Origin of the sequence: Brevibacterium sp. NPDC056726, from assembly GCF_042790515.1 — a bacterium.
Taxonomy (GTDB): Bacteria; Actinomycetota; Actinomycetes; order Actinomycetales; family Brevibacteriaceae; genus Brevibacterium; species Brevibacterium sanguinis.
The window spans coordinates 339597-396597 of the sequence record NZ_JBHTYZ010000002.1 but is presented as its reverse complement, the minus strand read 5'-3'; the positions used below and the strand labels follow the sequence as shown (position 1 = coordinate 396597).

52 protein-coding genes (2 of these 52 only partly in view) are annotated in these 57001 nt (G+C 66.9%); 16 read left to right on the top strand and 36 right to left on the bottom strand.

The window, feature by feature from the left end:
* Positions 1 to 95, top strand: the end of a protein-coding gene (locus ACFQ91_RS05300) for a GNAT family N-acetyltransferase (RefSeq protein WP_376872800.1). The gene continues 982 nt to the left of window position 1, outside the view; the window shows 95 of its 1077 coding nt (coding positions 983–1077); its start codon lies off the left edge, out of view; its stop codon occupies positions 93 to 95.
* 73 nt (positions 96 to 168) lie between these two features.
* Here ACFQ91_RS05300 and ACFQ91_RS05295 read toward each other — a convergent pair whose 3' ends face one another.
* The 7 genes from ACFQ91_RS05295 to ACFQ91_RS05265 form a co-directional block, all read right to left on the bottom strand.
* Positions 169 to 1914: a VanW family protein gene (locus tag ACFQ91_RS05295; protein ID WP_376872803.1), complete on the bottom strand. Its 1746-nt coding sequence runs from the start codon at positions 1912 to 1914 to the stop codon at positions 169 to 171.
* 13 nt (positions 1915 to 1927) lie between these two features.
* Complete coding sequence (locus tag ACFQ91_RS05290) at positions 1928 to 3280, bottom strand: PIG-L family deacetylase (RefSeq protein ID WP_376872806.1); 1353 nt, start codon at positions 3278 to 3280, stop codon at positions 1928 to 1930.
* Entirely contained in the window at positions 3277 to 5187 is a 1911-nt protein-coding gene (typA, locus tag ACFQ91_RS05285) for a translational GTPase TypA (protein WP_198498542.1), read from the bottom strand. The genes ACFQ91_RS05290 and typA overlap by 4 nt, the downstream gene beginning before the upstream one ends.
* Positions 5188 to 5406: 219 nt before the next feature.
* Positions 5407 to 7299, bottom strand: a complete 1893-nt coding sequence (locus ACFQ91_RS05280) for an ABC transporter ATP-binding protein (RefSeq protein ID WP_376904067.1) — start codon at positions 7297 to 7299, stop codon at positions 5407 to 5409.
* Positions 7299 to 8333, bottom strand: a complete 1035-nt coding sequence (locus tag ACFQ91_RS05275) for an ABC transporter permease (RefSeq protein WP_198498540.1) — start codon at positions 8331 to 8333, stop codon at positions 7299 to 7301. Before ACFQ91_RS05275 ends, ACFQ91_RS05280 begins: the two co-directional genes overlap by 1 nt.
* Positions 8330 to 9874 (bottom strand): ABC transporter permease, encoded by a 1545-nt coding sequence (locus ACFQ91_RS05270; RefSeq protein WP_198498539.1) that lies wholly within the window; start codon positions 9872 to 9874, stop codon positions 8330 to 8332. Before ACFQ91_RS05270 ends, ACFQ91_RS05275 begins: the two co-directional genes overlap by 4 nt.
* 102 nt (positions 9875 to 9976) lie before the next feature.
* Positions 9977 to 11788, bottom strand: a complete 1812-nt coding sequence (locus tag ACFQ91_RS05265) for an ABC transporter family substrate-binding protein (protein ID WP_198498538.1) — start codon at positions 11786 to 11788, stop codon at positions 9977 to 9979.
* A gap of 247 nt (positions 11789 to 12035) precedes the next feature.
* On the opposite strand from ACFQ91_RS05265, the gene ACFQ91_RS05260 reads away from it, so the two are divergent.
* Positions 12036 to 12617 (top strand): hypothetical protein, encoded by a 582-nt coding sequence (locus tag ACFQ91_RS05260; RefSeq protein ID WP_198498537.1) that lies wholly within the window; start codon positions 12036 to 12038, stop codon positions 12615 to 12617.
* Positions 12618 to 12653: 36 nt separating this feature from the next.
* Here ACFQ91_RS05260 and ACFQ91_RS05255 read toward each other — a convergent pair whose 3' ends face one another.
* From ACFQ91_RS05255 to ACFQ91_RS05235, 5 genes are all read right to left on the bottom strand, one after another.
* Positions 12654 to 13310 carry an MBL fold metallo-hydrolase gene (locus tag ACFQ91_RS05255; RefSeq protein WP_344249840.1) on the bottom strand — a complete coding sequence of 219 codons (657 nt, stop codon included), beginning with the start codon at positions 13308 to 13310 and terminating at the stop codon, positions 12654 to 12656.
* Positions 13304 to 14374 carry an NADH:flavin oxidoreductase/NADH oxidase gene (locus tag ACFQ91_RS05250; RefSeq protein WP_198498535.1) on the bottom strand — a complete coding sequence of 357 codons (1071 nt, stop codon included), beginning with the start codon at positions 14372 to 14374 and terminating at the stop codon, positions 13304 to 13306. The genes ACFQ91_RS05255 and ACFQ91_RS05250 overlap by 7 nt, the downstream gene beginning before the upstream one ends.
* A gap of 31 nt (positions 14375 to 14405) precedes the next feature.
* Complete coding sequence (locus ACFQ91_RS05245; protein ID WP_198498534.1) at positions 14406 to 16091, bottom strand: DASS family sodium-coupled anion symporter; 1686 nt, start codon at positions 16089 to 16091, stop codon at positions 14406 to 14408.
* A gap of 113 nt (positions 16092 to 16204) precedes the next feature.
* Positions 16205 to 16978 (bottom strand): alpha/beta fold hydrolase, encoded by a 774-nt coding sequence (locus ACFQ91_RS05240; RefSeq protein ID WP_344249843.1) that lies wholly within the window; start codon positions 16976 to 16978, stop codon positions 16205 to 16207.
* Between the two features lie 80 nt (positions 16979 to 17058).
* Positions 17059 to 17691, bottom strand: coding sequence for a thymidine kinase (locus ACFQ91_RS05235; protein WP_198498532.1), 633 nt, complete (start codon positions 17689 to 17691; stop codon positions 17059 to 17061).
* A gap of 149 nt (positions 17692 to 17840) precedes the next feature.
* On the opposite strand from ACFQ91_RS05235, the gene ACFQ91_RS05230 reads away from it, so the two are divergent.
* The 3 genes from ACFQ91_RS05230 to ACFQ91_RS05220 all read left to right on the top strand — a co-directional run bounded on the left by ACFQ91_RS05230 (position 17841) and on the right by ACFQ91_RS05220 (position 21384).
* Positions 17841 to 20069, top strand: coding sequence for an NADP-dependent isocitrate dehydrogenase (locus ACFQ91_RS05230; RefSeq protein ID WP_198498531.1), 2229 nt, complete (start codon positions 17841 to 17843; stop codon positions 20067 to 20069).
* A gap of 167 nt (positions 20070 to 20236) precedes the next feature.
* Positions 20237 to 20713 (top strand): lipopolysaccharide assembly LapA domain-containing protein, encoded by a 477-nt coding sequence (locus tag ACFQ91_RS05225; RefSeq protein WP_198498530.1) that lies wholly within the window; start codon positions 20237 to 20239, stop codon positions 20711 to 20713.
* Between the two features lie 32 nt (positions 20714 to 20745).
* Positions 20746 to 21384: a 4'-phosphopantetheinyl transferase superfamily protein gene (locus ACFQ91_RS05220; protein WP_198500944.1), complete on the top strand. Its 639-nt coding sequence runs from the start codon at positions 20746 to 20748 to the stop codon at positions 21382 to 21384.
* A 211-nt stretch (positions 21385 to 21595) separates the two neighbouring features.
* On the opposite strand, the gene ACFQ91_RS05215 is transcribed toward ACFQ91_RS05220, so the two are convergent.
* Together ACFQ91_RS05215 and ACFQ91_RS05210 are read right to left on the bottom strand one after the other, a co-directional pair.
* Positions 21596 to 21970 carry a hypothetical protein gene (locus ACFQ91_RS05215; protein ID WP_198498529.1) on the bottom strand — a complete coding sequence of 125 codons (375 nt, stop codon included), beginning with the start codon at positions 21968 to 21970 and terminating at the stop codon, positions 21596 to 21598.
* On the bottom strand, positions 21967 to 23394 hold the full coding sequence (locus ACFQ91_RS05210; protein WP_198498528.1) for a PLP-dependent aminotransferase family protein: 1428 nt from the start codon (positions 23392 to 23394) through the stop codon (positions 21967 to 21969). Before ACFQ91_RS05210 ends, ACFQ91_RS05215 begins: the two co-directional genes overlap by 4 nt.
* 197 nt (positions 23395 to 23591) lie before the next feature.
* Between ACFQ91_RS05210 and pdxS the strand changes: the two genes are divergently transcribed.
* From pdxS to ACFQ91_RS05195, 3 genes are read left to right on the top strand one after another with little or no spacing between them, the layout of a single operon-like run.
* On the top strand, positions 23592 to 24473 hold the full coding sequence (gene pdxS, locus ACFQ91_RS05205) for a pyridoxal 5'-phosphate synthase lyase subunit PdxS (protein ID WP_198498527.1): 882 nt from the start codon (positions 23592 to 23594) through the stop codon (positions 24471 to 24473).
* On the top strand, positions 24467 to 25048 hold the full coding sequence (gene pdxT / locus ACFQ91_RS05200; RefSeq protein WP_198498526.1) for a pyridoxal 5'-phosphate synthase glutaminase subunit PdxT: 582 nt from the start codon (positions 24467 to 24469) through the stop codon (positions 25046 to 25048). The genes pdxS and pdxT overlap by 7 nt, the downstream gene beginning before the upstream one ends.
* Complete coding sequence (locus ACFQ91_RS05195; protein ID WP_198498525.1) at positions 25038 to 26675, top strand: helicase HerA-like domain-containing protein; 1638 nt, start codon at positions 25038 to 25040, stop codon at positions 26673 to 26675. Before pdxT ends, ACFQ91_RS05195 begins: the two co-directional genes overlap by 11 nt.
* A gap of 120 nt (positions 26676 to 26795) precedes the next feature.
* Here the strand turns inward: ACFQ91_RS05195 and ACFQ91_RS05190 are convergent, their stop codons facing one another.
* Positions 26796 to 27713 (bottom strand): diacylglycerol kinase family protein, encoded by a 918-nt coding sequence (locus ACFQ91_RS05190; RefSeq protein ID WP_198498524.1) that lies wholly within the window; start codon positions 27711 to 27713, stop codon positions 26796 to 26798.
* Between the two features lie 77 nt (positions 27714 to 27790).
* The gene (locus tag ACFQ91_RS05185; protein WP_198498523.1) at positions 27791 to 28873 is read right to left on the bottom strand and encodes a winged helix DNA-binding domain-containing protein; all 1083 of its coding nucleotides are present in this window, start codon (positions 28871 to 28873) and stop codon (positions 27791 to 27793) included.
* 225 nt (positions 28874 to 29098) lie between these two features.
* Here ACFQ91_RS05185 and ACFQ91_RS05180 point away from each other — a divergent pair, with 225 nt between their 5' ends.
* Together ACFQ91_RS05180 and ACFQ91_RS05175 are read left to right on the top strand one after the other, a co-directional pair.
* Positions 29099 to 31840, top strand: a complete 2742-nt coding sequence (locus ACFQ91_RS05180) for a LuxR C-terminal-related transcriptional regulator (RefSeq protein WP_198498522.1) — start codon at positions 29099 to 29101, stop codon at positions 31838 to 31840.
* 94 nt (positions 31841 to 31934) lie between these two features.
* Positions 31935 to 32222, top strand: coding sequence for a hypothetical protein (locus ACFQ91_RS05175; protein WP_376872021.1), 288 nt, complete (start codon positions 31935 to 31937; stop codon positions 32220 to 32222).
* 74 nt (positions 32223 to 32296) lie between these two features.
* Here ACFQ91_RS05175 and ACFQ91_RS05170 read toward each other — a convergent pair whose 3' ends face one another.
* The 11 genes from ACFQ91_RS05170 to ACFQ91_RS05120 all read right to left on the bottom strand — a co-directional run bounded on the left by ACFQ91_RS05170 (position 32297) and on the right by ACFQ91_RS05120 (position 42254).
* Positions 32297 to 32971, bottom strand: coding sequence for a hypothetical protein (locus tag ACFQ91_RS05170; protein WP_376872024.1), 675 nt, complete (start codon positions 32969 to 32971; stop codon positions 32297 to 32299).
* Entirely contained in the window at positions 32968 to 33654 is a 687-nt protein-coding gene (locus ACFQ91_RS05165) for a hypothetical protein (protein ID WP_198498520.1), read from the bottom strand. The genes ACFQ91_RS05170 and ACFQ91_RS05165 overlap by 4 nt, the downstream gene beginning before the upstream one ends.
* Complete coding sequence (locus tag ACFQ91_RS05160; RefSeq protein WP_198498519.1) at positions 33651 to 34259, bottom strand: alternate-type signal peptide domain-containing protein; 609 nt, start codon at positions 34257 to 34259, stop codon at positions 33651 to 33653. Before ACFQ91_RS05160 ends, ACFQ91_RS05165 begins: the two co-directional genes overlap by 4 nt.
* Positions 34256 to 34885: a signal peptidase I gene (locus ACFQ91_RS05155; RefSeq protein ID WP_198498518.1), complete on the bottom strand. Its 630-nt coding sequence runs from the start codon at positions 34883 to 34885 to the stop codon at positions 34256 to 34258. Before ACFQ91_RS05155 ends, ACFQ91_RS05160 begins: the two co-directional genes overlap by 4 nt.
* Before the next feature lie 81 nt (positions 34886 to 34966).
* Positions 34967 to 35569, bottom strand: a complete 603-nt coding sequence (locus ACFQ91_RS05150; RefSeq protein ID WP_198498517.1) for an alternate-type signal peptide domain-containing protein — start codon at positions 35567 to 35569, stop codon at positions 34967 to 34969.
* Between the two features lie 43 nt (positions 35570 to 35612).
* Positions 35613 to 37613: a vWA domain-containing protein gene (locus tag ACFQ91_RS05145; protein ID WP_198498516.1), complete on the bottom strand. Its 2001-nt coding sequence runs from the start codon at positions 37611 to 37613 to the stop codon at positions 35613 to 35615.
* 230 nt (positions 37614 to 37843) lie between these two features.
* The gene (locus ACFQ91_RS05140; protein ID WP_198498515.1) at positions 37844 to 39163 is read right to left on the bottom strand and encodes a carboxylesterase family protein; all 1320 of its coding nucleotides are present in this window, start codon (positions 39161 to 39163) and stop codon (positions 37844 to 37846) included.
* A gap of 37 nt (positions 39164 to 39200) precedes the next feature.
* Positions 39201 to 39710, bottom strand: a complete 510-nt coding sequence (locus tag ACFQ91_RS05135) for a phosphoribosyltransferase (RefSeq protein WP_137825613.1) — start codon at positions 39708 to 39710, stop codon at positions 39201 to 39203.
* Positions 39711 to 39767: 57 nt separating this feature from the next.
* Positions 39768 to 41204, bottom strand: coding sequence for an MFS transporter (locus tag ACFQ91_RS05130; RefSeq protein WP_376872033.1), 1437 nt, complete (start codon positions 41202 to 41204; stop codon positions 39768 to 39770).
* Complete coding sequence (locus tag ACFQ91_RS05125; RefSeq protein ID WP_376872036.1) at positions 41201 to 41692, bottom strand: DUF2087 domain-containing protein; 492 nt, start codon at positions 41690 to 41692, stop codon at positions 41201 to 41203. Before ACFQ91_RS05125 ends, ACFQ91_RS05130 begins: the two co-directional genes overlap by 4 nt.
* Before the next feature lie 199 nt (positions 41693 to 41891).
* Positions 41892 to 42254, bottom strand: coding sequence for a YchJ family protein (locus ACFQ91_RS05120; protein WP_198500943.1), 363 nt, complete (start codon positions 42252 to 42254; stop codon positions 41892 to 41894).
* Positions 42255 to 42430: 176 nt separating this feature from the next.
* Between ACFQ91_RS05120 and ACFQ91_RS05115 the strand changes: the two genes are divergently transcribed.
* Together ACFQ91_RS05115 and ACFQ91_RS05110 are read left to right on the top strand one after the other, a co-directional pair.
* The gene (locus tag ACFQ91_RS05115; RefSeq protein WP_376904064.1) at positions 42431 to 43528 is read left to right on the top strand and encodes a type I restriction endonuclease; all 1098 of its coding nucleotides are present in this window, start codon (positions 42431 to 42433) and stop codon (positions 43526 to 43528) included.
* A gap of 111 nt (positions 43529 to 43639) precedes the next feature.
* On the top strand, positions 43640 to 44224 hold the full coding sequence (locus tag ACFQ91_RS05110) for an HhH-GPD-type base excision DNA repair protein (RefSeq protein ID WP_376873180.1): 585 nt from the start codon (positions 43640 to 43642) through the stop codon (positions 44222 to 44224).
* Between the two features lie 230 nt (positions 44225 to 44454).
* Here the strand turns inward: ACFQ91_RS05110 and ACFQ91_RS05105 are convergent, their stop codons facing one another.
* Entirely contained in the window at positions 44455 to 46860 is a 2406-nt protein-coding gene (locus ACFQ91_RS05105; protein ID WP_376904062.1) for a DUF222 domain-containing protein, read from the bottom strand.
* 491 nt (positions 46861 to 47351) lie between these two features.
* Positions 47352 to 48320: a cytochrome c oxidase assembly protein gene (locus ACFQ91_RS05100; protein ID WP_376872991.1), complete on the bottom strand. Its 969-nt coding sequence runs from the start codon at positions 48318 to 48320 to the stop codon at positions 47352 to 47354.
* A gap of 323 nt (positions 48321 to 48643) precedes the next feature.
* Between ACFQ91_RS05100 and ACFQ91_RS05095 the strand changes: the two genes are divergently transcribed.
* The 3 genes from ACFQ91_RS05095 to ACFQ91_RS05085 all read left to right on the top strand — a co-directional run bounded on the left by ACFQ91_RS05095 (position 48644) and on the right by ACFQ91_RS05085 (position 51716).
* Complete coding sequence (locus ACFQ91_RS05095; RefSeq protein WP_376872994.1) at positions 48644 to 49213, top strand: hypothetical protein; 570 nt, start codon at positions 48644 to 48646, stop codon at positions 49211 to 49213.
* 494 nt (positions 49214 to 49707) lie between these two features.
* Complete coding sequence (locus tag ACFQ91_RS05090) at positions 49708 to 50049, top strand: hypothetical protein (RefSeq protein WP_376872997.1); 342 nt, start codon at positions 49708 to 49710, stop codon at positions 50047 to 50049.
* A 200-nt stretch (positions 50050 to 50249) separates the two neighbouring features.
* Positions 50250 to 51716 (top strand): FAD-dependent oxidoreductase, encoded by a 1467-nt coding sequence (locus ACFQ91_RS05085; protein WP_376873000.1) that lies wholly within the window; start codon positions 50250 to 50252, stop codon positions 51714 to 51716.
* On the opposite strand, the gene ACFQ91_RS05080 is transcribed toward ACFQ91_RS05085, so the two are convergent.
* The gene (locus ACFQ91_RS05080) at positions 51691 to 52362 is read right to left on the bottom strand and encodes a hypothetical protein (RefSeq protein ID WP_376873003.1); all 672 of its coding nucleotides are present in this window, start codon (positions 52360 to 52362) and stop codon (positions 51691 to 51693) included. The genes ACFQ91_RS05085 and ACFQ91_RS05080 overlap by 26 nt on opposite strands.
* Before the next feature lie 127 nt (positions 52363 to 52489).
* Entirely contained in the window at positions 52490 to 53077 is a 588-nt protein-coding gene (locus tag ACFQ91_RS05075) for a hypothetical protein (protein WP_376873006.1), read from the bottom strand.
* A 165-nt stretch (positions 53078 to 53242) separates the two neighbouring features.
* Here ACFQ91_RS05075 and ACFQ91_RS05070 point away from each other — a divergent pair, with 165 nt between their 5' ends.
* Positions 53243 to 53962, top strand: a complete 720-nt coding sequence (locus ACFQ91_RS05070; RefSeq protein WP_376873009.1) for a PIG-L deacetylase family protein — start codon at positions 53243 to 53245, stop codon at positions 53960 to 53962.
* Positions 53963 to 53965: 3 nt separating this feature from the next.
* Here the strand turns inward: ACFQ91_RS05070 and tpx are convergent, their stop codons facing one another.
* From tpx to ACFQ91_RS05045, 5 genes are all read right to left on the bottom strand, one after another.
* Positions 53966 to 54466, bottom strand: coding sequence for a thiol peroxidase (gene tpx / locus ACFQ91_RS05065; protein WP_140955665.1), 501 nt, complete (start codon positions 54464 to 54466; stop codon positions 53966 to 53968).
* A gap of 115 nt (positions 54467 to 54581) precedes the next feature.
* Positions 54582 to 55574: a DUF368 domain-containing protein gene (locus ACFQ91_RS05060; RefSeq protein WP_140955664.1), complete on the bottom strand. Its 993-nt coding sequence runs from the start codon at positions 55572 to 55574 to the stop codon at positions 54582 to 54584.
* 98 nt (positions 55575 to 55672) lie between these two features.
* Positions 55673 to 56188 carry a DinB family protein gene (locus ACFQ91_RS05055; RefSeq protein WP_376873013.1) on the bottom strand — a complete coding sequence of 172 codons (516 nt, stop codon included), beginning with the start codon at positions 56186 to 56188 and terminating at the stop codon, positions 55673 to 55675.
* Positions 56185 to 56625, bottom strand: coding sequence for a VOC family protein (locus ACFQ91_RS05050; protein ID WP_376904058.1), 441 nt, complete (start codon positions 56623 to 56625; stop codon positions 56185 to 56187). The genes ACFQ91_RS05055 and ACFQ91_RS05050 overlap by 4 nt, the downstream gene beginning before the upstream one ends.
* A 130-nt stretch (positions 56626 to 56755) precedes the next feature.
* On the bottom strand, positions 56756 to 57001 hold the 3' portion of the coding sequence (locus ACFQ91_RS05045; RefSeq protein ID WP_376872878.1) for a thioesterase family protein. The gene runs 573 nt beyond the window's last position; the window shows 246 of its 819 coding nt (coding positions 574–819); its start codon lies off the right edge, out of view — the gene reads right to left on this strand; its stop codon occupies positions 56756 to 56758.

The following is a 57001-nucleotide window of genomic DNA, read 5'->3' as shown; positions in this document are numbered from 1 at the left end:
TCGATGTCGAAGCGGGCAACACGGCCTCGCTCGAGCTCTTCGGCTCGCTCGGGGCGAGCATCCGCCACCGGTACTGGTTCGCCAGCCGCGGCTGAGCCGGGCCGGAAGGCGCGGCACACGCGGATCCGGCTTCACCCGACCCGCAGAGTCACCCGCCCGGTCACGCGCCTACTTGCACTCGACCTTGTTGACGGGGCGATAGGTCGTGACGAAGGAGTCCTTCGTCGTCTTGCCCGTGGCGATCTCCTTCATCGTGCGGGTGATCTTGATCGACCAGCCCTCACGCGGAGACTGCGGCTTGCACGAGGAACCCGACTCCGTCACCGTCGCCGGAGAGGTGAAGGCGTAGCGGCCGGAGGAATCGGAGGAGACATCGAGGGTCTTGACGCCGAAGACCTTCGCATTCACCTTGCCGTCGGCCAGGTACATGTCAAGGACGACGGGCGTCTTCGACGTGTTCGTGAACTTGAGATCGATCGACGAGAAGTCGAGCGTCGTCTCCCGCCCCTCGGGGTAGCGCGAGATGTAGCGCGAATGCGCCTGGTGCTCGTCGAGGGAGAAGCCGGCGAAGAACGCGGCGTTGAACAGCGTCGTCGACACCTGTGAGACTCCCCCGCCGAAGTCCTCCTTCATCTGCCCTTCCGAGATCACTCCGGCGGGCTTGTAGCCGTTGGCCGCAGTGCGCTGACCGAGGGTGTCGTTGAGGGAGAACTGCTCACCGGGCTGGAGGACGGTGCCCGAGACCTCCTTCGAGGCCACGCGGAGGTTGTTGTCGCGGTTCGGGTCGGAGTCGTAGGGGGTGCTGAACTCGGAGACGACCTGGGAGACGTCGGCCTTCTCCGCGTCCTCGGTCGTGAACTCGGGGTCGACGGAGGCCAGGGTCACCTCGGCGGCCGCGCTGTCCCCGTTGATCGCATCGGTGACGGCCTTCGAGAGGTCGTCGGCCTTGATGCCGATGCCGGTCTCGGATGCGACGACCTTCGGTTTGCCGTCGACGATCTCATACGTCGCGTCCTTGGCGGGGCGGCCGATCTCCGTGTTCTCGTCGAGCGCCTGCTTCTGCAGCTCCTTCGCGTCGAACTCCGGCACGAGGGCGGAGTCCTTCGGGGTGAAGCTCAGGGTGTCAGCGATCGTCTCCGGGGCGATCGTGAGGTCCCCGCCCTTGACGTCGGAGTCCGCGTCCTTGCCGGGCACGGCCTTGACCGTGACGTCGCCGGCGACCGCGTCGGCGGCGAATCCCTGGGCGACCTCGTCGGCCTCCGCGGTCGTGATGTCGGGGTCCTCGTTCGTCGCTTCGACCGCCAGCGGCCCGTCCTGCTGCAGCCACTCCGAGGTGATCGCCGTGCGGATCGCGTCAGGTTCGACGGTCTGTCCGACGACGCCGTCCTTGACCGTCGGCGTCGTCTTGTCGTAGGTGACCTCGGCGTTGGCGGGGTCGACCTTGAGGGCCTGGGCGGCATCCTCCGCGGCGGGGGTGAACGCCTGCTCGTCGACGGTGACGACGGGTGAGACCTCGTCGTCGCCGAAGAGCCGGTCCCAGAGGATCGTGGGGTTGAGCGTGAACCCGGTGACCCGGGCGACCGTCGCATCGACGTCGACGCCGATGCCGGCGTCCGCGGGTTTGAGCGTCGCCGTCGACTCGCCGGCGGTGAGCTCGATGTCCTGCGTCATCGGGTCGGCGAGAGCGTCCTCGAGGCTCGTGCTCGCATCGCTCGCGCTCTTGCCGCCGATGTCGACCCCGGCCACGGTGGTGCCGGGGGCGACGATGCGGCCGCTGAAGAGCCCCAGGAGGAGGTAGACCACGGCGAGGCCGAGCACGACGAACAGGGCGATGAGCCAGGGGCGGCGGCTGCGTCGCTTATCGGTTTCGGCACCGGATTCGGGGGTGCCGCCGGAGAGGGTGGGAGTGGACATCAGTCTTCCAACTTCAGCGTGTGCGTCCCGCGCGGCGCTTCTCCCGTCCCATCACTGGGGTGAAGGCGAAGACCGCGGCGACGATCATGGGGCCGAGCAGCCAGACAACTGACCGCAGGGTGCCTGTGACGATGGTGTCGGCACCCGGCAGCCACTGCGGCTGACCGAGGATATACGAGAGGAGAGCGATGACGATCGCAGCGACGAGCATGGGCCCGGTGCTGCGATACATCGTTTTGAGGTGCCAGAGCCCGGCGACCGCCATGAGCAGCGCCAGGGCCAGTCCCCAGGGAAGGATGACCGGTTGATCGCCGAGGCGGACGACCGAGACATTGAGGTGCTGGAGTCCGCCGAGGAAGCCGATGAGCAGCCCGAGCAGCCCCGCGTGGATGAACGCGAGGACACCGGGCTTCTTCGGTTCCCGACGGCGCCGGCGACCGGCGAGGGCGTTCTCGTCCTCGATGGCTTCGAGGTCGAGCCCGGCGAGCACGTGCAGAGCGGGTCCCGCCTGCACCGTCTCGGCGGGGATCGGCGTGCCCGCACCGATCGAGTAGTACTCGTGGTCGGGCAGTTTCGTGCCCACTCCGTTGGACAGCGCATAGAAGTCTCCGCCGACGCTGACCTGCGTGCGGTGGGCCGACAGCGCCGCCTGCTGCGCCGGCCGGGAGCGCGTGACGTCCTGGGCCACGGCGATCGGCCCGCTCGGGGCCTTCGTCGGGATCGTCTGCGCGGGCGCGAACCCGGACTCGGCGAATCCGGGCTGAGCGGGATCGAAGGCGGCACGGGCCACCTCGGCGGGCACCTCGACGAAGAGGAGACGACCCGTCGTCCACGTCGCCGCCTCGACGGCGGCCACGGTCGCGTCGTGGACGCGGACATGGTCCGGGTGCCCGTAGCCGCCGTTGGCCGCATACGTAATGACGGCGTGCGGGCGGACTTCGTCGATGACGGCCGCGATGTAGCCGGCGACGTCATCGACCGCTGCCGCGCAGAGCGCCCCCGCGGGCATCGTCGGGGCGGGAACGGCGTGGCCGTCGCTCCCCCAGGCCATCCCCGAATCCTCGAAGCGACGCTCGGGCAGGGTCGCCGCACCGCCTCGGCGAGTGCCGAGGAACCGGTGATCGGTGACGCCGAGCGCGCGGATGGCCGCCGCGATCTCCGTCTCCCGCACCTCGGCGAGGCCGGCCCGATCGCCTTCGAGTCCGCGGAGTTCGGGCGGGATGACCTCCCCGCCCTCTCCCCGGGTGGCGGTCAGCACTGTCACCTGGTCGCCCTCGGCGACCAGTTCGGCGATCGTGCCCCCAGTCGCGATCGTCTCATCATCGGGATGAGCGTGCACGAAGAGGATGCGCGGGGTGACACTCATGCGTTCTGGCGGCGCAGCTTCGCGTAGTTCTTCGCGCGTTCCTTCTGGTCGAGTTCGACCTTGCGGATGCGCACGGCACTCGGGGTGACCTCGACGCATTCGTCCTCGCGGGCGAATTCGAGGCTCTCCTCGAGCGTGAGCTTGCGCGGCGGGACGAGGTTCTCGAAGGAGTCCGCGGAAGCCGAGCGCATGTTCGTCAGCTTCTTCTCCTTCGTGATGTTGACGTCCATGTCATCGGCACGCGAGTTCTCGCCGACGATCTGGCCCTCGTAGACCTCGGAGGTCGGCTGCACGAAGAACGAGCCGCGCTCCTGGAGGTTGATCATCGCGTACGGGGTGACGGCCCCGGCGCGGTCGGCCACGAGCGAGCCGTTCGTGCGGAACTCGATGTGCCCGGCCCACGGACCGTATCCGGCAGAGATCGAGTTCGCGATGCCGGTGCCGCGGGTCTCGGTGAGGAACCGCGTGCGGAAGCCGATGAGGCCGCGAGCGGGGACGGTGAACTCCATGCGCACCCAGCCGGTGCCGTGGTTCGTCATCGTCGACATGACGCCCTTGCGGCTGGCCATGAGCTGGGTGACGGCGCCGAGGTAGTCCTCCGGAACGTCGATCGTGAGGTCCTCGAAGGGTTCGTGGACCTTGCCGTCGACGGTCTTCGTCACGACCTGGGGCTTGCCGACGGTGAGTTCGAAGCCCTCACGACGCATCTGCTCGACGAGGATGGCCAGCGCGAGCTCGCCGCGGCCCTGGACCTCCCACGCGTCGGGACGCTCGGTGGGCAGCACCTTGAGGCTGACGTTGCCGACGAGCTCGGCGTCGAGGCGGTCCTTGACCATGCGGGCGGTGACCTTCGTGCCCTTCTCGCGACCGGCCAGCGGCGAGGTGTTGATGCCGATGGTCATCGAGATCGCGGGATCGTCGATGACGATCGCCGGCATCGGCTTCGGGTTGTCGATGTCGGTGAGGGTGTCGCCGATCATGATGTCGGGGATGCCGGCGACGGCGACGATGTCACCGGCGGAGGCCTCGGTGGCGGGAACCCGGTCGAGACCCTGGGTCTCGAGGAGTTCGGTGATCTTCACCGAGCTGATCGCGTCGCCGCGGGCCCAGGCGACCTGCTGGCCCTTCTTCAGCGTGCCGCCGAAGATGCGCAGCAGGGCGAGACGACCGAGGAACGGCGAGGCGTCGAGGTTCGTCACGTGCGCCTGGAGGATGCCGTCGGCGTTGATCTCCGGGGCCGGGATCGTCTCGATGATCGTCTTGAACAGCGGCTCGAGGTCCGGGTTGTCCGGGGCCTCGCCGTCGGCGGGCTGGTCGAGCGAAGCGGCGCCGACCTTGGCGGCGGCGAAGACGACGGGCACGTCGAGGACGGAGTCGACGTCGAGGTCGGGGACCTCGTCGGCGAGATCGGAGGCGAGCCCGAGGAGGAGATCCTGGGAGTCCTCGACGACGCCGTCGATGCGGGCATCGGCGCGGTCGGTCTTGTTGATGACGAGGATGACCGGCAGCTTCGCGGCCAGGGCCTTGCGGAGGACGAAGCGCGTCTGCGGCAGCGGTCCCTCGGAGGCGTCGACGAGGAGGACGACGCCGTCGACCATCGACAGGCCGCGTTCGACCTCACCGCCGAAGTCGGCGTGGCCCGGGGTGTCGATGACGTTGATGACGATCGGCTCGTCGCCGGCCGAGGGGCCGTTGTAGAGCACCGAGGTGTTCTTCGCGAGGATCGTGATCCCCTTCTCCCGCTCGAGGTCGCCGGAGTCCATCACGCGTTCGGCGAAGTCACCGTGCTCGTTGAACACACCGGTCTGCCGGAGCATGGCGTCGACCAGAGTGGTCTTGCCGTGGTCGACGTGGGCGACGATTGCCACGTTGCGGCGGTTTTCCCGGCGCATGGGAGCTTCAGTCATCAATAGCCTTTTGAAGGTAGGGAGAATGGTCCGGTACGGACCCGACACTCAATTATACGCACCACCGCCCTTCCCCATTCACAGGCGGATGACATGTGCACGGCAGGGCACGTGCCAGCAGTTGAGAAGACCGCCAGCGAAGTCAGCGAGGCGGATCCGTCGCGACGTCGAGTTCGACATCGCGTCGGATCCGCCTCACCGGCACCGAGGTGGTCGCCCCTACGCGTCCATCGTCGCTTCGAGCACGGCGTCCCTGGCCTCCCGGCGCTTGCGCTGCTCCTTGGGATCCGGAACCGGAACCGCGGAGAGCAGCCGCTGCGTGTACGGGTGGACGGGGTTGGCGACGACCTGCGAGCTCTGCCCGATCTCGACGAGGTAGCCGTGGCGCATCACCGCGATGCGCGAGGCGATGCGTTCGACGACGGCGAGGTCGTGGCTGATGAACAGGCACGCGAACCCGTAGAGCGCCTGCAAGCTCTCGAAGAGGTCGAGGACCTTCGCCTGCACGGAGACGTCGAGGGCCGAGGTCGGCTCATCGGCGATGAGCAGCTTGGGCCGCAGGCTCAGCGCCCTGGCGATGCCGATGCGCTGGCGCTGACCGCCCGAGAGCTCGTGCGGGTAGCGGTTGCGCATCGACGTCGGCAGCTCCACGGCGTGGAGGAGCTCTTCGACCTTCTTGTTGAGCGCCGGACCCTTCATCCCCTCGTGGAGGTAGAGCGGCTCGCCGATCGACTCGCCGACGGGCAGACGCGGGTTGAGCGAGGAGCCGGGATCCTGGAAGACGATCCCGACCTCTTTGCGCAGCGGCCGCAGCTGTTTGTTCGACAGCCCCTTGATGCTCTTTCCACCCACGAGCATGTCGCCCTCGACGGTGGGCAGGAGTCCGAGCGCGGCACGGCCGATCGTCGTCTTGCCCGACCCGGACTCGCCGACGAGGCCGACGACCTCTCCGGGAGCGATCGAGAGATTGATGTGGTGGGCGGCCCGGAAGGCCTTCTTCCGACCGAGCGCCGGGTACTCGATGGCGACGTCGCGCAGCTGAAGGGCAGAGGGCTTCGAGAAGTCCGCCTGCGACCCCGGATGGTAGTACGTCTCCGTCGAGTCCATCTCGATCTGGGGGTGGTCGGCCTCACCGGTCGAGGCGGGCGTGGCCTCGGCGTCATCGTCGGCCAGCGATCCCGCGCCGAGGTCGTCGCCTGCGGACTCGTCCGCCGCGGCCTCCTCGAGGTCGTGGATCGCGACCTCGACGTCCTTGATGTCGGTGCCGAAGGCCTCTCCCTCGATCTCGGTGCCGAGGTGGGGCACCGCGTCGAGGAGCTGCTTCGTGTACGGATGCTGCGGGTTGTAGAAGATCTCATCGGCGGTGCCCGACTCGACGACCTTGCCCGCCCGCATGACGATGATGCGGTCGGCCATGTCCGCCACCACGCCCATGTCGTGCGTGATGAGGATGATGCCGGCGTCGAGCTTCGACTTGAGCTCGCGCATGAGCTTGAGGATCTCGGCCTGCACCGTGACGTCGAGCGCCGTCGTCGGCTCATCGGCAATGAGCAGCTTCGGCTGGCACGCCAGTGCCTGCGCGATCATGATGCGCTGCCGCTGACCGCCCGAGAGCTGGTGCGGGAACGAATGGAACCGCTCCTCGGGATCGGGGATCTCGACGAGGCGCATGAGCTCGAGAGCGCGCTCCTTCGCCTCCTTCGGTCCCATGTTCATGTGCACGCGCAACGTCTCGACGATCTGGAAGCCTGCCGTGTAGACCGGGTTGAGCGCGGTCATCGGCTCCTGGAAGATCACCGAGATGTCGTTGCCGCGGATGTGCTGCATGCGCTCCTGCGGCAGTCCGATGAGCTCCGTGTCGCCGAGCTTCGCCGACCCCGTGGCCCGACCGTTGGACGGCAGCAGACCGAGCAGGGACATGCTCGACTGCGATTTGCCCGAACCGGACTCACCGACGATCGCGAGCACTTCGCCCGCGTTGACCGTGTAGGTCAGACCTTCGGCCGCCATCCACCATTCGTCGCTCACCCAGAAGTTCACTCCCAGGTCCGTGACGTCGAGGATCGGTGATTTCGCCGAGGCGGTCGCCTCTGCTGTGGACTGTGCGGTCATCACTTGTCCCCCTTCTTCGCCATGCGCTCGGCCTTCTTCATCTTCCGCCAGCTCGGGATCGTCTTCATCCGCGGGTCGAACGCATCGCGCAGACCGTCGCCGATGAAGTTCACGCAGAGCGCGATGATGATGATGAAGAAGCCGGGCCACCAGAACAGCCACGGACGCGTCGCGAACGAGGTCTGGTACTCGCTGATGAGCTGACCGAGGGAGATGTCGGGCGGTGCGATGCCGAAGCCGAGGAAGCTCAGCGAGGCCTCGAGGACGATCGCCTGGCTCATCAGCAGCGTCGTGTTGACGATGATGACACCCATCGCATTGGGGATCATGTGCTTGAACATGATCCGGAAGTCGCTGGCGCCGGCGACCTTCGCCGAGTCGACGAACTCGCGTTCGCGCAGCGAGAGGAAGTCACCGCGGACGAGTCGGGCGAGACCGGTCCAGAGGATCGCACCGAGGACCAGGCCGAGCAGTGCTCCGCCGGTGCCCGAGACGAGCTTGCCGAGGATCGCGCCGACGACGATCGTCGGCAGGATGATGAAGCCGTCGGTGATGCGCATGAGCACCGAATCGACCCAGCCGCGGTAGTAGCCGGCCAGTGCCCCGACGATCGTGCCGATGATCAGCGACACCACACCGATGATGAGCATGACCATGATCGAGATCTGGGTGCCCTTCATCACGCGGGCGAAGTTGTCGCGGCCGATCTCGTCCTGGCCGAACGGGTGCTCACCGGGAGAGAAGATGTTCGACAGACTCCACGTCGGGGCACCGCCGGGATTGACGATCGGCCCCGATGCCGTGTGATTGAAGATCCACCACCCGGGTATCGGGCCGAAGCCCTGGGCTGTGAAGGCGAAGATGGCGACGAAGATGAACACAGCCAATCCGGCCATCGCACCCTTGTGGCGAACGAACTTGCGCAGAACGATCTTGCCCTGGCTCAGACCTTCGGTCTCTTTGGATTCAATCGCGTTGTCGCCGACCTCCGCGAGGTCGTCGATCGCGTCCTTGTTCTTGTTGTCGATGCTCATGCGTTCACTCGAATTCTCGGGTCGAGGACTGCGTAGAGGAAGTCCGCGACGAGGTTGGCGACGATCGCGAGGATGCCCGTGATGAGGATGTAGGCCATGATCGGATCGAGCTCGGACTGCCTCATCGAGTCGATGAAGAGCTTGCCCATGCCGTTCCAGCCGAAGATCGACTCCGTGATCACGGCACCGCCGATCATCGTGATGATGTCGACCGGGATGATCGAGGCCAACGGCAGCAGCGCATTGCGCAGCGCATGGCGCATGATCACCGTGCGCTCATTGAGGCCTTTGGCCCGCGCCGTGCGGATGTAGTCCTGCCCCATGACCTCGAGCATCGACCCGCGGGTGTAGCGCGTGTACGACGCGAACGAGATGAGGATGAGGGCGATCGACGGCAGCAGGAGGTGTGTGAACGTGTCGAGATTCGTGATCCAGAAATCGCCGTCGACGTTCGGGGCCGAGGCACCGATCGTCGCGATCGGGCGGTTGTTGATCGCGGGACTGTTCGAGTATTCGGTCCACCCCTGGAGCACGCGGTCGGCGAAGATCGTCACCGCGATGATGAGGGTGGTGAAGAACGTCGTCCGCACGGTGTCCCACGGATCCGGTCCGCGGAACGCGAGGCCGACGGCGATCGCCACGCCGATGGCGACGACCAGGAGGCCGAACATCCACAGCCAGTTCATCTCCTGGTAGTAGAAGAGGTATTGGAGCGGCATGTAGAGGAGCGCTCCGATGACGGCGATCGTCAGTGAGGCGTAGAGCACGCGCTTGTTCTTCAGACCCGTCGAGAGGAAGGTCATGACGATCGCGGCACCGACGCCGATGAGAATGACACCGACGACGCCGATCGTCGGCTGCTGGAGCCACCCGCTCGCGAGGATGTAGTAGATCGTGCCGAAGGTGACAAGTGTCGCCGCCACGAAGGTGATGATGCGCCTCTTCTTTCCGCCGCCGAGGGCGCCCATCCAGAAGAGTCCCATGGCCGCGGAGCCGATGATGATCGGCCACCAGCTGGTCAGCGTCGGGTCGTTGATGAAGTTGTTGATCTCGATGGCTCCGTACTGCTTGAGCAGCACCGCGACCCAGAAGACGGGCAGCGAGTAGAGGAGGAACGAGACGAAGGTGATGAAGTAGTCGAAGCCAGAGTACTGGCGGATCGCGGAGACCATGCCGACGGCGATGCCGAGGATGATGGCGACGATCGTCGACGCGGTGATGAGCTTGATCGTGTTGACGATCGCACCCTGCAACAGCGTGGTGACTTCCTGGCCGCTCTTCCACGCGATGCCGAGGTCACACTGACCGATGAGGCATCCTCCCGCGCCGGCGAGCCACTTGAAGTAGCGGACGACGGCCGGGGTGTCGAGATCGAGAAGACGGCGCCTTGCCTCGAAGAGAGCTTCGATGTTCGGGGACGTGCTCGAGCGCAGGTCCCAGAAGAAGTCGAGGGCCACGTTGAGCAGCAGGTAGAGGACGAACGTGACGACGAGCAGAACGAGCACCGTCGACAGCAGGCGCCTGAGAATGAATTTGATCATGGTGTGTCCGATTCAGTCTGTGCGAGAACGCCACTGTGGGGATCACTGATGTGACCCCCACAGTGACTGGAGTGGTGAAGGACCATTCGCAACAGGTGCGAATCAGTTGGCCGCCTTCTCCCAATCCCAGTAGTTCCAGAAGACAGTCGGCGCGACCGTCGTGTTGCTGACCCCGGACACCGAGTCACGATAGATCGTCAGACCCGGGAACTGGAAGATCGGCAGACCGAATGCGGAATCGACGAGTTGCTTCTCCAGCTCGGTCGAGAGCTTCGCACCGTCTTCGGGCGGCGCGACCAGCAGTTCGTCGAGAACCTTGTCGGTCTCCGGGTTCGAGTACCCGCCATAGTTGTTCTGCGACTTGGTGCGGTAGTTCGAATCCGAGTTCGTGATGCCCGTCGTCGTCGACTGCCAGCCGAAGAGAGCGAGGTCGTACGATCCGTCGCCGAGGCGAGCCGACCAGTTGACGTCACCGACATCCTCGATCGTGAAGCCGGCCTGTTCAGCGGACTCCTTGATGAGCTGGAACTCCTGCTGACGACGCGAGTTCGTGTTGTCATACATGATGCGGACCGGCTTGATCTCGCCGCCGACTTCTTCGAGCAGCTGCTTCGCGCCCTCGATGTCGACCTGGTCGTACTCTTCGATTCCGCTTCCGGACACGATCTCTTCGTACATCGGCGAACCGGGCACCTGATTGAAGGAGTCACGGACGACAGCATCGGGGTTGAGCGGCTTGATGATCTTGTCGACGATCTCCTGACGGGGGATCGTCTTGAGGATCGCCTGGCGAACCTTCTTCGCCTTCTCCTCGTCGCCGCCGTATGACTCGGGGTCGAAGGGACCAGCGTTGTTGAAGGTGAGGTCGACGTGCTCATAAGTAGCGTCATCACCGGTGTCGACGTTGACTCCATCGATCGCCTGGGCCGCTTCCAGCACGTCCGCGCTCGACTGGGGCTGGGTCAGATCGACTTCACCGTTCTCAACGGCCTGAACCATGGCCATCGGGTCACCGTTGTAGCGGATGGTGACCGTGTTGACCTTCGGCTTCTTCGGACCGGAGTAGTTCGGATCGAGCTCCATCGTGAGGTACTGACCCTCGACGAAGTCTGTCATCTTGTACGGACCGTTGTGAACCAGGAGGTCTTCGTCGTCAGGCATCGACGCGAAGTTGAAGTCACTGTTCCACGAGTTCGAAATCTTCGACAGCGCCGACTTGTCATCATTCTTGATGGCATCGAGGATCGCCTGCTTGGCTTCAGCAGGATCCTCGATTCCCAGAGCTTTCTTTGCCACGATGTGCGCAGGCAGGCCCACTCCGTCAGACCCGAAGCCCATATCGACTGCCCAGTCTGCGTAGGGCTTGGTGTACGTGAAGGTCGCTTCCTTGCCGTCTTCGGAGATCTCGGGGAATTCCTCGATGAGCTGGGATCCGACCACAGAGGAGTCGAAGTAGACGGTGCCGTCGGCATTCTCCTTCACGGTGCCGTCGTCGTTGTTGTTCTCATCGACCGTGTTGAAGTGGGTCGAACGAGCAGCCCACGTCAGGGCGAGGTCAGCCGCATCGACAGGCGTGCCATCCGACCACGTCGCGTTGTCGTTGAACGTGTACTTGACCTTGAGCGGATCATCGGAGACCTTCTCGATGGTGCCCAGATCACCGGTCTGGGTCTCAAGCTTGTCGTCGTAGTAACCGAAGTTGTCGTTCATCATGTACAGCAGGTTCGCGTTGGCGGTCGCATTGCCGTACGAAGTCATGTTGTTCATCGTGGTGAACGCCTGGTTCCACCCGACGTTGAGAACTTGGTTCTCCGAGGCCTGGTCGTCGTTACCGCCACCGGGAGGGGTGCAGGCAGAAAGCACCATTGCCGCTGCGGCAACTGAGGCTCCGGCTGCGAGGAAGCGCTTGTTCACGTTCTCTCCTTGTTGTTCTCTGGGCTCGCGCCCATCGTGCCCGCATCCCGGTTTCGGGATGCGTTCCGACCACTCGTCCCACCATCGGGAGTGTGACCGCGTTCATGTTTTCACATGGATTGCCTCAAAGTTAATTCACTGTGCTCTGTGACCGAGTCCACATTCTGAGCAGATTGAGTAATCGTTACCGTTTCGAGACACAGCTCACATACATCGAATTGAAAGTCTCAATGGATAGGATGTTCAGATGGCTGACAGTGAGATGACACCCCATGAGACCCGAATTGTGAGAACCACGGGATCGACGGTGCTCTTCGGTCTCATCGCGATCATCGCCGTCATCGGCGTCGGCTCGATCGTCGTCGGTGACCTCACCCTGCGCGGCCTGGCGATCGCGGGGATTCCCGTGCTGCTCTTCATCGGCGCGTGGATGCTCTACCGCTTCCCCCGGGTCGAGCTGCGGCCCCGGGACATCGTGCTCGTCAATCCGCTCAAGACGGTGACGGTGCCGTGGAACCTCGTCGACGGCTTCGACACGCACTTCGGCCTCGGCGTCGAGACGCGTGAGAAGACATTCTCCTCATGGCCGCTCGCCGGTCGCGGGAAGAAGATGGAGAAGGATGCCGCCGGCGCGCGGCGCCTCGTCGACAACCCCAACCCTGCCGTCGACGGCGTGCTCGATCACTTCCGCGGGCTCGGCGACGAGCAGCTGTCCAACCCACGGGGAGAGCGCACGATCACCGAGCGCTGGAACATCGAGGTCATCATCGTCCTCGCCGTCGCGATCGGGTGGGCGATCATCGGCTTCACCGCCGTCCCGAGCTGGTGATGTTGATCGACCCTCGGTCACCGCTGTCGGAGTCAGTCACCACCCGCGTTCGCGCCACTGACCCAGCTGGCCGCGCTCGGCACCGAGCGTCGTCGGGGCACCGTGGCCGGGCAGCACCTGCGTGTCATCGGGCAGCTGCTCGAAGACCCTCTCCTCGAGATCGTCCATGAGTGAGGTGAAGTCCTCGGGACTCCACGTCTTGCCCGGACCACCGGGGAAGAGCGAGTCCCCGGAGAAGAGGATCGTCTGTCCGCCGTCGCGGAGCAGCAGCGCGATCGATCCCGGTGTGTGCCCGCGCAGCGCGATCGCCTGGAGGACGAATCCCCCGAAGTCCCCGACATCGAGATGATCGACGGTGTGGGCGATCTCGACGCCTTCGGCCTCGGTGATCGCCTCGGCGTCGGCGGCGCCGGCGATCGTCATGGCATCCGGGTGCCGCTTCGCCGCTTCCGGCAGCGCCCTGATGTGGTCCCAGTGCCGGTGCGTCGTGATGATCGCCTGCAGGCTCGGCTCGGCACTCGTGTCCTCCGCTCCCGCTGCCAGCAGGCTCTCGATCGCCTCGATGTCGTCGGCGGCGTCGATGAGGACCTGCGCCCCGGTCTCCTTGGCGGTGATGAGATAGACGTTGTTCTCCATCTCGGAGACAGAGATCCATCGGATGACGACGTGTTCGGTCTCGATCGTGTTCACCATTTTCCCCTCACGTACTGTGCTGGATACGGTCCCGGCTCGACGCCGAGCTCATGGGCCGCCCGCTGCGGCCATGCCGGTTCGCGGAGCGCCACCCTGGCGAGCAGGATCGCGTCAGCCTGCCCCGAGGCGAGGATCGTCTCGGCCTGCCCGGGTTCGGTGATGAGGCCGACGGTCGCCGTCGTCGCCCCGGCGTCGCGGATCGCCGCCGACAGCGGCACCTGGTAGCCGGGCCCGACGGGCACCTTGACGGGGAAGTTCCCGCCCGAGGACACGTCGATGACGTCGACCCCGCGGGCGTCGAGCTCACGGGAGACCTCGACCGCCTCGGCGATGTCGAAGCCGTTCTCCACCCACTCGCTCGCCGAGAGCCGCACGAACACGGGAACGTCCTCCCCCACGGCCTCGCGCACGGCGTCATAGGTCTCGTAGAGGATCCGGGCCCGGCCGGCGAGATCGCCGCCGTAGCCGTCGGTGCGCTGGTTCGACAGGGGCGAGAGGAACGAGTGGAGCAGGTAGCCGTGGGCGGCGTGGAGTTCGACGAGGTCGAAGCCGACGGCGATCGCCCGGCGCGCGGCCGCCGCGAAGGCGGCGACCACCTCGGCGATGTCGGCCTCCGTCATCTCCGTCGGCTCGGTGTATCCGGGGTAGGCGATCGGGCTCGCGCCCAGCGGCTGCCAACCGCCTTCGGCAGCGGGCACCGTGCCGCGCGGGTTGCCGTCGAAGGGGCGGTACGTGCTCGCCTTCCGGCCCGCATGCGCAAGCTGCATGCCGATCACGGTGCCCTGTGAGTGGACGAAGTCGACGACGGGCTTCCACGCCTCGGCGTGCGCGTCGCTCCAGATGCCGGCGTCCTGCGGGGAGATCCTGCCCTCGGAGACGACGGCGGAGGCCTCGGTGAGGATGAGCCCGAATCCCCCGGTCGCCCGCGCGCCGAGGTGGACGAGGTGCCACGTGCCGGGCATGCCGTCCTCCTTCTCGCACGAGTACTGGCACATCGGGGCCAGCCAGATCCGGTTGTCGATGGTCAGTCCGCGCAGAGTCATCGGGGTGAAGAGTTCAGCCATGGGCACCAGTCTGCCTCAATGGTGCTTGTCCTCACAGCATGATGTTGAACACCGGGACGGCGAGAAGGTAGACGGTGGCGGTGATGAGGACGATGCCGATGAGGTTGAGCCAGATGCCGCCCTTGACCATCTGCCCGATCGTCACGTAGCCCGAGCCGTAGGCGACGGCGTTGGGCGGGGTCGCGACCGGGAGCATGAACGCGCACGTCGCGGCCAGCGCCACCGGGATCGTGAGGATGAGCGGGTCGAGCTGGAGCCCGAGGGCGACACCGCCGACGACGGGGATGAAGGTCGCCGCGGTCGCGGTGTTCGAGGTCAGCTCGGTGAGGAAGAGGATGAGGGCTGCGAGGATCGCGACGATGAGGATGAGCGGCAGCGCCCCGAGCCCGGCCGAGACCTCGCCGATCCATTCGGTGAGTCCCGAGGACGAGAACTGGGAGGAGAGTGCGAGGCCGCCGCCGAAGAGGAGGAGGACGCCCCACGGCAGCTTCTCCGCGGTCTCCCAGTCGAGGAGGCGGACGCCGCGGTGGGCGCCGCCGGGGATGAGGAAGAGGAGTAGGCCGATGACCATCGCGATGCCCTCATCGCTGATCGGCGGGTCCTCGAAGATCAGCGGGATCGAGATCCAGCTGACCGCGGCGAGGATGAACATCCCGAGGACGAGCTTCTCCCCCGTCGACATCGGCCCGAGCTTGGCCATCTCCTCACGGATGAGTTCGCGGCCGCCGGGGATCTCGTCGATCTCGGGCTTGAAGAGGACCTTGACGAGGAGGAACCACGCGATCGCCATCATGACGACGGCCAGGGGCACGCCGACGAGCATCCACTGGCCGAAGCCGATCGAGATGTCGTGGTTGTCCTTGAGGTAGGCGACGAGGAAGGTGTTGGGCGGGGTGCCGATGATCGTGCCGAGCGAGCCGATCGACGCGGCGTAGGCGATGCCGAGCATGAGCGCGGTGCCGAAGTTCGATTTCACGGCGTGGCCGATGCCGACCTCGCCGGTGCCGCCGTCGCCGCTGGAACCGTCCGGGGTGCCTGCGTTCCCGGTGTTGTGCTCGGTGCTGCTGCCGTCCGCCGAGGCGGTGGCAGCGTCAGCGGATCCACGGTCGCCGGGGACCGCCTCGGTGTTCGTCGTCCCTGTCACCATCGCCGAGCCGACGACCTTCGCGACGATCATGAGCACGGAGATGCCGATCGGCAGCATCATCACCGCGGTCGCCGTGTTCGAGACCCACATCGACATGAAGCCGGTGGCGATCATGAAGCCGGCGATCATCGGTCCCGGCTTGTTGCCCATGAGGCTGAGCGTGAAGAGGGCGATGCGCCGGTGGAGGTTCCAGCGCTGCATCGCCAGGGCGATGAGGAACCCGCCGAGGAAGAGGAAGATGATCGGATTGCCGTAGGAGGCGCCGACATCGGCCATTTCCACCTCGGCGCCGAAGACGGGGAATGCGACAAGCGGCACGAGCGAGGTCGCGGGGATCGGCAGGGCCTCGGTCATCCACCACACGGCCATGAGGACGGCGACGGCGGCGGTGAGCTTCGCGTTGTGCTCGACGGTGTCGGGCATGATCGCGTAGACGAGGGTGCAGAGGATGAGGCCGAGGAAGAATCCCGTCCACCGCACTCTCACCGTCCGCAGCGGGAAGCCGGGGGCGCGCTCCCCCGGTGACTGCTCGGCGATCTCTGTCGACTGCGGCGACGGGGTGTCGTTCACGGTGAGCTCCTCTACGAGCTGGCGGACGGGGCCTGTGTCTCCACCCTAACGACAATCACGACAGTTGTCTTCGACCGTGAGGTCACGGCCGGGGCACGGTGTCGGCGTCCCCCTCAGAGACCGGCGATGAACGAGTGGATGCGGTCGGCGACGAACTCGGGATGCTCGGCCATGAGGAGGTGGGCCGAATCGGGGATGACGGCGAGCTCCGACCCTTCGACGGCGTCGCGCATCCTCCCCATCTCCTCGGGGGTGCAGCCGGGATCCTGGCTGCCGGCCATGAAGAGGGTGGGCGTCGTGATCCCGCCGAGCTTGCCCTCGAGGTCGTAGAGCGCAAGCGCGCGGCAGCACGCGATGTAGGCCGCATCGTCGACGGTCGCGAGGTCGGTGAGGATCGCCGGCCCGGTCGCGATGTCCTCCTCGAGGAAGCCGGCGGCGAACCAGCGGTCAGCGGTGTCGGGCAGCAGGGACGCGGTGCCGTCGTTCTCCACCTCGGTGATGCGTTCGGCCCACGAGACGTCGGTGCCGAACTTCGGCGCCGTGGCGCACGCGATGAGCCCGGTGAGCTTGTGCGCGTGTTCGAGCGCGAGCGTGAGCCCGATGCCGCCGGAGATCGAGGCGCCGCAGTAGGTGAACGACTCGACGCCCTTGTCCTCGAGCGAGGTGACGAGACCCGCGGCGAGATCGGAGATCGTGAAGTCGCGGCTCAGCTCCTCCTTCGACACCGGGTACGTGTGACCCGGCAGATCGGAGAGGTAGATCTGGTGGTCGTCGACGAGGCGGGAGGCCACAGCCGCCCACAGCGGAGTCCGGGTGCCCAGCGCATCGCCGAAGACGAGCGCGGGAGATCCGGGATTGTCATTGAAGGCGTGGAGGGCGATGCGCATGAGGGCTCCTCATCGTCGGAATCGGGATCGGCAGATGTCTGGCACTGCGGCCGCCGCATCGGACAGCGGCGGGAGGGTCTCTACGCCAACAGCCTACCGCCGGAGTAGGCGAGGTAACAGCGCGGACACAGCGATTCGTAGGTCACGGCGTTGCCGTCGATGGCGACCTGATCGCCGTCGAAGATGAACTCCCCGTCGACGAGGCGGCCGTTGAACATCGCCTTGCGACCGCAGCGGCAGATCGTCTTGAGCTCTTCGAGGGTGTGGGCGATCTCGAGGAGGCGGGCCGATCCCGGGAACGCGCGGGTGCGGAAGTCGGTGCGGATGCCGTAGCACATCACCGGCACGCCCTGCTCGGTGGCGATGCGCATGAGGGAGTCGATCTGCTCGGGTTCGAGGAACTGCGCCTCGTCGATGAGCAGGCACGCGACGGGCGCCTTGGGGGTGTCGATCGATTCGAGGAGCGCATCGTGGTCGACGTAGTCGGCGTGCTCGGCATAGATCCGCTCGACGTCGGCACCGGCGGGGACGAGGAAGTCGACGGTGCGGGTGACGCCGAGGCGGGAGACGATCTCATCGGCGCCCTTCGTGTCGATGTCGGGCTTCGCGAGCAGCACGCGCTGGCCGCGCTCCTCGTAGTTGAAGGCCGCCTGGAGCAGGGCCGTCGACTTGCCGGAGTTCATCGCACCGTACCGGAAGTAGAGCTTCGCCACCCGTGTCCTCTTTCGCCGTCCGTCTCGCGTCCTTCGCCGGGACGCCACTCTACCGTCGAGCCGACGTCAACGCGGAGCTGAGGGCCAACGGCGGCAAAAGGTAGGATGGTGAGGTCAAACCCCACGACAATTCGGAGCAGTCCATCATTATGGCCAAAATCATTTACACGCGCACCGATGAAGCGCCGCTTCTGGCGACCTACTCACTCAAGCCGATCATCGAAGCCTTCGCCACCTCGGCGGGCGTCGATGTCGAGACGAGGGACATCTCTCTCGCCGCCCGTGTGCTCGCGCAGTTCTCCGACCGCCTCCCGGCCGACCAGCAGGTCGCCGATGCGCTCACCGAACTCGGCGACCTCGCCAAGACTCCGGACGCGAACATCATCAAGCTCCCGAACATCTCCGCCTCCGTTCCGCAGCTCAAGGCCACGATCGCCGAGCTGCAGTCGCAGGGCTATGACCTCCCCGACTACCCGGAGGAGCCCGAGACCGACGCGGACAAGGACGTCAAGGCCCGCTACGACAAGGTCAAGGGGTCAGCGGTCAACCCGGTCCTCCGCGAAGGCAACTCCGACCGGCGCGCGCCGGAGGCCGTGAAGAACTACGCGAAGAAGCACCCCCATTCGATGGGCGAATGGTCGAAGGATTCGCAGACGAACGTCGCGACGATGGACGCCGATGACTTCCGCGCCAATGAGCAGTCCGTCGTCATCCCCGCCGATGACACCCTGCGGATCGTCCTGCGCACCGCCTCCGGCGAAGAGAAGGTCCTCAAGGAGTCCCTCCCAGTCCTGACCGGTGAGGTCGTCGATGCGACGAAGATGAACGTCGCGGCCCTCGACGAGTTCCTCCGCACCCAGATCCAGCGCGCGAAGGACGAGGGCATCCTCTTCTCCGTCCACCTCAAGGCGACGATGATGAAGGTCTCCGACCCCATCCTCTTCGGCCATGTCATCGAGGCGTTCTTCCCCGAGGTCTTCGCGACCTACGGTGAGGCCCTCGCCGAGGCGGGGCTGACCCCGGACAACGGACTCGCCGCGATCCTCGACGGGCTCGACGAGCTGCCCGCCGAGGTCGCCGAGGGTGTCCGCGCCGGCATCGAGAAGGGCCTGGCCGAGGGCCCGGCCCTGGCGATGGTCAACTCGCACAAGGGCGTGACGAACCTCCACGTCCCCTCCGACGTCATCGTCGATGCCTCGATGCCCGCGATGATCCGCGTCGGCGGCAAGATGTGGGACAAGGACGATCAGACGCAGGACACGCTGGCCGTCATCCCCGACTCCTCGTACGCCGGGATCTATCAGACCGTCATCGACGACTGCCGGATCAACGGCGCGTACGACCCGACGACGATGGGCACCGTGCCCAACGTCGGGCTGATGGCGCAGAAGGCCGAGGAGTACGGCAGCCACGACAAGACCTTCGAGATCGCCGAAGCCGGCGTCGTCGAGGTTCGCAATTCTGCCGGTGAGGTGCTCATGAGCACCGAGGTGGCCCCCGGTGACATCTGGCGCGCGTGCCAGACGAAGGACATCCCCGTCCGCGACTGGGTCAAGCTCGCCGTCACCCGCGCCCGCCTGTCGAACACCCCTGCAGTGTTCTGGCTCGACGAGGCCCGGGCCCATGACCGCAATCTCAGGGCGAAGGTCGAGGAGTACCTCGGCGACCACGACACCGAGGGCCTCGACATCCGGATCATGAACCCGGTCGATGCCACCCAGTTCTCGATCGACCGCATCCGCCGGGGCGAGGACACGATCTCCGTGACCGGCAACGTGCTCCGCGACTACAACACGGACCTCTTCCCGATCCTCGAACTCGGCACCTCGGCGAAGATGCTCTCCGTCGTCCCGCTCATCGCCGGCGGCGGACTCTTCGAGACCGGAGCCGGCGGCTCCGCCCCGAAACACGTGCAGCAGCTCGTCGAGGAGAACCACCTGCGCTGGGACTCCCTCGGTGAGTTCCTCGCCCTCGCCGAGTCGTTCCGCCACGAGTTCAACGTCCACGGCAATGCCCGTGCCGGTGTCCTCGCCGACACCCTCGACGCCGCGACCGGCAAGTTCCTCGAGGAGAACAAGTCGCCCTCGCGCAAGGTCGGAGAGATCGACAACCGCGGCAGCCACTTCTACCTCGCGCTCTACTGGGCGCAGGAGCTGGCCCGCCAGACCGAGGACGCCGAGCTCGCCGCCGCGATCGCCCCGGTCGCCGAGGAGCTCGAGAAGAACGCCGAGGCGATCTCCGCCGAACTCCTCGCCGTGCAGGGCGCGCCGGTCGACCTCGGCGGATACTACAACCCGGATGATGCGAAGGCCGATGCCGCGATGCGTCCGTCCCCGACCCTCAACCGCATCGTCGAGACGCTGCGCGAGAAGGTCTGAGCCGAGTGCGCTGAGCTGTCAGCCTGCGCTTGTGAGCTCACCGGTGGCCGGGCACGATGGTGCCCGGCCACCGCTGTCTCTGCTGGGCGTCTCTGCTGATGCGGGCGCTCGTGACTTCTCGGGGCCCTTCCGCTCACACGGAGCGCTCAGGAGTTTATGATGGCCCCATGAGTTCTCAAGACCCCCGCGGACGTGCCCAGACGCCTGATGAACTGCTCGCCGAGACCAACGCGCTGCTCGGTGCCGACGGCGACGACCAGCCCGGTCACCAGCCCGCAGCCGATGGCAGCGGGGCTGCCGGGCGCGGTGGGACTCCGGTGCAGGGTGAGACTTCGGTGCGCGGCGATGGACAGATGCGCGGCGACACGGCGGCCGGGGCCACCCGCAACGGCGGAATGTCGGCGGGCATGTGGATCTCGCTCATCCTCGGCGCGGTCATCGTCGTCCTCCTCCTCATCTTCATCCTGCAGAACAATGTGCCTGCCGACTTCCAGTACTTCGGCTGGCAGTTCCAGCTGCCGCTCGGCGTGGCGATGCTCTTCGCCGCGATCGGCGGCATCCTCGTCGCCGGGATCATCGGGTCGGTGCGGATCTTCGTCCTCGGGCGCAAGCTCAAGAAGATCGAGAAGGCCGCGGGCCGCTGACAGTGCCCTCCGATCCCACCGCCGGCCCGACCATGCACCCTGACTTCACCGTCCTGCCCACCGATCTGCCCGCCACCCTCGTCCTCGCCGACACGGCAGGACTTGCCGCATGGGCACGCGCGGACGATTCCGTGCTCACCGCGCAGGAGCGCAACTACGCCGCGGAGTTCGACCCCGAGACCGCAGCGACCTGGTCCGCCGGACGAGTGGTGCTCCGGCACGTCCTCGGCGCCGTGCTCGAGGCCGATCCCGCCGCGATCGAGATCCGCCTCGATTCGGCGGGCAAGCCACGGGTCGACGACGTCGAGTTCTCCATCACCCGGGCCCGTCGCCTCGTCCTCGTCGCCGTCTCCGCGGACCCCGTCGGCCTCGACCTCGAGGCGATCCCCGACCATGACGTCGCCGCCGAAGCCGCCGGTCTGCTCCATCCGCGTGAACGCGAGGAGCTCGCTGCGCTCGGCACCGACGACCTCGCGGCGGCCTTCGTGCGGGTGTGGGCGCGGAAGGAGGCGTTCCTCAAGGCCCTGAGCACGGGACTGGCGCGCGACCCCGGCATGGATTACATCGGTGCCGGTGAGACGCCCGATTCGCCGCACCCCGACGTCGACATCCACGACCTGAGCGAGGGCATACCCGCAGGCTTCGCCGCGGCGATCGCGTTCAACCGCTGACCCGCGCACGGTCTCGCGTGCCTCGCGCCTCTGTCACGAGGCGCGGCCGGCGGCTGCTTCTGCGCCGAGTCCCTCGATCAAACGGAAGCGCGGATAGCGGGCCGTGCACGGGCCACCATCCGCACCAGCGCTTGATCGAGGATGCCGGACGGTGACAGTCCTGCGAGTCCGCCCGCTGCGCGAGCAGGCGTCGCCGCCGGAAACGCGGTGCTCAGTCCTTGCCGAAGTCGGGTCCGTTCGCGCCCGTCGTGAAGACGACGGCGATCGCGAGCGAGGCGAGGGCGAGGAGCCCGAACCAGATGAACCCGCCCGCCGGGTTGCCGAGCGAGGCGAGGACGATCCCGAGGACGGCCGCACCGACGATGACGACGTCGGCGATGATGATGTGGCGCAGGTAGGTCGTCGTGCCCTTGCTCACCCCGTAGGAGATCTCCGTGGCGGAGCTGAGGAAGAGCAGGACCGCCGCGGTGATGATGATCCACGCCGGGACGAGGAAGAACGCCCCGAGAGCGGGGAGGAAGATGACGAGAACGGCCGCGAGCAGCAGCTTGACGATTCCGTCGATGACATAGGCGGATTTCCTCATGGTTCGATCCTACTTGCCGTCGGCTCGCGGTGCTCGCCGCTGAGGGTCTGGATGAGGCCGAGGACCGACCGGAGCACGGTCGCCTCGACGTTCGAATGGGCGATGACGATGCCATGGCGCACTGCGCTGTCCCCGCTCCAGCCTGCGGCGAGCGAGGCGACGCGGATGCCTCTGCCCTCGAGCTCCCGCAGCAGCGCCTGCGCCCCGTCCTCGTCGGTCTCGATGACGAGGGTGCGCCCCTCGTGGACGAGTCCGGGTATCGCACCGGCCTCGGCGACGACCGCCTCGGCGGCTCGCAGACGTCGGCGACCCCGGGCGATCCGACGCCGCAGACCACCGGATTCGAGGTAGGCGGCGATCGCACTCTGCAGGACCGGGGCGATCGCAGGACCCCATGACGTCCGGACCGCGCTCATCGCCTCGCCGAGGCGGCCGCGGGCGACGATGTACCCGGTCGACACGGCCGTGGTGAGCACGGTGGAGAACGTTCCGATGTGAACGACGCCGACGTCGAGGTCGAGGGAGCCTGCGAGGTCGAAGAGGGTGGGCACCGAGGTGCGCTGGAGCCGGGCCTCGCTGTCGTAGTCGTCCTCGATGACGACGACGCCGGCCCGCGCCGCCCAGGTGAGCAGCGCGATGCGCGTGCTCACCGGCATCGTCCCGCCGTGCGGGAACTGGTGGTTCGGGGTGACGACGACCGCCGCGACCTGCCCCTCGAGCTCCGTGAGCCCTTCGACGTCGAGTCCCGTGGAGACGTCGAAGGCGAGGAGCTCGCGGTCGGCCATCGCGAGCCGCAGGCCCGGGAATCCCGGGTTCTCCACGCCGATCGCCCCGTCGAGCCCGGAGGCGAAGAGGAGGCGGAGCCCATCGCGGGAGCCGCTCGTGACGATGATGTCGCGCGGGTCGACGCTCATCCCCCGCAGGAGCCGCAGGTGGTCGGCGATCGCCCACCGGGTGCCCGGCTGGCCGAGCGGGTCGACGGCGCCGGGATCGACGTCGAGGGCCTCGCGCCACGCTCGCCGGAACGCCGGGTCGCGCAGCGGATCGTCACCTCCGTGGCCGGGCCGCAGGTCGATGAGGCGCCGAGGCGGTCGCTGCGGAGCCGACGGCGGTGCGGGCACGTCCGTGTGCCGCAGCAGGGCGGTCGGCAGGTCCGGGTCGACGATCGTCGCGGCGCGCTCGCGCGTCAGCAGGTAGCCTTCGACGGCGAGCTGGGCATACGCGGTCTCGATCGTGCCGCGGGAGACGCCGAGGTGACCGGCGAGCCGGCGACTCGAGGGCACCGGGTCACCCGGCCGCAGCTCCCCGCGGGTGACGAGGTCCCTGATCCCCGCGACGATCTGATCGGGCAGGGGTGAGCCGTGGTCGATGGCGATGTCGAGGGACTCCCGCGTCGAGCGCGGCAGGCTGGAGGCAGCGGACATCCCACCATCATAGAGCGAACTGGCCCAGAACTCTCATACGTTTCTGGCTCTGCGATTAGGCCACTGTCGGCTCTAGCCTGATTGAGGACCCGACGCCGACACCTCGTCTGAGGCGATCTGCGCCCGCGGTCCGGCACGACACCACAGTCACGACACCAGAGCGCCGCTCCCCGGCGCCGGAGAACGAAGGCCCAGCAATGACCGAGACTCAGACCCTGCTCAACACCGGACTCGCCCAGATGCTCAAGGGCGGCGTCATCATGGACGTCGTCAACGAGGAGCAGGCGCGCATCGCCGAGGCCGCAGGCGCCTCGGCGGTCATGGCACTCGAACGGGTGCCCGCGGACATCCGCGCCCAGGGCGGCGTCGCCCGGATGAGCGACCCCGACCTCATCGAATCGATCATCAGCGCCGTGTCGATCCCGGTCATGGCCAAGGCTCGCATCGGCCACTTCGTCGAGGCGCAGATCCTCGAGACCCTCGGCGTCGACTACATCGACGAGTCCGAGGTCCTCTCCCCCGCCGACTACGTCAACCACATCGACAAGTCCGTCTTCCAGGTCCCGTTCGTCTGCGGGGCGACGAACCTCGGCGAAGCGCTGCGCCGCATCACCGAAGGCGCGTCGATGATCCGCTCGAAGGGCGAAGCCGGCACCGGTGACGTCTCCGAGGCGATGCGCCACCTGCGCACGATCAACTCCGAGATCCGCGCGCTCGGCGCCAAGAGCGAGGACGAGCTCTACGTCGCGGCCAAGGAGATCGCCGCCCCCTACCCGCTCGTCAAGCAGGTCGCGTCGCTCGGCCGCCTCCCGGTCGTCACGTTCGTCGCCGGCGGCATCGCCACCCCGGCCGACGCCGCGATGATGATGCAGCTCGGCGCCGACGGCGTGTTCGTCGGCTCCGGCATCTTCAAGTCCGGCAACCCCGAGGCCCGCGCCCGGGCGATCGTCGAGGCGACGACCCACTACGACGACCCCGCCGCCGTCGCCGCCGCCTCCCGCGGTCTCGGCGAGGCGATGGTCGGCATCAACGTCGGCGACGTCCCCGCCCCGCACCGCCTCGCCGAGCGCGGATGGTGACGGTCGGCGTCCTCGCCCTCCAGGGAGCGTTCCGCGAGCACCTCACGGTGCTCGGCTCCCTGGGGGTCGAGACCCGCAGGGTCACCCGCCCCGAGCATCTGCCCGGACTCGACGGCATCGTCCTGCCCGGCGGGGAATCGAGCGCCATGGTCCGCCTCGCCGCCCCCACGGGACTCTTCGGCCGCCTCGGCGAGGAGATCCGGGGCGGCCTGCCGACGTTCGGCACGTGCGCGGGACTCATCCTCCTCGCCGACCGCCTCACCGATGACTCGCTCGCCGGTTACGACCGCCTCTGCGGACTCGATGTCACCGTGGCCCGCAATGCCTACGGCCGGCAGCGCGAATCCTTCGTCGCGCCGCTGACGATCGCAGGAATGACCCCGGACTTCGACGGCACGTTCATCCGGGCCCCGCAGATCGTCGAGACGGGCAGCGCCGAGGTGCTCGCCAGTCATCACGGACGTCCGGTCCTCGTCCGGCAGGGCACGGTGTGGGGGGCGAGCTTCCACCCCGAGTTGGGTCCGGACACGAGACTCCACGCCGAGTTCGTGCGAGGATTGGGCCATGACGACTGAGGCGATGACCAGGCTCAAAGACGGATACACCTTCGACGGCGCCACCCTCGAACTGGGGGTGGCGCTCGACGGGGAGACACCGGCTCCCGACGTTCCCATCTCCATTCCGCTGGCGATGCTCAACCGCCACGGCCTCGTCGCCGGGGCCACCGGCACGGGCAAGACCGTCACCCTCCAGGTGCTCGCCGAGCAGCTCTCGAAGGCCGGGGTCCCCGTCTTCGCCTCCGACATCAAGGGCGATCTCTCCGGCATCGGCGCGCCCGGGGTCGCCTCGGAGAAGCTGACGAAGCGGCTCGAGGCCGCCGGACAGGAGTGGGACCCGGCGGCGAACCCGACGGAGTTCTACACCCTCGGCGATTCCGGGCTCGGCACCCCGATCCGCGCGACCGTCACCTCCTTCGGCCCGATCCTCCTGTCGAAGGTGCTCGAGCTCAACGACACCCAGGAGTCGGTGCTCTCCCTCGTCTTCCACTACGCCGACAAGGCCGGGCTCGCCCTCCTCGACCTCTCCGACCTCCGCGCGGTGCTCACCTACCTCACCTCCGATGAGGGCAAGGCCGAGCTCGAGGGCATCGGCGGGGCGTCGAAGGCGACGGTCGGGGTGATCCTGCGCAAGATCGCCGAACTCTCCGCCCAGGGCGGCGACGTCTTCTTCGGCGAACCGGAGTTCGACACCGCCGATCTCCTCCGCGTCGACGACAGCGGGGCCGGCATCGTCTCCGTGCTCGAGCTGCAGAAGCTCAACCAGTCCCCTGCCCTGTTCTCGACGTTCCTCATGTGGCTGCTCGCCGATCTCTTCCAGGATCTGCCCGAGGTGGGCGATGCCGACAAGCCCGCTCTCGTCTTCTTCTTCGACGAAGCCCACCTCCTCTTCGCCGATGCCTCGAAGGCGTTCCTCGAATCGGTGACGCAGACCGTGCGCCTCATCCGGTCGAAGGGCGTCGGCGTCTTCTTCGTCACGCAGACGCCGAAGGACGTCCCCGAGGACGTGCTCGCGCAGCTCGGCTCCCGCATCCAGCATCAGCTGCGGGCGCACACCCCCAACGACGCGAAGGCGCTCAAGGCGACGGTCGCGACGTTCCCGAAGTCCGACTACGACCTCGAATCGCTGCTCACCTCGCTCGGCATCGGCGAGGCCGTCGTCACCGTCATGGACCCCGACGGCGCGCCGACTCCCGTGGCCGCGACGCGGGTGCGGGCTCCCGAGTCGAAGATCGGGCCGATGAGCGAGGACGAGATCAAGGCCGCCGTCGCCGCATCCGACCAGCAGAAGAAGTACGGGACCGCGATCGACAACGAGTCGGCGCGGGAGATCCTCACGAAGCGCCTCGAAGCGGGAGCCGCCGAGCAGGAGGCCGAGGCCTCGCAGACTGCGGGGTCACAGACGGCCGGGTCACAGACTGCTGGGTCTCCGACTTCCGGCGGCGACGCCGGCAGCGGTTCCGAGCGAGTCCCGTTCCCCGAGGAGAGTGCCCGGGCACCGCGGCAGCAGGACGCGAAGGCGGAGAAGAAGGACGACAACCTCTTCTCTCAGGTCGTCAACTCCTCGGCGTTCAAGCAGTTCACCCGCACGGCGGCCCGGGAGATCGCCCGCGGGATCTTCGGCACCTCGCGCCGGCGACGGTAGGCTACGCCGCCGGCAGTCAGGCCGTATTCCCCGACTGCCGGCGACATCTCGCGTTGCCCGCGGCAGCGTTAAGCTGCCCTCCCTCGTTGCCGACGGAACCTCGCATTGCGAGCAGCAGCGTCAGTCGGTAGTGTGCGCGGCCGGCACGACGACCTCGAGGAGCAGATCACCGGTGCTCATCCGCAGTGAGCTGAACTCGCCGAGGTGGTCCCCGTCGAGGTGGACCGGTGCGGGTTCGGCGACGGAGATCCGGGCCGATCGCGCCGTCCAGTAGCGCATGTTCTCGTCGCGTTCGGGGTGCCCCCGCACGCAGGACGTGCCGATGCCCGCCCACGCTCCCACCCGGCTCACGGGAGAGTCGGCGGCGAGGACGACGGCGAGGAATTCGAGGTCCTCACCGGTCACCTCGGCGCCGGGGAACACCGGGATCGGCCCGGCCGGGCGGGCGGCCTTCGCCCCCATGACCGACCAGACACGCAGTGCCTCTCCGTCGATCCGCGCGTCCATCTCGGGCGCGAAGAGCGCGCCGAGGGCCCCGCGGGCATAGCCGAGCAGGCCCCATTCGCGCCGGTGGCCGGCAACAGCGTGGGCATCGCCGCCGATCCCGGCGAGGGAGAGGAAGTGCTCGTGGCGGTGCGCGCCGTCGGCATCGATGCCCTCGGCGAGGCTGATCGGCACGCCCGTCGTCGGCGCCGCTCCGAGGAGGTACTCCTCGCAGAGGGCGAGGCCGGCGCGGGCGTTCGGCACGCCGAGCGCCCGACTGAACACGTTCGCCGTTCCCGTCGGGATGATGAGCGTCGGCAGGTCCGCAATCGCCAGGGCCGGGGCGGCCGCCCGGAGGGTGCCGTCGCCGCCGAGGACGACGACCGCCTCGGCACCCCAATCCGCCAGCTCCCGCGCCTGCTCGGCACCCGGCCGGACGGCAGACGTCGACACCGTGCGGTACCGGACGTGGACGCGATCGAGCAGGGTGACGAGCCGGTGATGGGCGCGGTGCGTGCGCGCGTGGAGCGGATTGACGATGATCCCCAGTCTCATGTGCGCCTCCTCAACCGCGGCCGCGTGGGTCCGGCCTCTCCCGTGCCACCGCGCATGCCCTCTCCCTCACCACTCGCTCAGCCGAACGCCGGATGGGTCAGTGCCGCCGCCTCGGCGCGGGCGAGGTCGACGGTCTCGCCCGTGAACGGCTCGATGATCACCCGCGGTCCGGTCTTCCGCGGTGAGCGCTTCCACGTCCCGCGGGCCCGGGTGCCGTCGATGACGGTGTTCTTGAACATCCCGTTGCCGCCGGGGACCACGGACTTCTCGTGGGCCGGAGCGAGCGTCTGGCTGCGGTCCTTGTAGCCGAGGATGAGTTCGTCGAAGCCGGGCAGGAGCATGAGCGTGCCGCTGGCGGCCTCACACTCGCCGAGGCGGTCGTCGAGATCGGGGGCCTGAACGTGCTCGCGCTCATCGATCGTCGCGGTGACGATGGCGCCCTCGTCGGTGAGCGCGCGGAGGGCGGCGCGGACGGGCGTCTTCGGCAGACCCGTCCACCGGGCCGCATCGTCGACGGTGACCGGTCCGTGGCTCTCGACATAGCGGCGCAGCCACTGGCGCAGCGCCGCCTCGGTGTCGATCGCTGCATCCGCACTGCGGTCGCGCAGGGCGTAGCTCATCTCCTGCCCGTCGGCGGTGAAGCCGGACTGGACGAGGAGGCCCTGCATCGACAGCGTCGTGAGGAGGTAGCGCTGCCGACCGTAGGCGTCGGCCTCAGCGACGCCCTCGAGCAGCGGGGCGAACTCGGCGAGGAGGTCGTCGCGGCTGAGCGGTCCGCGCGCGGAGATCGCGGTCTCGGCGAGCTCGGCCGCCTGCTCGAGCATCGGCTCGCTCACCCCGAAGTGGGCGCGGCGATCGGCCTGGGCCTTGAGCAGCCGCGGGGCGGTGAGGGCGAGGATCCCGCCGACGTCCTCGGCGGCGGCGAAATGGAGGGTGCCCCGCTGCGTCCACGTCCGCACGATCCGGCCGTCCTCGATCGCTGCGCGCACCGCGGGCAGGGACTGCGAAGCGGTGCGCAGCGCCATCGACACGAGGGCTCCCGGCAGCGCTTGGGCCTGCATGCACGCGAGACGGCGGACCACCTCGGCGGGATCATCACCGCAGGCCCCGACGAGACCCGAGGAGATCATGCGCGCCGCCGAGACCTGTGCGATGTCCATGCCCTCAGCGTAGCGTGAGCACGGAAAGTGGATGACCGCCGTCATGGGATAACGTCGGAGAGAGCACCGATTACGGTCGGATAACGGAATGCCGAGGTCAGGGTGTTTCACTTCACACATAGTGAACGGTTGTTCGATCATTGAAGGACAGCGCTCCCCCACGACCACACCCCCACGACAGAGGAATCCCCAGTGACATTGAGTCCGATCAGAGCACGCGAGCGAATGGTCGAGGACATCTGCGCCCGAGCCGTGACCGAAGGCGGCATGCTCTGCATGCTCACCGGCTTCGCGGGAACCGGCAAGACGTGGCTGCTGCGCCGGATCGGCGAGACGATGTTCAGGACGTCACCGGTCGCCTTCGCCACGGCCGACGAGTTCGAGAAGGACGCGCCCTTCAGCTTCGTCGAACGACTCCTGAGCACGGGACTCGCCCCGTTCCGGATCCTCGACGGCACCCGGGCACCGCTCGACGTCGCCCGGGAGATCATGGCCGAGCTCACCGACAATGAGCGGCCCCCGCTGCAGACGGTCCTCGTCGACGACGCCCAGTGGATCGACGTCGAATCCCGGCTCGTGCTCCGCTACCTCGTTCCCCGGATCATGCGGCAGGGCTACTTCATCGTCGTCGCCGGCCGGCTGCCCGACGTCCACGGCGCCCCCGTCTCGTTCATCGCCGACCTCGCCGAGTCCTCCCCGCAGGGGGAGAACATCGTCCTCGAGGCGCTGACGATCGCAGAGATCCAGGCGCTGGCGGTCGACCTCCTCGGCGCATCTATCTCACCGTTCACCGCCGAATCGCTGCGCAACGCCACCGGCGGATCCTTCCTCGGCATCGACAGCATCTTCCGCCGGATCACCCCGCAGGAGCGCAACAAGCTCCACCTCCTCTGGGACATCCCCATCCGCGGCGTCGACCCCGACCACAATCCGCTGCTCGCTCCGGTCCTCGGCCTCTCCCCCGCCGCCCGGCTGGCCGTCGAGATCGTCTGCTGTGCCGATACGGAGCTCGCTCCGCACATCGTCGCCGAGGTGGCCGACCGCCTCGGCGAACCCGCCGACATTCATCCCGCCGTCGCCGCCTCGGTGCTCTCGGAATCCGGGTTCGGGTCGACGATCGCGCCGCGTCACGCACTCATCGCCCATGCCGTGCGGCAGATGCTGCCGCGCGAGCGCGCCCAGGCGATCTACCGCGCACTGGCACCGTCGGCGACCGGGTTCCGCCGGATGTGGTACGCGTTGAGCGGAGCCGAGGAGTGGACGGATGAGCTCGCCGAGGCGGTCGACGGGTTCATCGCCGAATCCGTGGCCGCGCGCAGCTACGCCGCTGTCAACGACGTCATGCGCCGCAGCCTCGACATCGCCACCGGTGAGGCGCGGCAGACGATGCTCATCAGGCTCATCCTGCTCAACATGCGCGGCAAGACGGTCTACGCCGTGCTCGACCTGCTGCCCGAGGTCGAAGCGCTGCCGGAGTGCCCGGTCCGCGAATGCATCATCCTCACGATGCTCGCCCACCGCAAGGATCAGGAGTTCCCGCGGGAGCGGCTCGAACAGTTCCTCGCCGAGGCGACCGACGACCCGGACGTGCGCACCCTCCAGTCGTATGCCGCCTACCTCTCCGTCGTCGAGGTCATCCGGAGTCGGGACTACGGGCGGCTGGGTCCGGTCATCGACGCCGCGCTCGCAACGATCGCCCGTGCCCCGCATGACCCCGAGGAGGTCACCCGCCCGGGGATCCGCTGGATGGTGGCGCCGCAGGGGCGCGCGATGGTGCTCGAGACCTACCGGCTGCTGCAGCTCGTCCTCGAGGCCGACCGGGCGACCGTCATCGCCGAACTCGATGCCCTCGTCCCGCGGGTGCTCGCTCTCGAGCCGAGTTCGTTCAAGGTCGACGCGCTCACCCCGCTCGCGGTCGTCGCGATGACGATCGGCGAGGTGGGTCGGGCCCGGACTCTTGCCGGGATCGGCGTCGGACTCCTCGAATCCGTCGTCAAACCGTGGGGTGCGGGAACGGTGCGCCTCCTCCATGCACATGCGACGTCGCTGACCGGGTCGCTCGACGAGGCGGCCGAACTCGTCCTCTCCGCGACCGAGTCGAGCGGCAGCACGATCGACGTCGAGACCCGGCTGCCGCTGTCGGGTCTCCATGCGTGGCTCAACGCGGCACGCGGGGTGCCGGACTTCATCGATCTCGAGGCGCAGACCGACCGGCAGACGAGCATGCAGTGGCAGCCGTATGCCGCGGACATGGTCATCACGGCGTCATGTGAGCGGGCACGTGCCCACGGTGATCCCGAACGCGTGCTCGCAGCGTCCGCCCCGGAGAAGGTCAAGAGCCTCATCGGGACCCAGCGGGGGTTCCTCAACTATCGCGCGCATGCGCTCCTCGACCTCGAACGGTTCGCCGAGGCCGACGCACTCATCGACCGCCTCGGAGAGATGGAGGGCACGAGCTGGCAGCCGTACTGGGGGTCGGTCGACTGGCTGCGTGCCCGGCGGATCGTCGCTGATGGTGGAGTCTCCGGGTCAGCCTCCCACTCGGCGGATGCCGTCGCCGAGGCGCTCCGCCGCTTCGAGGCGGCACTGGGCGATGATCGGTTCCCCCTGCCCCGGGCGCTCACCCTGCGCGACTACGGCGTCGTCCTCGCCGGGCTCGGGCGGAGCGAGGAGGCCAGGAAGGCGCTCGATCAGGCGCTGGCGATCGTGCGGAGGATCGGTGCCGGGGCGTACGAGCCGGGCATCCGGGATGCCCTGAGCGCGGTCGCCGAGAGCGAGCAGGATCTGCTCGCGTCGCTGACGAACCGGGAGATGGAGATCGGTCGTCTCCTCGCTCAGGGACGCAGCAACCAGGAGATCGCTGCGGAGCTGTTCGTCGCCACGGCGACCGTGCGCTATCACGTGTCGAATCTGCTGCGGAAGCTCCAGCTCAATCGGCGCAACGAGGTGGCCCGGATGTTCCGGTGAGTTATTGCCGGTGCCGCGACTCCGGGCGCGCTCCTGGGCGCGCTTGAGCTCAGGTGCTCAAGCTCAGTTGCTGCGACGTTGGACCAGCCGCACCATGGCGGCACCGGCACCGGCGATGACGGCACCGAGGACGGCCATCCACCACATCGCACCACCGGTGCGCGGGAGGAACCCGGCGTCGCCGCTGGCATCGGAGCCGCTGCCGTCGGCGTTGGCCGTGGAGCCGCTGCCGCCTGCGGCCGCGGTGCTGCCGTCTGAGTTCGCCGAGCCGGCCGCAGCGGCTCGCGCGTTCGCGTCGGCCCTGGCGTTCGTGTCCGCTCCGGCGTTCGAGTTCGCCGCCGCATCGGAGTCGGCGGCAGTGCCTGCACCGGAGTCGGACTGACCACCCGCGTCGGACTGGCCACCCGCGTCGGACTGCCCACCGGAATCGGTGCTGCCGCCTGTCTCCGTTCCGGCCTACCCGGCCGACCCGGCGTGGTCACCGCCGAGCTGGAAGAGCACGTCGAAACGGCCCTGCCGCTCACCGACGTTGGACTTGTTGCCCGAGGTCGCCTCGCGGGGGAAGTCGTAGCCGATCGTCACCGGGGTCGTCTCCCCCTGGGGCAGCGGCATGTCGATGATCTGGGTCGTGCCTGCGCTCTCGAGGTCCCGGATCGACGACCGACCGGTCTGCCAGTCGATGAGCAGGTCCGAGTAGAAGTCGTCGTCGATCGTCGGGGTCAGCAGTTCGACGTCGACGATGCTCACGGTCAGTGTTCCGTCGGTGGGCCCATCGTTGCGGACCATGATGGTGCGAGAGGTCGAGTCGCCGGGGACGGTGACGGGGAAGCCGACGAAGCTCTCCGTCGTCGCGTCGCTGTAGCTGCTGCCGTCCCACGAGAGCTGAATGGCTCTGCTGTAGTCGGCGCTCGCGGCACTGTAGTCAGCACCCGCGGCGCTGCCTCGGGCTGCAGTGATCGTTGTGTTGGGCGCGCTCAGTCCGGTCGGCGCGCTCAGTCCGGTCGGCTCGGTGACGGAAGCAGAGTTCACTGGTGCGCTGACAGCGGTTGCACCGACCGCAGGCGTGCCGGTGCCCAGGAGGCTCGTTGCGAGGACGGCGGCTCCGGCCACGAGGAGGCGAGTGCGCGTCACGGCTGCTCACCCCCGGGGCGGAAGGTCTCGTAGGCGAACGTGATCTCGTGGGTCGGTTCCTTCTTCGGGTCGAGGCCGAGTCCGACCGTCGCCTTCCAGGAGTCCTTCGCCTCGACCTCGGTGCCTGCCGGATCCTCAGCGGTGACGGTCGCGGTGTTCTCGTACTCGCCGACCGTGCCGTTGTTCTTCAGCGTCGCCGTGACACACCAGTATTCGGTCGTCGGGGCCGTCGTGTCCGAGTAGTCGGCGCTCACCGGGGTCGAGGTGAGTTCGCCCTGCGCGGCGGGAGCGTTGGCGACGGTGCAGTCGCCGGGTGCGCTGACGGGGAACACGATGACGTCGGAGGCGCCGAAGATGCCGTCGGACCACGCGGGCGGCGTGAGCTCATAGCGCAGGCCCTTGTTGCCCTGGCTGAGCGAATCCGTCTGGAGGGGAATGGCGACTTCGCCGTCGCGGATGAGGGTCTCGGCATCGGCGGGACCGATGCCCACCGTGACGCGCCCGTCGTTCGCCGGCTGGGAGTCGTCGACGCGACCGGCCGCGAAGTGTTCGTAGCCGCTCGAGATCTCCCCGTCGCCGTGCGCTGTGTCCGACCACAGGGCGAGAGAGGTTCCACCGGCGCCGATGAGGATGCCGAGCACGGCGAACACGCTGAGGATCACGGCTGTGCGCTGCTTCGTCATGGTCGGTCTCCCTCCTCACGGGTCTGGTCGAGGGTGAAGGCGAAGCGTCCGAGGTCGGCGACCTGGACGGGACTCTCGGCGCCGAACCGATCGGAGAGGTCGGCGAAGTCGAGGGAGACGCGGACGGAGAAGTCGTCGGAGCGTCCCGCGTCATCGGTGACGAGGAGTTCGCTGGGGTCGTCAAGCGTGGTCACGGTGCCGATCGGTGCGGGTTCACCGAGGCGGTTCCCGGTGGCGTCGAGCACTTCGTAGGTCGCCGTCACGCCGTCGGGCAGAGCAGCCGGGTCCGACCAGTCGACGGTGATGCCGGCGACCATGTTGTCGCCGGTGAGGTGGGTGGTGAAGTCCTGGGTCATCGCGACGGAATCTCCCTGGCGGACGAGGAACGTGTCGGGGTCGATCGTCCGGCCGCTGTCGGTGACGTCCGGTGAGGTCTCACGCCACGTGGTCTCACCGGCGGTGACGTCGAGGTCTCCGGAGACGATCGCCGCTGGTGCGGCAGTGCCCGTGGTCTTCCACAGTGCCATGGTGCCGCTGCCGACCGCGGTTCCGGCGAGCAGGACGCCGGCGGCAAGGAGCGGCAGTCGCCAGTTCTTCCTCGTCATGTCGTCTTCTCCGTCTCAGGGGTGCGTGAGTTCTCGATCGTCGATGGGCCCGCGTCGGCTGCTGTCGTTGTCTCGGACTGCGTTGGTGGAGCCTGCGCCGCCGCGTCCTTCTTCTCGCGCCGGCGTTCGATCGCGCCGGAGACGAGGGCGTAGGCGGCGTAGGCGATGAGGACGAATCCGATCCCGGCGACGAGGAGACCCTTGTTGCCGCCGACCGCCTGCTGGACGTAGCCCAGCTTGGGGATCGAGTAGAGGACCTTGCCCATCACCTGTGCTTCGACGATGGGTTCGTCGTCGTCGCCGTTGGCGTCACCGCGGGTGACGTAGGTGCGGCCGTCCGCGGAGTCGGTGACGGCGACGACGCGGTGGGTGATGAGCATGGGATCGTTCGAGCGGGGCTGGAACGTCACCGGGTCGCCGATGCGGTACTGGTCCTGGGGTACCGAGACGACGATGTCGCCGGGTTCGTAGGTGGGTTCCATCGAACCCGTGAGCACGGTCAGCGCCGCGCCGTTCATCACCTTCGGAACGACGCCGACCGCGACGGCGAGAGCGAGGAAGCCGATGAGGAGGATGGCGAACACGCCGGACGCCAGTCCGCGTGCGAATCCCGTGGTCCGGGCCATGGTGCTCTCCTCTTCGTGTGTTCTCTGCGTCTCTCAGATGTGCCGCGTCTCCGCGGCGGGGTGTGTCAGCTGTGCCGCGGCTCAGCGGTCCTGGTTGAGCTGGATGGTCGAGCCCGCGAGGGCGGCCTGCTGCTGCACGAGCTCCCGGTTCGGGGTGGACTCGTCGAATTCGGCGGTGACGACGACGTTGAAGTCGGCGGTGCCGTCGACGGCCGTGCCGGCAGCGACCTGGTTGGAGCCGGGTGCGGTGTTGTCGGGCGAGACGAGGGTGACCTCGACGCCGGCGTTGTCACCCGAGGCGATCTGCTGACCGTTGGCATCCTCGACGGTGTAGGTGAGGCTGAGGCCTTCGGCGAGTGCGCCTTCGAGCTCTCCGCCGCCGGCGAGCTGGAGCTTCGCGACCATGTTGTCGCCTTCGAGGCCGACGTCGACGCCGTACTTGCCCTGGACGGTGTCGCCCGGGATGATCCTGAAGGTCGCGAGGTCGATCGCGTGGGGGCTGTCGGCGCGGTCGGCCGAGATGTCCTGCCAGCCGGATTCGGTGACGGCGACATCGAGGTTGCCGGCCGTGATCTGTCCGCCGTCGGCTTCGGCGCTGTCGGACCAGAGGGCGAAGGTTCCGCCGCCGAGGAGCAGGGCTGCTCCGGCCGCTCCGGCGATGATTCCGAGGGTCTGCTTCTTCACTGTTCTCTCCTTGTGGGGGTGGCAGCTGCGAGGCTGCGCTGTCTTACTTGGTCACTGCGCCGGAGGCGGAGCAGGTCATGGTTTCGCCTGGGTTCAGGCTGGTCTTCGGGCACGTGACTGCGGTGCCCGGAAGTCTGTCGTCGACGACGCTGATGCCGTCGAGCGGGGTCTTTCCCGTGTTCGTCACGAGGTAGGTCCACGTGATCGTCGTGCCGTCGGCCACCCGCTCCCCGGCGGGGATCTCCTTGGCACCGTCGAGTCCGTCAGCGGTCGGGGTGTCCCATGCCTTCTTCTCGATCGAGACTCCGGGCACGAGTGTCTGCTTGTTCGTCACGGTGCACTTCACGGTGTCCCCGGAGGTCACGTCGAGGCTGATGTCGCTCTTGTCGACGCTGACCTTGGCGCCGTTGACAGTGCATTCGACGGCGTCGATCGTCCAGCCGTCGGCGGTCTGGGCGTCGGTGAGGATCTCCTCGATGTCGATGCGCGACTTCTGTGCGGGCTTCGGTGTGGAGAAGCGGACCTGGTAGCCGACCTTCGAGTTCTCTCCGGTCGTCTGCCGGCTGTCCTGTTGCAGGGTTCCCGGGGCCGAGGCGGTCACCCCGAAGGTCCAGCCGGCACCTCCGGACGATGCACTGTCGGCACCGTAGGGAAGGGTCTGCTTGGCGATCTCGATGTCCGCTCGACAGGTGGCGCCCTTGGCGAGGTTCTCCATGAGGGTCGCGAGGTCCTCCCACCCGGCTTGGAAGTAGTCGGCGTCGTTGATCGATCCGCCGTCGCTGTAGCCGGCGGGACCGGAGATCGCGGCGAGGTTCTCGACGCCGCCCTGGATGCCGTCGCCGACGCCGACAGCCATGATGCGGCTGCCACCGGCCTTGATGGCATTGGCGGAGTAGATCGCGGCTTCGATCTCGTCGAAGCTCGTCACGTTGCCGTAGGTCGAGGTGTTGCCGGAGGAGAAGGTCGGCAGACCATCGGTGACGACGACGGCGAGGTCGTACTGCTCGTTGGCATCCGCGACCTGCCACAGACCGCTGTCCCAGTTGGTGCCGCCCTCTGCGACATAGGCGTCGATTCGCGATTTGATCGTGTTCGCGTTGTCACCGGGGTCGATCGACATCGAGGGCCAGTTGCGACCGCTGTCGGTGGAGTCGCGCGGCGCGTTGGAGGCGAACGTGTAGAGGGCCATCGAGGAGTTCGTTCCCTTGAGAGCGTCGACCATCCCCTTCGCGGAGTCCTTGAGGGTGCCGAGCGCTCCAGAATTCGCGACGGATCCCGAGAGATCGAGGACGAGTGCGACGCGCAGCCCGGCGGTGCACGAGGCCTCCAGTGCCGGATTGGTGCGGCTGTTCTGCCAGGTGCCGGTCGAGTTCGTGGTGTTCGATCGCGACCCGGACGTCATGAACTCCGAACCGGAGCGGTAGGTGCTGCCCGCACGCAGCTGAGTGCCCGTCCGGAACGTGTAACGCTGAGCCGAATTGCTCGAGGCTGAGCCGATGACGAGCTTGTCGTTGGCTGACCAACCGTTCGGCGTCGATTCCTGGACGACCCAGAATCGCTTGTCACGGTTCTCCTGCCTGAAAATGAGCCCTCTTCCCGTCTGTGGCACAACGAACGAACAGTCGCCGTCTCCATCAGAGGTGCAGGTGGCCCAGCTGTCGCGCATGGGGGTCGACGGCCCACTGGAGCCGCCGTCATAGAGGCGCAGCGTGACGCCGGCGAGTCCGGAGACGGAGTTCGCTGCGGTGCGGTCTCCGCCGACCTTGACGGTGATCACGGCGTTGTCGCCGGAAGGGCGGGGAACGGATTGCGGGGCCACGGCACGCGGCGCTCGTGCGGGAGACTCCGTCTCTTCAGGAGATTCGCCGGCCGCCGGTGCCGGGGCCTCAGTGGGGGTCGGGGACTGCGAGGGGGTCGGTGCTGCATCCTCGCCCTGCGGGTCTGCGTGGGCGACGGGAACGGCAGAGAACATCATCACCAGGATCGTGGCGATGATGACGCAGGCGCGGGTGAGCCTGGGCGCGAATCCATGCTGGTCTCTCACGGTTCTCCTCGAGCAGTGTGGGGAGGCAACTGTTCGAGTGTAGGAATCGCGCGCGCGCAGCACCCTGGCCGAATGGACGGGTTGGGTGTTGGGAAAGTGTTGGGTTTCGCCGGGGTTGCTGCGAGCCCGTTCTCAGACTTCGCCGCCGATGTGACGGACGCCGCACCCAGGCGGGGTACGGGGCTTGGAATCGGGCGGGGCCACGTACCCGGATCCGACGGCCCGGAGCCTCAGCCGAGGATGTCGATGAGCCCGGGAACGGGCACCCGCGGCAGCGATCCGGAGGTCGCGAAGCTGCCCCAGATCCGGCGCAGCTCAGGTCCGGCCACCTCGGCGGTGGTGCCGTAGTCGAGGAAGCTCGAGTCCCATACGGGACCGGGGAAGAGCAGCGGCAGGTCACCGGAGTGGGCGGCGTCGAAGAAGCTGCCGTCGCCGCGGGAGACGATGAGGAGGCGGGAGCCCTGTCCACCGGACATCCGGTGGCGGTCGTAGAACTCCTTCGCCGCGCGGGTGTAGACCGCCGAGGTGATCCCGGAGATGAGCGATTCGAGCATCGGGGAGGTCAGGCGGCGTTCGTGGAGGCGGTGGAAGGCGGGGACGAATCCGGCGAAGAAGGCCATCTCGCGTTCGGTGCGGGTCATGAGCACGTCATACTCAGGTGCCACGCGCTGCCACGCGGCGGCGGCCTCCGCGCGGGACGGGAGCGGGTAGTCGCCGTAGTGGACGCCGAAGCACATGCCCGCGTGGAGGCCGCCGACGAGCGCGGCCTTGTGGACCTCGTCCTGGGCGGCGAGGATCTCGGGCACGCTCGCCTCGGTGGGGATGCGCTGGGCGACCCGGGCCATGGCCCAGTTCATCGATTCGGTGCCGCCGGAGAGTCCCAAGGGCGCCGACGCCATGATGACGCGCGAGAAGAGGCCGGTTGTCGCCTCGGCGATCATCAGGTGGGCGCACGCATCGGCTCCGGCGCTCTGACCGGCGATCGTGACGTTGTCGGGGTCGCCTCCGAAGGCGGCGATGTTCCTCTGCACCCAGCGCAGCGCGGAGATCTGGTCGAGGAGGCCGAGGTTCGAGTGCTCGGGCCGGCCCTGGCCCAGATAGCCGAGGACACCGAGGCGGTACGTCACGGAGACGACGATGAGGCGCTGTTCGGTGACGAGGGCGCGGGGGTCGTAGATCTCGGCGTCCCCGGCGCCGGAGACGTAGGCGCCGCCGTGGATCCAGACGAGGACGGGCAGCGCCTCCTCGGCGGTGAGGGCGTCGGCCGGCATCGTCACGCTCACGCGCAGGCAGTCCTCGCTGGTGGCGAGGCCGCCGATCTGGTCGAACCGGAACTCGGCGTTGGGGTCGATGCGGTGCTGCGGACTCGCCGGACCCGGGCGCGTCGCGTCGATGGCGTCGACGGCGGGTTCGTCGACCGGTGGGGCGAATCGCTCGGCACGGGCGTAGCGGATTCCGCGGGCGCGGATGATCTCGTCATCGACGACCGCGCGCACGGTTCCGCACGGTGCGGAGATGTCGATCCGCGCCGTTGTCGTCTGCGCACTCATCGCCGCCCGGTCCTGCAAACGTCGCTTCGAGATCGGCTTACTTCGAGGGCTCGACCGGGGGTTCGGCGGACCAGGGGAAGACGATCCACTGGTCGGTGCGCTTCCACACGAAGTCGGGGTCGACGATCGAGGCGGACTTCGCGTAGATGACAGCGGACTGCGCCTCGGCGCCGTTCTTCTTCAGCAGTTCGAGGACGAGGGCCAGGGTGCGTCCGGAGTCGGCGACGTCATCGACGACGAGGAGCTTCTTGCCCTTGATCGCCTCGATGTCGAGCATCGGGGCGAGCAGGATCGGGTCGGGCAGGGTCTCCTCGACGTCGGTGTAGAATTCGACGTTGATCGCGTCGGAGAGCTTGAGGCCGAGGGCGTAGGCGAGGGCGCCGGCCGGCAGGAGGCCGCCGCGGGCGATCGCGATGACGATCTCCGGGTCGTAGTCGGAGTCGGCGATGGTCTGCGCGAGATCCCTGGCCGACTGGCCGAAGGTGTCCCAGCTGAGGATCTCCTTGTCGGTGAGATCGGTCGAATCGGCGTGGTAGGCCTGGCCCATGGGTGCTCCTTGTGCGTCGGTGTGCTGGGATTCGCGGGTTCGGGGTGCTCTGTTGGCTCAATCGGGAATCTCAGGATACGCGCCTGAGTCGCTGATCTGCCATTTGATTCCCCACAGCCACCCTGCCGATCCGACGAAGATCAGCGCCGAGGCGGCCAGACCCCACCACGGACCCGCCAGGGCGGCGATCGCTCCCCCGCCCAGGGCCCCGAACGGTGCGATGCCCCAGGAGATGAGGCGGCTCGCGGCGGTGACGCGGCCGAGCAGGCCGACGGGGATCGTCCGCTGGCGGTAGGCGCCGGTGATCGCGGAGAAGACGACGGTGGCGACGCTGAGTCCGAAGTAGCCGAGGATGAGGAAGACGATTCCCGGCACCGAGGCGGTCAGTGGGATGAGGAGGCCGAGACCGGTGCCGCCGAGGACGCACCAGAACACGACCCGGCCCTCACCGAAGCGTCGGGCGATGGGGTCGGCGGCCATGGCGGCGCAGACTCCGCCGAACCCGGCGGCACCGAGCGCGACGCCGATGAGGGAGGCGGTGAAGCCGGGGAGTGACAGAAGATAGACGACGATCACGGCCTGTTGCATGCTCAGCGCGAGGTTGAATTGGGCTCCGCTTGCGACCATGCGCATGACGTCGGTGCGGCTGAGGAGGTATCGCCAACCGGTGAGGACGTCGGCTATCAGACCGGCGGCGAGTCGTCGGCGCGGGCGCTCGTCCTCGGTTCCTTCCTGCGTCCCCTGCCGAGGATCGCGGTGTTTCGCGCGGAGATCGCTGTCGTCTTCTCGGGTGTCGCTGTCCCCGTCTCGGGTGTCGCTGTTCTCGCCTCGGGTGTCGCTTTCCTCGTCCCGGGGGTCACTGTCTTGCGACTCGCGGTCGTTCCTCCCCTGTTGAGGCTCGTCCCAACGATGGAGCACCGCCGCGAGCAGGACGAACGAGACGAGGTAGCCCAGCACGGTGACGAGCAGGGCGGCGGCAGGGTTCGCGACCCCGATGAGCGCACCGGCGAGTGGCGGTCCGAGGATCATCGCCACGGACTGACTCCAGGTCAGGGCGCTGTTGGCTGTGGTGAGGTCGTCGGGGTCGATGCCGGAGGCGAGCAGGATCGGTGAGCCGACGAGGAAGAAGACGCTGGCGATGCTGACCGCCACGAGCAGTCCGATGAGCACTGCCGGGTGGAGCACGCCGGCGAAGGCGAGGCAGACGATCGCGGCGAATGCGGTGAAGCGGACGGCTTCGCTGGTCAGCAGCAGGCGTCGGAATCCATGCCGGTCGATGAGAACTCCGGCGACGGGTCCGACGATGAGCCAGCCGATGTCGTCGGCGGCGACAGCCAGGCCGACGACGCCGTCATCGGCGCCGAGCGGGCCCACGATGAGCAGGGGCACCGCGACCGAGGTGGAAGCGGCGGCAAGGTCACCGCTGAACGATGAGGTGAAGACACCGGCGAACCGGGCCGAGCGGAAGGGCCGAGTGACTCTCGGCGCGGTCATCGCGGGAGCTGTTCGAGAGGCCCCGCTTCCTGGCTGATGTTCCCTCGGCGTTCGGGAAGAGTGTCGGTCCGCCAGTACTCCCCGGTGTGCGGATTGCGCTCGAGGTACTGGTAGTCGATGAGCTCGCGTCGCAGGCGGGCGAAGTCGGCGTGGAACTGCTTGAGGTGCTCGTTGATCTCCTTCTCCGTGTAGATCCGGTCGCTGTCGACGGTGTCGCGGATGTCGAGGAGGAGGACGACGAGCGCGCGCCGCTTCATCGGGATGGCGGTGAGTCGCCCGTGCGGCATGAATGTGCGGCGCGTCTTCGCGCGGAAGGCGTCGAGCGCGGCTGCGAGTTCGGGGTCGAGGGGCGCAGGGTCGGCGTTCGCCGCGGAGGCGGGGCCGAGGAGCCGTTGCGAGAGGAGGGCGGCGCGGGCGGAGGTGTAGTTCTCCCCGGTCTGCGCCATGCGTTCGCGCACGAGGGATTTGAAGTCGCTGTTCTTCGTCATAGTGGTCAGTCCTTTGCCGACCGAACGCTGCCCCAGCTCAATGCCCGGTCAGGAGTTCACCGCTGACGGGTCGATCCGAGGATGTTCTCCCCTTCGCCGGATGGTCTGTGTGCTGGGGTGCCAGACCGGGCTGGGCGTCGGATGCGCCGCTGAGCACGAGTATAGGTCATGCACGGCACAGGTGAGATGGACCGTGCAGTCAGTCGGCGACGGGTTCGAGGTAGAGCCAGCGGCCGGCACGGCGCACGAAAGCGGAGTTCTCCTCAAGGATGTGGTCGCCGAGGCTGTCGCGGTAGTGGGCTCGGAAGTGCACCGTTCCGGTGTCGTCGTTCTCCAGGCCGCCGGTGGTGTCGACGATGTCGAGTCGCGTCCAGGTGACGAGGTCGTCGACGCCGAGGTCGGCCGGGCGGGTGCGCGGATGCCAGGTGCGGAAGAGGTGATCGGCGTTCTTCGTGGCGAAGGCGGTGAAGCGGGACCGCATGAGCGCCTCGGCGGTCGTCGGCCATCGCTGGCCGTCGAGGGCGGGGCCGCAGCATTCCTCGAAGCTGGCACCAGGTGGCATTCCGGAGCAGGGGCAGATCATGGCTCGATGATATCGGCTGCTCAAAAATCGGTGCGGACCCGGGGTTCGGACCATTTGCCAGACACGGCAAGCCAGCTCACCGCACCCCGACGACTGCTTACGGTTATAGTGTGACTCGCCCCGTGAGTTAGGCACGAAACCCTCCAGGAGGAACATTGGAATTTGAAGAGCGGCTGACAGCACTCGCCACAAAAGTTCAGAATCAACGCGACGCAATCCAGACGGAAGAGGCCACGAAGAACGCTTTCGTCATGCCGTTCATTTCGACAATCCTCGGATACGACATTTTCGATCCTCTGGAGGTAGTCCCCGAATTCACCGCAGACGTTGGCGTGAAAAAAGGCGAGAAAGTAGATTATGCGATTCTGCGCGACGGGGAAGTTCAGATCCTCATTGAATGCAAGAAAACAACCGAGCCAATCCGAATAGAACACGCGTCTCAACTTTTCAGATATTTCTCGGTCACAAACGCTCGCATTGCCGTGCTCACCAATGGAGAAGTGTATAATTTCTACACTGACTTGGATGCGCCGAATAAGATGGATTCCAGGCCGTTTTTGGTCTTAGACCTGAACGACGTGGATGAGACCCTCATTCCTGAGCTTCGGAAACTGTCCAAAGAGATCTTTGACCTCGACTCGGTCATCAGCGCGGCAGAAGAACTCAAATATGTCGGGGCAATCAAAAGGGAAATGGCCGCTCAGTTCAGAGAACCAGATGAAGCGTTCGTCCGACTGTTCACCAGCCGGGTGTACGATGGCCGATTCACGCAAGAAGCGAAGGCTCAATTCACAGAACTCGTAGCGAAAGCCGCAAAGCAGTACCTTAACGAGCAGGCGAACGACCGCCTTAAAACTGCCCTGGGCGCAAGCTACACATCAATGGGCGCCAACACCACGCCGGAAGAAATTATAAGCAGTTCCGAAATTGCTGAAGACGACCTAAATAGAGATACTGAAATTGAGACCACCCTGGAGGAACTTGAGGGTTATCAGATCGTAAAAGCTATCGCATGCAGCGAAGTAAAACCGGAACGCGTCGCGCAACGCGATGCCAAATCCTACTTCGCGGTCATACTTGACGACAATAACCGGAAGCCGATCGCTCGCCTGCATTTCAATGGAAAGAAACAAAAATATCTCGGGATCTTCGACGAAGATAAGAAAGAAACTCGAATCCCAATCGACGGCATTGAGTCTATCTATGACCATGCCGAACATATCCGCGCAACGGTTAGAAACTATCTAGACTGAGCAAGTGTGATCTCAACTGGCGTGATGGCGTCTAGGTGCCCATCACGCCGGTTGATCACCTTGACGCGCAAATTGAGTGCTACATTTCGGCAAACGTGCCAGTATGGAGGGATGACGACCGTTTATCTCTCCGGTGATCCAAAGTCCGATGAACTCCTCGCCGAGGACCCCTTCGCCCTGCTCACAGGCATGCTGCTCGATCAGCAGGTCCCGATGGAGGTCGCCTTCGCTGGTCCGGCCAAGCTCGCTGAGCGCCTGGGCAGACTTGACGTCGCCGAGATCGCGGAGATGAACCCGGACGAATTCCTCGAGAAGTTCGCGGAGAAGCCTGCCGTGCATCGGTTCCCGAAGTCGATGGCCGCCAGAGTGCAGAAACTCGCTGAGGCCATCGTCGACGACTACGACGGCGACACCGCAGCGATTTGGACCCGCGGAGAGCCGACCGGCGCCGAGGTGCTCAAGCGTTTGAATAACCTGCCCGGTTTCGGGGAGCAGAAGGCGAAAATCTTCCTTGCACTTCTCGGCAAGCAATTCGGTCTCTCGGCGCCTGGTTGGCGCGAGGCAGCCGGTGTCTACGGTGAGGATGGTAGCCGACGTTCGATCGCCGATGTCGTCGACGAGGGAACTCTCCAAGAGGTCCGAGCCTTCAAGAAGCAGGCCAAGGCTGCGGCGAAGGCCGAGAAAGCAGCGAAGTAGAGTCGGGTTCCCGTCGACGACAGTTCTCGTCCAGCCGACGGCTCCACGGCGGCTCGGTCGGTTGCAGTGTCGTTCGAGTGATAGTTCCACGGCAGCTTAGTCGGCTGCGATGTTGTTCAGTTGACGGTTCTACCGCGGCTTGGTCGGCTGCGGTGTCGTTCAATTGATGGTTCCACTGCCACAGGTCCACAGCCACAGGTTGGGTTCAGGCACAGTCGTCCCCTCCGATCTCAGTCGGGTGGTCGACTCGACCCGTTCGCACCCGGCTCGCCCCCACCGGCATCATCAGGGCCGCCCGAGTGACCGAGGTCGTCGAAGAGGGTGGTGATGATGTCCTCGGCCAGGAACCGAGGATGGAAGATCGGTTCCCGGGCAGGATCGACCGATGCCGGTGGCACCCACGCCGGGCGCCCATTGGCCATCATCCGCATCTCCCACTCCGACCGGTCCATCAGATGATGATGCGCACTGCACGCCAGAGCCAGATTGTTGATCTCCGTGCGCCCACCGCGGGCGTGCGGGATCACATGATTGGCATCGCACCACCCCGGAGGGGCATCACACCCCGGGAACGTACACCCCTTGTCACGGGCCGTGACCACCGCGATCTGCTGCTTGTTGGCAAACCGTTTCTCCGTGAGCACCTGCACCGTCTTCGCCTTCTGTGACACCAGATGGAAGAACACCTGCCCGTTCAACCCGCGGGCCTGCAGTTCACCGATCGGGATCGGCGTCTCAACACCGGTCGTGCCCTCCCCGGTGCCGTGGGCAAGATCCTCAGCCGTCGCAGTCACGACGAGCGCGTAAGGAGTCCCGGCCCCGGCCTGGTCCATGCTGATCCGCGAGACCAGAGTCGCGAACCGTTCATAGATCCACGCCCTGGCTGTCGGCTGCTCGGCGGTCAGATCGACCCGGGACCCGTCAGCACGCACCCCGACACCCACGAGGAACTCGCTGTCCTCCGGCTCACCCGGAACCTCACCGGGACGAGTGCTATCAGTGCCGGCAGTGCCGTTGGAGCTAGTGGTGGCGTCTGTGTCTGCTCGGCCCCAGGCTGGAGCCTGGCCGACGGTCGGTAGGGGTGCGTCGAAACGGTCACCGTGCAGCACGGAATCGACAACGTCGAAGAGAGACTCCTGACCGTCAATCACGGTGTCATTCCCGGCGCGAACTCCGACGGCATCGGCGGCCGCATCGAAGACACCATCGTCAGGATTCCCGCAGGCACCCGAACCGTCGGCGGGGGCGCCGAAAGCACTGCCGTCACTGTCGGTGTGGGCTGTGTCCTGGGGTGTCGTGGTTTCGGTCGCGGATTTGATCCGCGAGGTCAGCAACCCGTTCAACGCCGCCCCCGCTACAGGGTCGAGGAGACCATTGAGCACCCAGTCACCATTGCGTTTGGGTCGGATCGTCACCGCATAGTCACTGCGCGGTGTCTCCTCGACCGGTTTCTTCCCATCCGGGTCGATATACCCCAGCATCCGATTGAAGATCGCACGAATATCAGTCACCCGCACCGTCGGCGCATAACCGACGAGGCGTTTCTCCACATCCGCCCGCTGCTCCGGGCTCACCCAGTCAGGCAGGGCGGCCAGGCAGTCATCAATGGTCTTCGCCTGCCCCGCCGACAACGCGCCCGTGTGGAGGGCTTCGGAGACTTCAGGACACAAGGGTTTGAGTGCCTGCCCGGCCAGATCCACCCGCCCGCCGAGGTTCTTGGCCATCTCGGCCCGCCGGTGGGCTTCTGTCCGGGTGAGGTTGAGTCGGTCCTGGATGAGGGACTTCGTGTCCTTCGCCCCCGTCTCCGCCGGTGTCCCCACCCGGTCATAGACGGACAGGGCGAGAATCGACAGGGCTTCAGAGACCCGAGAGAGGGCTTCGGCACCGTCGACGAGGAGGAGTGCCTCGTCGGGTCCCATGGGTTTGTCGAAGGACCGCAGTTGGGCATCGAGGTGCATGAGGGTGGTGATGCCGGTGGTGACTTCCGGGGCGAACGCGGACAGGTCGGCCCACGCGGTGCCGGTGAAGAGGGGGTGCCTGCTCACCCAGGCGGGCACGTCGGTGTCCCCGTCCAACGCGGCAGCGGCCGCGGCGATCTCAGCGATCTCAGCCTCGACGGAATCCGGCTCCTCGTCCTCGACTGACGGGGCATCCGTCGGAGTCGAATCCCCACTGGCGGCATCAGTGGTGTGGCGGCGGGCGACAGGACGTTCATGCTCGGGCACGGGACCGTTTGCGGCATCGTAGTCACCACCGGTGGCATCGTCGCAGCCAGAAGGCCCGTTATAACGCCCGTTGGCGCTCGTAGGGTCAGCACCGGCGGAACCGAGTTGGCCCGCATCACTACCGTCGACGGCATTGTCATCACTGTCGTCGCCGAGAGTATCGAAGTAGGCGCTCTCCGGCTCGGGGCTGTGGTCTTCGGCGGGAGGGGCGGGGGTGAGGCCGGCGAAGGTGTCGGCGAGGGGGTTACCGGTGAGGTCGATGCCGGCGTTGGTGAGCTGATCGAACAGCGACCCGGCGTGCGGGGTGTCACCAGAGGATGGGGAGAATTCCGGCGAAGACGACCCGGCCGTGTGCGCACCCGCGGCGTCGTTGCCGGGGGTGGGGTGTTTGCGGTTCGGGGTGAGAGTCATGGTCTCCAGGGGTCCATTCGCCATTGTCCATGTCTTGTGACCTATTATACACCATTGCGGTGTGTGTCAAGATGTTTCTTTGTTTTTTGTTCGACTATTTTCCCGGTGTTCTAGATTCTTCGATTCCTAGCGCAAGTTGTGTTGTCTACGTGCCGATGCGTGTCGCGACTTCGGTGTCAGCCGGGGTTCGTGTGTGTTCCGGGGTGGGTCGATGCTACAGGTCGGCACAGACACGACCACGGAACAGACACGTCCGCACGAGAGACGTCTGCCAGGCTCGCGACAGCAGTACGCGCCGACCGTTGACGACGGCGGTTCGGGCAATGAATGCTGGTCGAGCAAGCGCCGCTGGTCGAACGATGACGACTGGTCGAACAATGCCCGCCGGTCGAATAATGATCGGCGATCGAACAATGGCCCATGGTCGAGCCGCTAACCCAGCGATCGGCAGTCGAGCGGCGAACTGAGCGCTTGGCAGACGAGCCGCTGACTCAGCGTTCGGCAGTCGAGCCGCGGCCCTCACTCTCGGCGAGCTGTCGGAGGTAGTCGTTGTAGGCGTCCAACTCCTTGTCACCGTGCATCGCAACCTCACGGTCACGGATCTTGTTGTTCTTCGACTCCTGACGGAACCACGTGATGAGGATGATGAGGAGAATGATGACGGCGGGACCCTCGCCGTACGCCCACGCAATCCCACCGGCGAGTTTCTGATCTTCCATGGGGTCGATCCCCCACCTCGGCGGGAGCTGGGCGAACCGATCGACCAAGGGCAGCGCAGCCATCATGACGATGACACCGAAGAACGCGTGCAGACCCGCTTCCATGAAGGAGTGGAAGATGCGGACGACGTGCGATTCGGGGACGGGAAGCGGGTCGGCAGGGATGAGCGTTGCGTTGAAGACTATTCCCGTGAAGAGGAAGACGAGTTCGAGCGCGATGTGGACGCCGATGCCCTGGTTGAAGACCCAGCTCGCGGCGTCGGAGAGATAGAGGCCGTAGAAGAGGGCGAGGAACAGCGGAATCGAGAACAGCGGGTGGACGATGATCTTGCCCGGCCACGATCGCAGGCCGAAGATGGCCGCTCTCAGGATCATCCGGCCCGGCAGATTCCGCGGTGTCGAGCGGAGCAGGAGCGTTCCGGGAGCGCCGAGGAGGAGCAGCGGTGGCACGGCCATCATGAGGGTCATCTGCTGGAACATGAAGACCGAGAACATGACCTGGCCGTAGCCCTCGATCGCGAGTCCCATGGTCGCGGCGAGGAGCAGGCAGCCGAGGAGGAAGAGGATCCCCCGCCATGCCGGCCACGGGCGCTTCTGGACGGCGAGACGGATCCATCCGATGACGTAGGCGAGAGCGACGAGACCCGCAATGACGGGTATGACGGGTATCGGCTGCAGGTCGAAGCCGAGAAATGCTTTCAGGGACGGCGTTGCGGTCGGAATCCACGCCAGGTCAGTCATGTTGCGTACGGCACCTATCTCACACGGGTCTCGCTGTCTCAGCGAGTAGGTCTGACGACTAGGTTACTCCCCTGTCAGAGCCGGCGAGTGAATAGCCGACTCGTGAGCAGGTTATCCACAGATTCAACTGCGTCTGTTCTCAATCCATGAGTTCTCGCATAATGTGGGACACCCTGGCGCCTGGCCATCAGAGGTGCCGTCGGCACGAACCGCAGTGTCAGCATCACGGACCACAGAGGCGTGGAATGAGAACCGGAATCGCTACACCAGCTCGTCGAACCACCATCCGTCGCCGTCTCCGCACGGTTGCCGCAATCGCGGCTGTGGCAGCCCTCGGCGCGGTCATCTCAGGGTGCGAGGACAACTCCCCGGTTGCAGCGCCGACGTCGACTCTTCCTGCGGCAGGTCCCTCGGCCGGAACCTCGACGCCGACCGTCCCCGAGTACACCACCGACCTCGACCTCACCGACGACGAGAAGAAGGCGGTCGACGGGGCGCTGGTGGCGTTCGAGGGGTACATCAAGACGATGAACCGGGTATTTAGCTCTGGCGGTGAAGATATGGAAGGAGTCGATAAGTACGCCGCCGACAGTTCGCTCGAGGCTCTAGAGAGCAGCGCGAACGAGCTAAAGAAGAACGGGGAGTATATGGCCGGGGAATACGACTACTTCGACCTTCGTGTCGATGAAGTCAAACTGAAGCAGGATGAAGCCGGATCGAACGAGGTCACGCTTCTTTACTGCTCAAACGATTCTAACCGGGCAGTAGTAAAACTAGGCGAGCCGTTACCGTCTCAATCGCCACAGAGCCTAACGATCAGGCATACCGCTACTGAGAAGGACTCAGGATGGGTTATCACTAACCAGGAACTGTGGAGCAAGTCGTGCGAGTAATCGTTAAGTCCCTGGCCGTCTTCATCGCAGTATTTGTAGCGGCGATCACTGTTTCGCCCACATCGATAGCGGCCAAGGGACCCGGTTGCGACGCGCTCAATGAACGAAACTGTGGCATAGTCCAACCACCCGCTCCCCCAGGTCCACCCGGCGGAGGCGGCGGTGACGGGGGAGGCTCCGGTGGAGGAGGCGGCTCCGGTGGAGGCGGGGGCTCCGGCGGCGGCGGTGGCGGCGGTTCCGACGATGGTGACGGAGACGGGCGACCAGACTGCGTCTATGAAGAGCTCGGCTATATCTGCGCTGACCTGCCCGGAGGCGGTGGCGGAGGGGGCGGAGGAGGTCCGGCGCGACCGGCACCGCCGACGGAGATTCCCGAATCGCAGTTCCAGACATTCGACATCCCCGCGCCGACCATTCAGGCCTGGCCGAAGGACTGGGCGGTCATCGGCAAACCCGCCGCCTTCTGGACGAACGCCGACGTCAGCTACATCGACATGACCCTCCTCACCTACGCCGTGCAGGTGAAGGTGACTCCGGAGAAGTACAGCTGGAACTTCGGCGACGGCACCGGCGCGACGACCACAACCAAGGGCTCGAAACCGCAGCCCGGCGACAAGCCGGAGATCGGCCACGACTTCCAAGAGGTCGGACCGACCACCGTCGAGATGACGACGACGTTCACCGGCGAATTCTCCGTCGACGGCGGCCCCTGGATCCCCATCGACGGCTACGCCTATGTCGCCAGCAATGAGCTGACCATCGACGTCTACCGATTCCACCGCTACCTCGTCGACGAGGACTGCAATGCGAATCCGAATGGTCCCGACTGCAATTGACCCAGTTGCAACTGAAGTGGAATCGTCCCCTACCCTTCCACGACACCTGCAGAATCGCCGTCTGTTCGCCTATGCCCTAAACATCCATTCGTCCGCGCAATCGACCCCCGTTCCCCCGCGCCATCTCCCTCCGTCCGCACTTGCCGAATCGTCGCCAATTCACACAAGAAAACCTCAAGGCTCCCTGAGAGACTATCGCCATGGTTTGCCGACTCACCGAGTTGCTCGTCGACTCACACTGGCGCGTTGTCATCATCGGCGCAGGTCAGGCCGGTCTCTCGGCCGCGCACTACCTCTGGCGCGATGGTTTGAAACCTGGTCGGGACTTCATCGTCCTCGACGCCAGCGACGGCCCCGGCGGTGCCTGGCGGCAGCGCTGGGAATCCCTGACGCTCGGTTCGACGAATCACATCGCTGACCTCCCCGGCTTCCCCCTCGGCGCCCCCGACCCATCCGTGCCCGCATCCGAGATCGTCACCGACTACTACTCCCGCTTCGAGACGGAACTCGAACTCTGCGTCGTCCGTCCCGCCGAGGTGGCCCACGTGACCTCCGACGACACCGGTACCGGACCGCTCAAGCTCACCGTCATGCTCGACGGCGAACGCCTCCACCTCACAAGCGACTACCTCATCAACGCGACGGGCACGTGGACCCACCCCTACGTCCCCTACGTACCCGGGATCGCCGAATTCGAGGGCAAACAGCTCCACACCGCCCAGTTCCGCAAGGTTGAGGACTTCCGCGGCCTGCGCACTCTCGTCGTCGGCGGCGGCATCTCCGCCACCCAGTTCCTCCTCGAACTCGCCACCGTCACCGACACCCTGTGGGCCACCCGCCGTCCACCGAACTTCACCGCCCGCGAATTCGACGGCAACTGGGGACTCGAGGTCGAACGCGCGGTGCGCTCCCGCACCCTCGCCGGACTCCCCCCGGCCAGCGTCGTCCGCACCACCGGGCTGCCGCTGCGCCGCGAATTCCTCGACGGCGTCGAATCCGGAGTCCTCGTCTCCCGCGGCATGTTCGATGAGATCCTCCCCCACGGCGTGCATTTCCCGGCCCGGCCCGCCGAGGAGGCAGTGACCTCCGAGGGCCTCGGCCCCTCCCACAGCGACCGTCTCGCCCTCCCCCAGTCATGGCAGCCGTTCCCCGAGGAGCGCATCGAAGAGGTCGACGTCATCTTCTGGAACACCGGATTCCGCGCCGCCCTCAACCACCTCGCACCCCTCCACCTGCGCACCCGAGAGGGCGGCATCGCCATGGACACCGAGGTGGCCGTCCGGGACGATCACCGCATCTTCCTCGTCGGCTACGGTTCCGCGAGCTCGACGATCGGCGCGACCCGCGCCGGTCGCATCGCCGCCCGCGAACTCCTCAAACGCCTCGAGACCACCGCTGACGGCGGCTCGGCCGGCCAGAGTCCCGCACCTTCCACCGAGACTGCGACTGCGACTGCGGACGGTCGAACGGCGGAAGCAGTTGCCGGCACCGCTGAGACGTCCAGTCAAGAGAACCTCAGCGCTCAGGCACCGAACACCGAGGCGGCCAGCAGTGACGAGGCGGCCGCTCGCCCCGACGAGTCCGTCCCCGCCGTCGCGCTCGACGCCGTACCTCAGGCTCAGCGCCGGGCCGGAGCGACCGTCAGTTCAGCCCCGGCGGCGGAGTGAGATTCTCGTCGGCCAAACGCACCGTCGGCAGCATCGTCGCGAAGACGTCAGCGGTCGCCTGATCCTCGCTCTTGACGACCATCTCCAGCGTCACCTTGAACTGTCGACCCTCCACCTGCACACCGGCTGCCACCCCGTAGATCAGTGACTCCGAGGACTCGACCGACCGCATGTCATCGGGGCCGAGAGTGCCGGTGAACGTCCAGTACTCTCCCCCGGTCACCTGCCCGGTCTCCTCCGACGACATCTGGGATCCCGCCGAGTCGAAGGTCGTGTCCTGCGCGGACTTCACGACGTCGGCCGGGGTGATGTCGTCGTCCTCATAGCAGTTGACCGTCATGAGCGCACCCGGCCCGCGCTCGAACAGGCGGTACCCGTCGTATCCCGTCGAGTCGCTCCACTCGTCATCCATCGCAATCGCGATGGGCACCGGACACGACTGCCCCACGTCGATGGCCTGCTCCGTCATCCCCGGCGGAATCGCCCCGACACCCGACTCCGCGGTCGGCGTCGACGTCGACCCATCGCCGACACCCACCTTCACGGGCGCGGAATCACCCTCGTTCGTGCTCACCCGCATCGCCGAGCAGCCGCTGAGAACCACGGTCAGCGCGAGAAGGCCGGTGGTCAGGGATCGCAGGGTCATCGTTAGGCCTTCCGTCAGAGTCACCACAATCCTACCGGCGGGCGTCGTCTGCGGCCTCGCCTCAGACGCCTCCGGCGGGCACAGTCAGCAGCGCATCCTCAGACGCCGATGCAGAGGACAGCAGAGCTCATTTCAGGCCCAGCGGCGGCGTGACCGGATTCCCCGCGAAGCGCACGGTCGGCAGCATCAGCGCGTAGACGGCGGCCGCCTCGGCGTCGTCCTTCTTCGCTGCCATCTCAACGCTGACCCTGTAGAGCCGTCCCTCATCCCGGAGCCCCGCCACCGCACCGTAGAACACCGACTCCGTGCCGCCGATCGAACGCACCGACGAGGCGCCCAGCTCTCCCTGGACGGACCAGTAGACTCCGCCCGGCATCTCGCCGACCTTCTCGGTGACGACGCGGGAGCCCGGGTCGGTGAGGATCACATTCATGGCCTCGTCGGTGACGGACTCCGGGCCATCGCCGCCCCAGGCATAGCAGTTGATGCTGATGAGGCGCTCCTCACCGTTCGCGTAGACCTGATAGCCGCTCACTCCCCCAGCGTCGATCCATCGGGGGTCGGCGGCGAATTCGATGGCGATCGGGCACTCGTCTCCGAGAGCGGCCTCGACGTCCTGCCACCCGTCCGGAATCGCGTCGGCGTTCCCCGTCTCCGGCGAGCCGTCACCGACGCCGACGGCCACCGGTCCGGAATCCTGCTCGGACGTGCTCACTCTCAGGGCAGAGCACCCAGAGGTGAGGAGACAGGCAATCAGCATCCCGCCGAGCAGCCGCCGAGGGGTCATCGTCACGCCTTCCATCGCAGTCAGCAACATCGTACGGCACGGGCCACGGCCGGACCCTGGCGTGAATCCCGACCGGGGCATAGCCTTGAGGACATGGCTGATCTCCCCCTCCTCGACGATTTCGACATCGACCGCGTCCTCTGCATCGTCGCCCACCCCGATGACATGGAGTACGGCGCCTCAGCGGCGGTGGCGAAGTGGACCGGCCAGGGGAAGACCGTCGCCTACCTCCTGCTCACCCGCGGTGAGGCGGGCATCCGCTCGATGCCGCCGGACCAGGTCGCTCCGCTCCGCGCGGAGGAGCAGGCGCGGGCGTGCCGCATCGTCGGCGTCGACGACCTCGAGATCCTCGAGTTCCCCGACGGCATGCTCGACGTCAGCCAGGAGCTGCGGCGCGCGATCGCGAAGAAGCTGCGCGAGTTCAGGCCGGACGCCGTCATGGTGACGAACTGGAATCTCGAGACGGCGTGGGGCCTCAACCACGTCGATCATCGGGCGGCCGGCATCGCGACGGTCGACGCGATCCGGGACGCGGACAATCCGTGGCTGTTCACCGACCTCGCCGATTCCGGTCTGGAGGCGTGGAAGGCGAGTCGGCTGCTCGTCACCGGCCCCGACTCACCGACGGATGCGATCGAACTGAGCGCCGAGGATGTCGCCAAGGGCGTGGAATCGCTCGAAGCGCACACGGTCTACCTCGAAGCGCTCGGGGATCATCCCGAGCCGAAGGACATGATCACCGACATCTGCGCAAACACCGGCGCACAGGCGGGCGTCGAATACGCCCTGCCTGTGCGCGTGTACGAGATGTGAGGATCAGGCGCCGAGGGACGCCATCGCCGCATCGTAGTCGGGTTCGGTGGTGATCTCGTCGACGAGCTGCGTGTAGATCACCGTTCCCGTGTCATCGAGGACGACGACGGCGCGGGCGAGCAGTCCGGCCAGCGGTCCGTCGACCATCGTCACGCCGTACTCCTTGCCGAAGGCGCTGCGGAACGCCGAGGCGGTGACGACATCGTCGATGCTCTCCGCACCGCAGAAGCGGGCCTGCGCGAACGGCAGGTCGTTCGACACGCACACGACGGTCGTGTTCTCGAGGCTCGCGGCGAGTTCGTTGAACCGGCGCACCGAGGCGGCGCACACTCCGGTGTCGACGCTCGGGAAGATGTTGAGCACGACCCGGGAGTCGGCGAATTCCGAGGAGTTGACCTCGCCGAGGTCGTTGCCGACGAGCGTGTAGGCCGGAGCCTGCGTGCCGATGGCCGGGAGGTCTCCGGAGGTGTGGACGGGGTTACCTTCGAGTGCTGTGGTCGCCATGCTTCGATCGCTCCTTGACGGACGGTGAATGGGTCGTTCCTCACTCTACGGCAATCGTCGTCGACCTCAACCGACCGTCCAGCGCCGAGGCGAACCACCGCCTCGGTGGGGCGCCTCAGTGGGCGGACGGCTTCGCGGCGAAGCGCTTCTCGACGATGATGAGGATGATGACGACGATCGCCCCGGCGACCGCGAGGAGCACCGGGCCGAGCACGGGGTCGTAGGGGGCGAGCAGGCCGCCGGCACCGTGCGGTTCGCCGTCGGAGCCCACCTCGGCGGCGGACTGCCACGGCCACAGAGCGCGGAGGGATCCGAGCATGAGACCGGCCATGATGAGCAGCGTCCACCAGCGGTGATTGTGGAGGAAGTAGCGGAGGATGTTGACGAAGACGGCGAGGCCGACGACGGCGCCGAGGCCGAAGACGGCGATGTAGACGAGGTCGCGTTCGTCGACGGCCCGCAGAGTCGTCGTGTACATGCCGACGGCGAGAAGGAAGAACGAGCCGGAGACACCGGGCACGACGAGCGCGCAGATCGCGACCGAAGCGACGAGGAAGACGGCGATGAGCGGCGGGTTCTCCACCTCGGCGCCGCCGGCCAGCCCGGTCATCCAGAACGCCAGCGCGGCCGCGGCGATGAAGGCGAGGATGCCGAGCGCAATGGGTTCGCGCCGCGTCCGGGGCGGCAGCATGAGCAGGGGCACGAGGATGCTCGCGGCGACGAGTCCGAAGAACAGTCCGCGGGCGAGTTCGGGGTTGTCGGTGACGAATCCGGCCATGAGACCGGCGATGCTGAAGACGGCGGTGGCCATGCCGAGGAGGACGGGGATGATGAGGAACCAGTCGGTGCGCTTGAGCTCCGCGAGAGCCCCGGAGAGCCGATCAGGGCCGGTGACGAGCGTCTTCGCGGCCTTGACGACGTGCGCGGCGGAGTCGATGAGCTGGTCGTAGACACCGGTGACGAGGGCCACCGTGCCGCCGGAGACGCCGGGGACGAGCTCGGCGGAACCGATGAGGAATCCGCGCACGAGGTCGAGGGGAATCCACGCCTTCGAGCGGCGCGGCGCGTCAGTGGGCGTGCTGGTGTGATTGGGGGCAGGAGAAGTCAAGGGTCGCTTTCGTCCGACGACAGGGCATGGGATTCACCTCTATCGTCTCACAGCGATCTGCGCCCTCCCTGATCGCGCAGGTGAGCGGCCCGACCCGATCAGTCGCCGACGGCCCCGTCGATGCTCTCTCGGAGGAGATCGGCGTGGCCGAGGTGTCGGGCGTACTCCTCGATCATGTGGATGAGCACCCACCGCACGTTCTGCACGCTGCCGTGGGAGCGGCGGCGCAGCGGTGTGCCGAGATCGGCGATGCCGGCGAGCACCTCCCGTGAGCTCTCGACCGCGCGTTCGTGGAGGTCGAGCAGCTCTTCAGGCGAATCGTCAGCGGCGCTCTCGAAATCCCAGTCGCGGTCACTGCGCCAATCGATCGCCGCGAACGGTTCGGGCAGCGCCTCCCCCGCCGTGCGATCGAGGAACCACGTGTACTCGACGAGGCTGAGATGTTTGAGGATGCCGCCGAGCGTGAGACTCGAGGTGCCGACGGTGCGCCGCAGCTCCTCCGCGCTCAATCCGGCGACCTTCCGGCGCAGCACCTGCCGTTGGTAGTCGAGGAATTCGACGAGTCCCTCACGCTCGTCCGGCTGGTCGCGGGGTTCGTCCAGCGGCAGGTTCATCGGAGCTCCTCACTCTCTGCCTTGCGACTCTCTGCCTTGCGGCGACCGATGTCGAAGACGTAGCCCTCGGGGTCGGTCAGCGTCGTCCATTCGATGCCGTATTCGTCGAACGAGGCGACCTTCGTCGCTCCCAGCGCCACGGCGCGATCGACGTCGGCAGGATAGTCGGGGTCGTCGAGGTCGATGTGGAGCGGATTCTTCGCCACGACGCGACCCGCGCTCTCCGCGCCGGCGCCCGGAGCATCGGCCCGGTCATCGACCTTGAGGAAGAGCATGCCCGGGGTCGGCGATGCCCCGTCATGGATTCCGCCGATGCTCGCGACGAACTCGTCGGCGCCCTCATCGATCTCGGCGTGGAGCAGCTCCGCCCAGAACAGCGACTGGGTTTCGACGTCAGTGCAGTCGAAGGTGATGCTCAGGGAGTTCAGCGAGGCCATGACACGTGGTCCTTCCGTATATGGTCGAGCAGTCGATGACGGGTTCCACCCTATGACGCGGCACTGACGCGGCCGCCGCTGACCGAGATCCGCTGTCATGTGACGTCTCACACGGCCGCGAGGTGCGGGCTCAGGCACGCGGCTGGCGCGCGAGCTGACGGGACTGGGCGACGAGGCGACCGGCTGAGTCCCACAGCTCGCAGTCCTCTTCGAACATGCCGCCGGCGATGTTGCGGGTCTGCACCTTCACGCCGATCCAGCCCGGTGCCGGGTTCGCCCGCACGTGGGCGGTGAGCTCCATCGTCGGCGCCCAGTTGAAGCGCCCGAGGTCGAACATCACCGGCGGGAAGGCGTCGAGGAAGGCGAGCAGCGCCAG

Coding starts and splice junctions, on each gene's coding strand:
- ACFQ91_RS05140 (WP_198498515.1), bottom strand. CDS start 39,163: ATGAGTGCGCAGACGACAACGGCGCGGATCGACATCTCCGCACCGTGC.
- ACFQ91_RS05180 (WP_198498522.1), top strand. CDS start 29,099: ATGGTCGAGGACATCTGCGCCCGAGCCGTGACCGAAGGCGGCATGCTC.
- pdxS (WP_198498527.1), top strand. CDS start 23,592: ATGACCGAGACTCAGACCCTGCTCAACACCGGACTCGCCCAGATGCTC.
- ACFQ91_RS05080 (WP_376873003.1), bottom strand. CDS start 52,362: ATGACCCTGCGATCCCTGACCACCGGCCTTCTCGCGCTGACCGTGGTT.
- ACFQ91_RS05135 (WP_137825613.1), bottom strand. CDS start 39,710: ATGGGCCAGGCCTACCACGCCGATTCGACCGATCTCACCGACAAGGAG.
- ACFQ91_RS05290 (WP_376872806.1), bottom strand. CDS start 3,280: ATGAGTGTCACCCCGCGCATCCTCTTCGTGCACGCTCATCCCGATGAT.
- ACFQ91_RS05085 (WP_376873000.1), top strand. CDS start 50,250: ATGGTTTGCCGACTCACCGAGTTGCTCGTCGACTCACACTGGCGCGTT.
- ACFQ91_RS05120 (WP_198500943.1), bottom strand. CDS start 42,254: ATGCCACCTGGTGCCAGCTTCGAGGAATGCTGCGGCCCCGCCCTCGAC.
- ACFQ91_RS05160 (WP_198498519.1), bottom strand. CDS start 34,259: ATGACGAGGAAGAACTGGCGACTGCCGCTCCTTGCCGCCGGCGTCCTG.
- ACFQ91_RS05260 (WP_198498537.1), top strand. CDS start 12,036: ATGGCTGACAGTGAGATGACACCCCATGAGACCCGAATTGTGAGAACC.
- ACFQ91_RS05270 (WP_198498539.1), bottom strand. CDS start 9,874: ATGATCAAATTCATTCTCAGGCGCCTGCTGTCGACGGTGCTCGTTCTG.
- ACFQ91_RS05070 (WP_376873009.1), top strand. CDS start 53,243: ATGGCTGATCTCCCCCTCCTCGACGATTTCGACATCGACCGCGTCCTC.
- ACFQ91_RS05105 (WP_376904062.1), bottom strand. CDS start 46,860: ATGACTCTCACCCCGAACCGCAAACACCCCACCCCCGGCAACGACGCC.
- tpx (WP_140955665.1), bottom strand. CDS start 54,466: ATGGCGACCACAGCACTCGAAGGTAACCCCGTCCACACCTCCGGAGAC.
- ACFQ91_RS05110 (WP_376873180.1), top strand. CDS start 43,640: ATGACGACCGTTTATCTCTCCGGTGATCCAAAGTCCGATGAACTCCTC.
- ACFQ91_RS05240 (WP_344249843.1), bottom strand. CDS start 16,978: ATGCGCATCGCCCTCCACGCCTTCAATGACAATCCCGGATCTCCCGCG.
- ACFQ91_RS05225 (WP_198498530.1), top strand. CDS start 20,237: ATGAGTTCTCAAGACCCCCGCGGACGTGCCCAGACGCCTGATGAACTG.
- ACFQ91_RS05090 (WP_376872997.1), top strand. CDS start 49,708: ATGACCCTCCTCACCTACGCCGTGCAGGTGAAGGTGACTCCGGAGAAG.
- ACFQ91_RS05195 (WP_198498525.1), top strand. CDS start 25,038: ATGACGACTGAGGCGATGACCAGGCTCAAAGACGGATACACCTTCGAC.
- ACFQ91_RS05220 (WP_198500944.1), top strand. CDS start 20,746: ATGCACCCTGACTTCACCGTCCTGCCCACCGATCTGCCCGCCACCCTC.
- ACFQ91_RS05100 (WP_376872991.1), bottom strand. CDS start 48,320: ATGACTGACCTGGCGTGGATTCCGACCGCAACGCCGTCCCTGAAAGCA.
- ACFQ91_RS05165 (WP_198498520.1), bottom strand. CDS start 33,654: ATGACGAAGCAGCGCACAGCCGTGATCCTCAGCGTGTTCGCCGTGCTC.
- ACFQ91_RS05175 (WP_376872021.1), top strand. CDS start 31,935: ATGGCGGCACCGGCACCGGCGATGACGGCACCGAGGACGGCCATCCAC.
- ACFQ91_RS05185 (WP_198498523.1), bottom strand. CDS start 28,873: ATGGACATCGCACAGGTCTCGGCGGCGCGCATGATCTCCTCGGGTCTC.
- ACFQ91_RS05055 (WP_376873013.1), bottom strand. CDS start 56,188: ATGAACCTGCCGCTGGACGAACCCCGCGACCAGCCGGACGAGCGTGAG.
- ACFQ91_RS05125 (WP_376872036.1), bottom strand. CDS start 41,692: ATGACGAAGAACAGCGACTTCAAATCCCTCGTGCGCGAACGCATGGCG.
- ACFQ91_RS05190 (WP_198498524.1), bottom strand. CDS start 27,713: ATGAGACTGGGGATCATCGTCAATCCGCTCCACGCGCGCACGCACCGC.
- ACFQ91_RS05155 (WP_198498518.1), bottom strand. CDS start 34,885: ATGGCCCGGACCACGGGATTCGCACGCGGACTGGCGTCCGGCGTGTTC.
- typA (WP_198498542.1), bottom strand. CDS start 5,187: ATGACTGAAGCTCCCATGCGCCGGGAAAACCGCCGCAACGTGGCAATC.
- ACFQ91_RS05210 (WP_198498528.1), bottom strand. CDS start 23,394: ATGTCCGCTGCCTCCAGCCTGCCGCGCTCGACGCGGGAGTCCCTCGAC.
- ACFQ91_RS05230 (WP_198498531.1), top strand. CDS start 17,841: ATGGCCAAAATCATTTACACGCGCACCGATGAAGCGCCGCTTCTGGCG.
- ACFQ91_RS05295 (WP_376872803.1), bottom strand. CDS start 1,914: ATGTCCACTCCCACCCTCTCCGGCGGCACCCCCGAATCCGGTGCCGAA.
- ACFQ91_RS05280 (WP_376904067.1), bottom strand. CDS start 7,299: ATGACCGCACAGTCCACAGCAGAGGCGACCGCCTCGGCGAAATCACCG.
- ACFQ91_RS05250 (WP_198498535.1), bottom strand. CDS start 14,374: ATGGCTGAACTCTTCACCCCGATGACTCTGCGCGGACTGACCATCGAC.
- pdxT (WP_198498526.1), top strand. CDS start 24,467: ATGGTGACGGTCGGCGTCCTCGCCCTCCAGGGAGCGTTCCGCGAGCAC.
- ACFQ91_RS05050 (WP_376904058.1), bottom strand. CDS start 56,625: ATGGCCTCGCTGAACTCCCTGAGCATCACCTTCGACTGCACTGACGTC.
- ACFQ91_RS05215 (WP_198498529.1), bottom strand. CDS start 21,970: ATGAGGAAATCCGCCTATGTCATCGACGGAATCGTCAAGCTGCTGCTC.
- ACFQ91_RS05255 (WP_344249840.1), bottom strand. CDS start 13,310: ATGGTGAACACGATCGAGACCGAACACGTCGTCATCCGATGGATCTCT.
- ACFQ91_RS05130 (WP_376872033.1), bottom strand. CDS start 41,204: ATGACCGCGCCGAGAGTCACTCGGCCCTTCCGCTCGGCCCGGTTCGCC.
- ACFQ91_RS05275 (WP_198498540.1), bottom strand. CDS start 8,333: ATGAGCATCGACAACAAGAACAAGGACGCGATCGACGACCTCGCGGAG.